A 56962-nucleotide genomic window follows, 5' to 3' on the forward strand; every position below is an offset into this window, starting at 1 on the left:
CCGACCCGATCATCGAGTCGCGTTCCCAAGACGTGTGGCTGCTGCTCTCGCGCGGCCGCGACACGATCAGGCGCCAACACGATGCGGCCGGTCGCGCGACCAGCGAACTTCGGGCCTCGCTGAGGGCGCTCTCTCCTGCAGCCACGCTGTCGCGCGGCTACGCGATCGCCCACCTCGACGGCGGAGTGATCCTCCGAGACGCCGCGGACGCACCGGCAGGCAGCGGCCTGACGATCACGGTCGACCGGGGCTCGATCGCGGCGCGCTCCGAAGGCGAGATCGAGGAAGCACCGGTGCCTCGTTCCGGCTGAGGGTGTCGTGCGCACCGCGTAGGATGGAGGCGTGAGTGCGCTGAATGACACCCCCGTGGACACCCTGTCATTCGAGGCCGCTCGCGATGAGCTCGTGAAGGTCGTCTCCGAACTCGAACAGGGCGCTCCGACGCTCGAACAGTCGCTCGCACTCTGGGAGCGCGGCGAGGCGCTCGCTGCTCGCTGCGAAGAATGGCTGCTCGGAGCGAAGCGCCGCCTCGAGGCCGCGCGCGCCACGTCGACCGGCACCGCCGAGGGAGACGAATCGTGAACAAGCCGGCTCCCATCGTCGCCGAGCTCGGGCGTCCGGAGACTCCCGAGGAGACCGCCGCACGCAAGGCCGCCTCGAGCAAGGCCTACCGCTCGAGTCAGACCGTGCGCAGTCTGGTCGCCGCGCTGATCGTCACCCTCGCCATCGTCGCGGTGATCGTGCTGGCCGTTCCGCGCGGAGAGCCTGCGACCACGCAGAAGATCGACGTGGTCGGCATCGCCGGCGACGTGGAATCCACCATGGATCGCCCGGTGATCGTGCCCGATCTGGCGGACTTCTGGCGGGTCAACACCGCCGAGCTCACGAGCGCCGCCACCGTGGTCTGGGACGTCACCCTGGCGCCGTCCGCCGAGGACGAGCGCGGATTCATCAAGCTCGCGCAGGCCTTCGACGCCGACTCCTCATGGGCGCCTCAGCGTCTCAACGGCACCGCGCCCACCGACACGACGTCGATCGGCGGCCTGGAATGGGATGTCTACGACCTCGGTGATGCCGGGGCGAAGCAGAACATCACCTACGCCATCGGCACCCAGGCGGGTGACGACTACCTGTTGCTCTACGGCTCGCGTTCCGCCGATTCCACCGCGGAACTCGCCGAGTCTCTCGTCCCCCAGATCCGCGACCTCTCGGAGTGACCATGACCCACGCGCTCACGCCCGCTGCTGCCTGGAAGCAGATGCAGGACGGCAATCGGCGATTCGTCGCCGACGCACCTCAGCACCCGAACCAGGACGTGGCTCGACGCAAGCACCTCGCTGAGGCACAGCATCCGGTCGCGACGCTGTTCGGCTGCTCGGACTCGCGCCTCGCCGCGGAGATCATCTTCGACCTCGGACTCGGCGACCTGTTCGTCGTGCGCAACGCCGGCCAGGTGATCGGCGAGTCCATAGTCGCGAGCCTCGAGTATGCGGTCGCCGTGCTGAACGTGCCTCTGATCGTCGTCCTCGCGCATGACTCGTGCGGTGCCGTCCGCGCTGCCATCGACGGAACGGCCATCGACGCCGCGCCCCTGCCGCCGCACATCTGGAAGCTCATCGCCCCGATCGTCCCGGCGGCGCGCAAGGTGCTGGCCGAGAGCGGCGGCACCACCGTCGCCGAGATCGACGCGGAGCTCGTGGGCGAAGAGCACCTGCGCAACACGGTCCGGGACCTGCTGCAGTCGTCCGAGGTGATCTCGCAGGCTGTCTCCGACGGCCGTCTGGGCATCGTGGGCGCCAACTACCGTCTGGCCGAGGGCACTGCGGTGCCCGTCATCACGGTCGGAATCGACACAGACGGAAACGACACCGAGGGGCACGGCCCCGCAACCAAGGAGGGTTCGGAATGACCGACCAGCACAGTGGCGCAGACGCGCAGGGGTACCGCATCGAGCACGACACCATGGGCGAGGTGCGGGTTCCCGTGAACGCGCTCTATGGCGCACAGACGCAGCGCGCCGTCGAGAACTTCCCGATCTCGGGCAAGGGCCTGGAGTCCACGCAGATCGCCGCGCTCGCGCGCATCAAGAAGGCCGCTGCACTCGCGAACAAGGAGCTGGGAACCCTCGACGGGGCCATCGCCGACGCGATCGCCCAGGCCGCCGACCAGGTGGCCGCCGGTGCCCACGACGGTGAGTTCCCGGTCGACACCTACCAGACGGGCTCCGGCACGTCGTCGAACATGAACATGAACGAGGTGCTCGCCACTCTCGCCACCCGCATCCTCGGTGCGAACGTGCACCCGAACGACCACGTGAACGCCTCGCAGTCGTCGAACGACGTGTTCCCGACCTCCGTGCACATCGCCGTCACGCAGGCGCTCATCGACACGCTCATCCCCGCGCTCGACCACCTCGCCGTCGCCTTCGAGGCGAAGGCCGAGCTGTGGAAGGACGCGGTGAAGTCCGGCCGCACGCACCTCATGGACGCCACCCCGGTCACGCTCGGCCAGGAGTTCGGCGGCTACGCCCGTCAGATGCGCCTCGGCATCGAGCGCGTGCAGTCTGCACTCCCCCGCGTCGCCGAGGTTCCGCTGGGCGGCACCGCCACCGGCACCGGCATCAACACGCCGCTCGGATTCCCGCAGAAGGTCATCGAGCTGCTCGCCGCCGAGACCGAGCTGCCGATCACCGAGGCGAAGGACCACTTCGAGGCGCAGGCCAACCGCGACGGACTCGTCGAGGCCTCGGGCGCGCTGCGCACGATCGCGGTCTCGCTGACCAAGATCAACAACGACCTGCGCTGGATGGGCTCGGGCCCCAACACGGGTCTCGGAGAGCTGCACATCCCCGACCTTCAGCCCGGCTCGTCGATCATGCCCGGCAAGGTCAACCCGGTCGTCCCCGAGGCTGTGCTGATGGTCTGCGCGCGAGTGATCGGCAACGACGCGACCGTCGCCTGGGCCGGCGCGTCCGGGTCCTTCGAGCTGAACGTCGCCATCCCGGTCATGGGCACGGCGGTGCTCGAGTCGATCCGTCTGCTCGCGAACGCCTCGCGTGTGCTCGCCGACAAGACCGTCGACGGACTGCAGGCGAACCTCGACCGCGCGGCGGCATTCGCCGGCATGAGCCCGTCGATCGTCACCCCGCTCAACAAGCTCATCGGCTACGAGGCAGCGGCGAAGATCGCCAAGCACTCGGTCGCGAAGGGCATCACGGTGCGCGACGCCGTGATCGACCTCGGATACGTCGAACGCGGCGACCTGACGCTCGAGCAGCTCGACGAGAAGCTCGACCTGCTCTCGATGACCCACCCCGGTTGATCGTCAGGCTCTGAACACGGATGCCGCAGGGACTCGGTCCCTGCGGCATCCGTCGTCTACGGCGTCAGCAGCAGCGGGCACCCGGGTCGGCATCCTGCTGCGCGTAGTGCGCCCTCCAGAACTCCCGCTCACTGAGCGGCTCTCTCTCGGGATGCCGCTCCCGCTCGTGCGCGACGTAGGACGCGTACCGCGACTGCCCGGTCACGCCGTTCACGTACCAGGCGACCGCGTGCCAGGCCCGCCGAACATGGTCGGATACCACGGCGGCCATCAGTGCCCCCTCGTGGGCTGAGCGGACGAAGGGAGGGCGTTCCACTGCTTCTCGACGGCGCGTTCCTCCGACGAGGCGATGAGACCGGCCGGTGCGAAGCGGTGCGACGGCACCTCCGGGTCCTCCTGGTCGATGACGGGCCCGGGGCGCACGGCCTGGATGACCTTGATGATCGAGATGGTGATCACGATCACCGACAGCACGAGGAACGTCACCGACAGGATGCCCTGGATCATGGTGTTGCGGACGACCGCTTCCATCGCGGCGACGCTGGTCGCCGTGCCGAAGGAGGTCTCCCCCGCCGCGAGAGCGTCGCGGAAGGCGACATGGTTCGCGAAGTAGCCGACCTGCGGCACGGTCGAGAAGATCTTCTGCAGCGAGGCCGTCACCGTCACGACCGTGACGAATGCCAGCGGCAGCGCCACCACCCAGAGAACCCTGAAGGTGCGTCTGCGCGCCACGATCGTGAGCACCACGGAGAGGGCGATCGCCGCCAGCAGCTGATTGGCGATGCCGAACAGCGGGAACAGGGTGTTGATGCCGCCGAGAGGATCCGTGACCCCCATGATCAGCACCGCGCCCCACCCCGCGACCATGACGGCCGTGCAGATCCACGCGCCCACCCGCCACGAGGTGTCCTTGAAGCGAGGGAAGACGTTGCCGACCGAGTCCTGCAGCATGAAGCGCGCGACGCGGGTGCCGGCGTCCACCGCAGTCAGGATGAACAGCGCCTCGAACATGATCGCGAAGTGATACCAGAACGCCATCATCCCGGTGCCGCCGATCCACTGCTGCATGATGTGTGCGAGGCCGAGAGCCAGCGTCGGCGCGCCGCCCGTGCGGGAGACGATCGATTCCTCCCCCACCGCCTCGGCCGTGCTCGTGAGCATCTCGGGTGTCAGGTTCACCCCGGTCAGGCCGAGACCGTTGACGAACGCGACCGCGCCCTCGACCGTGCCGAGCGTCGCCGCCGGCGAGGAGTTCATGGCGAAGTACAGCCCGCGGTCGATGGAGATCGCGGCGACGAGCGCCATGATCGCGACGAACGACTCCATGAGCATCCCGCCGTAGCCGATGAAGCGCGTCTGCTTCTCCTTCTCGATCATCTTCGGCGTCGTGCCCGACGCGATGAGCGCATGGAATCCGCTCAGCGCCCCGCAGGCGATCGTCACGAAGAGGAACGGGAAGAGCGCCCCTGCCCAGACCGGCCCCGTCTCGCCCGCGGCGAACTCGCTGAAGGCCGGGACGGTGATCTCGGGCCGCACGAACAGGATCGCGACGGCGAGCGCCACGATCACGCCGATCTTCATGAACGTCGAGAGGTAGTCACGCGGAGCCAGCAGCATCCACACGGGCAGCACCGCCGCGATGAAGCCGTAGACGATGATGCCCCACGCGATGGTCGTCCGGTCGAGCGTGAAGATCGCCTGACCCCAGTCGGTCTCGGCGACCATGCCGCCGCCGATGATCGCGGCCATCAGCAGCACGAAGCCGATGATCGACACCTCGGTGATCTTGCCGGGGCGGATCCATCGGAGGTACGCCCCCATGAACAGGGCGATCGGGATCGTCATCGCCACGGAGAACACGCCCCACGGGCTCTCCCCGAGGGCGTTCACGACCACGAGGGCGAGGATCGCCGTGATGATGATCATGATGAGCAGCGTCGCGATGATCGCCGCCGTTCCACCGAATCGGCCGAGCTCGTCGCGGGCCATCTGACCGAGAGAGCGTCCGCCTCGCCGCATCGAGAAGAACATCACGAGGTAGTCCTGCACCGCACCCGCGAGCACGACTCCGACGATGATCCAGATCGTGCCGGGAAGGTAGCCCATCTGGGCGGCCAGCACCGGACCTACGAGTGGACCGGCGCCCGCGATGGCGGCGAAGTGGTGGCCGAACAGCACCCGACGATCCGTCGCGACGTAGTCCTTGCCGTCCGCCTTGTACTCGGCGGGGGTCGCTCGCCGGTCGTTCGGCTTGACCAGGTTCCGCTCGATGAACTTCGAGTAGAAGCGGTAGAACACGAGGTAGGTGCAGACCGCCGCGAACACGAACCAGATCGCGTTCACCGTCTCTCCCCTGACGATCGCGAGCATCGTCCAGGCGATGCCGCCCAGCAGCGCGATCGCCACCCAGAGCACGATCTTCAGCGGAGTCCACCGCGGCTTCTCGTCCACCGCCACGGGCGGCAGCTGGTCGTCTTCCACGGTCTTCGTCGCATCACTCATCGCGCATCACTCCATCGTCTGCGTTCGGTGCCACGAGCGTATGCCGACGTCAGCGCGGAGGGAAGCGAATCGCCGACGCGTCCTCCGGAATACACGACAGCGGATGCCGTGAGACCACGGCATCCGCTGTCGAAGAGTCAGCTCAGCTGAGCTCGCCTCCCTCCAGAAGCTCAGTCACGAGGGCGGCGATCGCGGAGCGCTCCGAGCGCATCAGGGTCACGTGGGCGAAGAGGTCGTGTCCCTTGAGCGTCTCGATGACGCTGGCGATGCCGTCGTGACGTCCGACGCGGAGGTTGTCGCGCTGACCGACGTCGTGGGTCAGGATCACTCGGGAGTTCTGCCCCATGCGGCTGAGCACCGTCAGCAGCACGTTGCGCTCGAGCGACTGCGCCTCGTCGACGATCACGAACGCGTCGTGCAACGACCGACCGCGGATGTGCGTGAGCGGAAGCACCTCGAGGATGCCCCGTTCGACGATCTCCTCCATGACGTTGCCCGAGACCACCGAGCCGAGCGTGTCGAAGACCGCCTGCCCCCACGGGCCCATCTTCTCGCCCTGGTCGCCGGGCAGGTAGCCGAGCTCCTGGCCCCCGACGGCGAACAGCGGTCGGAACACGATGATCTTCTTCTGCTGCTGCCGCTCGAGCACCGCCTCGAGACCCGCGCAGAGCGCCAGTGCCGACTTTCCGGTGCCCGCACGCCCGCCGAGCGAGACGATGCCGATGTCGGGGTCGGTGAGCAGGTCGATCGCGATCCGCTGTTCGGCGGATCGCCCGTGCATCCCGAAGATGTCGCGATCGCCGCGCACGAGCTTGTACTCGCCGTCGCCGGTCACCCTGCCGAGGGCGGATCCGCGCTCGGAGTGGATGATGAGCCCGGTGTTGACCGCCAGGCCTCTGGCGTCTTCACTGATGCCCACCTCGCTCTCGTACAGGTCGCTGATCTCATCGCCCGACAGGTCGAGCGTGGTGATGCCGGTCCAGCCCGAGTCGACGGCCTGCTCGGCGAGGTACTCCTCGGCGCGAAGTCCGAGGGACGCCGCCTTGACCCGCATCGGAAGGTCTTTCGAGACGATCGTGACGTCCTGCCCGTCCTGTGCGAGGTTCATGGCGACGGAGAGGATGCGGGTGTCGTTGTCGCTCAGCCGGATCCCGGCGGGGAGCACCGACGAGTCGGTGTTGGCCAGCTCGACGCGGAGCGTGCCGCCCTCGCCCACCTCGACCGGGAAGTCCAGACGACCGTGCTCGATGCGCAGGTCGTCGAGGTGACGCAGCGCCTGACGGGCGAAGTAGCCGATCTCGGGGTCGTGGCGCTTGCCCTCGAGCTCGGTGATGACCACGACCGGGACGACCACCGAATGCTCGGCGAACCGGAAGAAGGCCTGAGGATCACTCAGCAGGACGGACGTGTCGAGCACATACGTCCGGAGATCCTGATCAGGATCAGCGGACGCTGCTCGCGTCGTCGTCTTACGGGTGGACTGCTGCGCTGTGCCTGTGGACTGCTGCGCTGTACGTGAGGTCACGACCCACTCCCGACCCGGGGAATCCCGGTTTGTTCGAACGAGTCGACCAGGGGGTCACGAGTCGTCAACCTGAGGCCGACCCGACGGGCGCCTTGCCCGATGCCTAGAAGCTACGACCAGGTGCCGACATTCGCCTGGCTCGACACGCCACCAGTTCGTTACGTGTTGATTAACGGGACGTGACCGACCCCCTGATGCACCGTCTCAGCGGCCGAAGCGCCGATCGCGGTCGGCGAAGTCGCGAATCGCTCGCAGGAAGTCGACCTGGCGCAGATCCGGCCCGAGCGCCTCGACGAAGTAGAACTCGCTGTGCGCGCTCTGCCACAGCAGGAAATCGCTCAGTCGCTGCTCGCCGCTCGTGCGGATGACGAGATCGGGATCCGGCTGGCCGCCGGTGTAGAGATGTTCGCCGATCATCTCGGGTGTGAGATGCGCGGCGAGGTCCTCGATCGTCCCTCCGGACGCCTGATGCGCGGTGACGATGCTGCGCACGGCGTCGACGATCTCGTTGCGGCCGCCGTAGCCGACCGCGAGGTTGACGTGCAGCCCCGTGTGGTCGCGCGTGCGCTCCTGTGCGTCGTCGAGCACTCTCGCGAGCTCCGCGGGGAGGATGTCCGAGCGGCCGACGTGCTTCACTCGCCAGTTGCCCTCGCGCGACAGAGCCTCGGCGAGCTCCGCGATGATCTCGATCAGGTCGGCCAGCTCTGCCGAGTCGCGCTTGAGCAGGTTGTCACTCGACAGAAGATAGAGCGACACGACGCGGATGCCGAGCTCGTCGCACCATCCGAGGAACTCCCGCATCTTGGCGGCACCGGCCCTATGACCCTCAGCCGGAGTGTCATAGCCCAGCTGACGCGCCCAACGCCGATTGCCGTCGATCATCATGGCGACGTGGTGCGGAACCGACTCGGGGTCGAGGTGTCGGCGAAGCCTGCTGGTATAGAGCCGGTACAGCGGCCCCCGCCCCTGAACATCGCGTGACATCACCTCCCTACGCTATCGTGTCGGCGGTCTCGGGACCGAGGATCGATCCTCAGGATATGTACGCTCGGCTGCATGATCGCCCGCATAGAGTGAGGGCGTGAGCACACCCGACTCCTCGGTACCCGACGTCCCCCAGCTGCCTCTCTTGGAGGACGCCGCGCACGACGTCGCCGCGGCCGAGATCAAACCCACCTGGCGAGGCTGGCTGCATGCGGCCACCTTCCCGATCGCCATCGTCGCCGGTGTGGTGCTGATCGTCGTCGCCCAGGGTGGCGCCGCGAAGTGGGCTGCGGCGGTGTTCATGGCGTCATCGCTGCTGCTGTTCGGCAACTCGGCGCTGTACCACCGGATCGACTGGAGTCCGAAGGTCAAGATGATCCTCAAGCGGATCGACCACGCGAACATCCTGCTCCTGATCGCCGGGACGTACACCCCGCTCGCCGTGCTGGCGCTCCCCCCGGGCAAGGGCGCGCTGCTCCTCGTCTTCGTCTGGTCGGGTGCGCTGATCGGCATCCTGTTCCGCGTTTTCTGGATCAATGCCCCTCGGTGGCTGTATGTCGCGCTCTACCTGCTGCTCGGATGGGCGGCGGTGATGTACCTCGCCGACCTGTTCGTCGCGAACGCGACCATGATGGCGCTCGTCATCGTCGGCGGCCTGCTCTACACGGGCGGCGCGATCGTCTACGCGCTCAAGAAGCCCAACCCGTGGCCTGGCCATTTCGGCTTCCACGAGATCTTCCACCTGTGCACGGTGCTCGCGTTCCTGTGCCACTGGGTCGCGTGCCTGCTCATCGCGCTGGCGCCGCTGTCCCCGTCGCTCGGGGCCTGAACCGCTCCGGTCCGGTCAGCGCTTCTGGGGGTCGTCGTCGCCCTCGCGGACGATCGGCAGATCGGCATCCGTCTCGGTCGCCTCGTCGGCCGCGAGCGCGGCCTCTTCGGCATCGAGCTCGTCCCTGACCTCTTCGCGGTAGCGCACCCGACGGATCCGACGGTTCATGTCGAGGATCAGCAGGATCACCGCGACGAGGATGATCACCACGGCGGCGAAGCCGACGAATCCGGGCGTGACCAACTCCGGTGCCACGGTCATCGTGGGCGTCGGCATCGGGGTCTCGGTCAGAGCAAGCATGGAGTCTGCCTTTCATGCGCAGGTCGCATAACCTGGAGTTACCAGCCTAACGACCGGAAGACCCACCCCGTGACGACCGCACAACAGCTCGACGACCGCTATGGCCGCACCCGCACCCGACGGGGTCCGTGGATCATCGTCATCGCCATCGCCGCGCTTCTCGTCGGCGCGTTCGGCTGGATGATCGTCACGTCGCAGATGAACGCCGTCGACTCCGACGACCTCGGCTTCGACCTGGTCGACGAGCACAGCGTCACCGTGCGCTTCCAGATCACCGGCGTGCAGGGCAAGGACGTGGCCTGCGTCGTCGAGGCGCTCGACGAGGAGTTCGGCGTGGTCGGCTGGAAGGTCGTCGAGATCCCTGCGGGAGACACGCATTCGCAGGCGCTCTCGGCCACGGTTCCCACCGTCTCAGCCGCGACGACAGGTTTGGTGAACAGCTGCTGGGTCGCCTAGACTCGTGCCAGACAGATGACGCCCTGGCACGTGCCGGGGCGTCTTGGCATATCCCCCGCGGAACGTCGCCGGGTACCTACCGAAGGAGCTTCGTCATGTCTACTGACGCTCAGGTTCCCTTCCTCACGCAGGAAGCGTATGACCGGCTCGTCGCCGAGCTCGAGCACCTCTCCACCACCGGTCGCGAAGAGATCGCCAAGCGCATCGAAGCGGCCCGCGAAGAGGGCGACCTCAAGGAGAACGGCGGCTACCACGCCGCCAAGGACGAGCAGGGCAAGCAGGAGGCGCGGATCCGCACCCTCGAGAACCTCCTCAAGACGGCCAAGGTCGGTGAGGCGCCCGCGAGCCGCGGCATCGTCGAGCCCGGCACCGTCGTCACCGCGATCGTCGCCGGCGGCGAAGAGGTCTTCCTGCTCGGCAGCCGCGAGATCGCCGTGGGCAGCGACCTCGACGTCTACAGCGAGGCCAGCCCGCTCGGACAGGCGATCCTCGGACTCAAGGTCGGCGAGAAGTCGTCCTACGAGGCTCCGAACGGCCGCGCGATCTCGGTCGAGATCGTGAACGTCGACACCTACACGGGCTGACACCGGTCAGCATCGGGCTCGTGCCCTGACATGCAGGTGCCCCGTCCGACTGGACGGGGCATCTGCATGTCAGGGCTGAGTGCGCGTCGCGTCAGTCCGGCACGACGATCGGCTGGAAGCCGGCGCGACGGAGCGTGTCCAGGGTGTGCTCGGAGTGCTCGGCACCGCGCGTCTCGACGCTGAGCTCGAGGAACACCTCGCTGATCTGCAGGCCGTGCCCGTGCCGGGTGTGCATGGCCTCGATGACGTTGGCTCCCGCCTGGGCGATGAGCTCCGAGACTCGCGCGAGCTGACCGGGGCGATCGGGCAGCGGGATGCGGATCGTGAGATAACGGCCCGAGGCCGCGAGGCCGTGGGAGACGACACGTTGCAGCAGCAGCGGGTCGATGTTGCCTCCGGAGACGACGGCCATGGTCGTGCCGCTCGCCTTCACCTTGCCGGCGAGGATCGCGGCGACACCCACCGCTCCGGCGGGCTCCGCGATCACCTTGGACTGCTCGAGAAGAACCAGAATGGCGCGCGCCAGGTCGTCGTCGGTCACGGTGACGACCTCGTCGACGAGGTCCTTGATGATCTCGAACGGTATGGCCCCCGGTCGCGCGACCAGGATTCCGTCGGCGATCGTCGGCTTCGTCTCGATGTCGACGGGGTACCCGGCCTCCAGCGAAGGGATCATCGCCGCGGCGTTCTCGGCCTGTACGCCGATGATGCGCACCGAGCGCCCGAGTTCGGCAGCCTTGGCCTTCACCGCGGCCGCGACGCCGGCGATGAGGCCCCCGCCGCCGATTCCCAGCACGATCGTGTCGACATCGGGAGCGTCCTCGAGCAGCTCGAGTCCGAGTGTGCCCTGCCCGATGACGACGTCGCGGTGGTCGAACGGATGGATGATCACTGCCCCCGTGCGCTCGGCGAACTCAGCGGCGAGTCGCAGCGAGGTCGCCACGGTCTCTCCCTCGAGCACGACCTCGGCACCGTAGCTCCTCGTCGCCAGCAGCTTGGGCACGGGAATGCCCAGGGGCACGAAGATGGTCGCCTGGATTCCGAGCGTCTGGGCCGCGAGGGCGACGCCCTGTGCATGGTTTCCGGCGGACGCTGCGACCACGCCGCGCGAACGCTCCTCGGCGCTCAGCTGCGAGAGGCGGTATGCCGAACCACGGATCTTGAAGGATCCCGTTCGCTGCAGGTTCTCCATCTTGAGCACCACCGGTGCGCCGAGCACGTCCGACAGGGCGCGCGAGGGCAGGGTCGGCGTTCGCGTGATCACCTCAGCCAGACTCTGAGCGGCGTTCTCGAACTCGGTCAGGCTGGGGACTGCGCTCATCGATTCCTCCGTGTGCGCTCGCGCGGCACTGTGCTCCAGATAAGGTCTGCGTTCGGTTTATCGCCGGTGCGCCAGGCGCCGGTGCTGACTGTCACCGCGGCGACATTGACGAAGGCCGCGAGAGGCACCGCGAACAGCGCGCCGGGGATGCCGCCGACCATCGAGCCCCCGGCGACCACCAGGACGACGGCGAGCGGATGCACCTTCACTGCCGAGCCCATGAGGATCGGCTGCAGGATGTGACCCTCGAGCTGCTGCACGCCGAGCACGACGGCCAGCATCGCGAGCGCGATCCAGGGGCCGTTGTAGACCAGCGCGAGCAGTACGGCGATCGCGCCGGTCACGACGGCACCGACGATCGGCACGAACGAACCGAGGAAGACGAGCACGGCGACGGGGATCGCCAGCGGCACGCCGAGCAGAGCGGCGCCGACGCCGATGCCGACCGCATCGATCGCGGCGACGAGCAACTGGGTTCGGGCGTAGTTGACGATCGTCGCGAAGCCGTTGCTCGCGGCGGCGTCGGCGGCGGGGCGCGCAGCGCGCGGGAAGAGGCGCAGCGTCCACTCCCAGATGCCCCGGCCGTCGGCGAGCAGGCAGATCAGGATGAAGAGCGAGAGGACCGCACCGGTCACGACGTGCGCCGCGGTCGTGCCGACTGCCAGCGCACCGTTCAAGAGCGTCTGAGTCTGCTCGTTGACGACCTGGAGGGCCTGGTCGATGTATCCCTGGATCTGCGAGTCGCTGAGGTGCAGCGGTCCGGTGAGCAGGAACTGACGGAACTCGTCGACCGCCTGCGCACTGCGCTCCTGCACGTCGGGCAGCTGCGCACGGACCTGCCAGATCACGAGCCACATGAGCAGGGACACGATCGCGAGCGTGCCGATGATCGAGAGGGCGACGGCCAGCCACCGCGGGAAGCGGTGGCGCAGCATCCACTGGAATCCCGGCCACAGCAGGGCCGTGATCAGGATGCCGACCATGAGCGGGATCACCAGGAGCTTCAGCTCGATGACGAGCCAGATGAATCCGGCGACCACCGCGGCGATCAGCAGAATCCGCCACGAGTATGCCGCCGTGACGCGCAGCCCTCGGGGGACCGCCTCGTCGGCCTCGGTGGTCACCGTGCGATCAAGGGAGACGGGGCGCGGACGGAAGAGGTCTCTCAGCCGCGGACGCTGCTCTTCGCTCATCGCCCAAGTCTACGGCGCAGCCGCCGACCGTCGTGACGGGCCGGGCGCGGATGTCGGCGCTCGGCGCTACCCTGACGAGGTGACCGACACCCTCAGCGCCGCCCAGGCCCGTCGCATCGCGCTCGCCGCGCAGGGCTTCTCTCGTGCACGCCCGGCTTCGGTGTCGGCCCGGCACATCCACCACGTCATGGATCGTCTCGGCGTGCTGCAGATCGACTCGGTCAACGTGTTCGCACGGTCGCACTACATGCCGCTGTTCTCGCGCCTGGGTGCCTACGAACCGGCGCTCTTCGATCGCGTCTTCCATTCGCGCACGACCCATTACGTCGAGTACATGGCTCACGAGGCGACGTTCATCCCCATCGAGGACTGGCCTCTGTGGCGATTCCGCATGGATCACTTCCGCGCCAGATGGGCGGCGCCCGACTCCTGGATGAGCACCAACACGCGCACTCTCCGCTGGGTGCAGGACGAGCTCCGAGCCAGGGGGCCGCTGCGACCGGCCGACCTCCGCGACGACGCTCCTCGCGAGCGTGGCACATGGTGGGATTGGGATGACGTGAAGCTCGCCCTCGAGCACCTGTGGCGCACCGGCGACGTGGCGATCAGCGGTCGAAAGGGCTTCGAGCGCACGTACGCGCTCGCCGAGCAGGTGATCCCCGACGCCATCCTGTCGCAGCACGTGCCCCGGGAGGACGCGATCCGCGAGCTCACCCGGCGCGCGGCACGATCGTCGGGGGTCGCGACCCAGTCGGACCTCGCGGACTACCACCGCATCCGCGACCGAGCGGCGGTGTCGCAGTCGATCGCGGATCTGGTCGACTCAGGCGAGATCCTCGCGGTCTCCGTGCGCGGCTGGGACCGCGGCGGTCGTCCGCTGCCCAGCTGGAGGCACCGCGACGCCGTGCTGCCGCGCAGGATCGACGCCGCCGCGCTCCTGACACCTTTCGATCCCGTGGTCTGGTTCCGTGACAGGGCTCTGCGCGCCTTCGAGCTCGATTACCGGATCGAGATCTACGTTCCTGCCGAGAAGCGGCGATACGGGTACTACTCGCTGCCCGTGCTCGTCGGCGACCGCATCGTGGCGCGTGTCGATCTCAAGGCCGACCGCGCGACGTCGACGCTCCAGGTGCAATCGGCCTGGTGGGAGCCTCAGGGCCAGCCGGGCGCGGATGCCGAGAAGATCGCCGCTGAGCTCGCCCTTGCGGCGGCATGGCAGGGGCTGGCGCACGTCTCCGTCTCGCGCTGGGGCACCGCGTCCGAGGCTCTGCATGCGGCGCTGTCCGGTCGCGCAGACGCATCCGTGCGTCGCCATGTGCACGCCAGAGAGGCATCCGAGTGAATCGCCGCCTCTCGTGGACGATCGGGGGCGGTGTCGCCGCGCTCCTGGTCGCGGGGGCAGCCGTGTGGCTCTGGCAGGCGTCGAGCGACATCCCCTCGGCACGGGCCACGCCGACCGCGACGAGCTCGCCGACACCCGATGCCGATCCGCGGGCTCTGGCGCAGCGGGCGCTCGACGATCACCTCGAGGACTGCACCTCTGCCGAGCTCACCGACGGCCTCATCCCGGAGGGGTGCGGGATCAGGATCCCGTGGGGCACCGAGTTCGCCGCGGTCGACGACGTCCGCTTCCGTGTCGAGCGGATGCCGGTGCTCGAGCTGACAGATGACGGATTCATCGCCGAAGGCGGCATCCTCGTCGCGACCGTGTCGGGCACCGGGCAAGACGGCAGTCCGCGAACCGAGACCTATCGCACGGAGTCGTGGACGCTCCGCGGTGACGTGAGCGTCGAGGATGGGGACGTCGATCTCGACGTGTGGTGAGCAGCGCTCCGGGTCAGCGCCCGAATACGCAGAAGGCCCGATGCGACGATGCGCATCGGGCCTTCCCGCAGGTCAGAACTGCACGCGCGGCGGCTCGGAGATCGCGCCGCTGTCGGCGACCTCGAAGAACTCGCGCTCGGTGAATCCGAGCCCCTTCGCGAAGAGGTTGTTCGGGAAGACCTTGATCTTCGTGTTCAGCTCGCGGACGCCGCCGTTGTAGAAGCGGCGCGCGGCCTGGATCTTGTCTTCGGTGTCGACGAGGGCCTGCTGCACCTGCAGGAAGTTCTGGCTCGCCTGCAGCTGCGGATAGGCCTCCGCGACCGCGAAGAGGCTGCGAAGCGCCTGCTGGAGGTGCCCCTCTGCGATTCCCGCCTCACCCGGGCTGCCGGCCGAGAGCGTCTCCGCTCGCGCACGAGTGACGTTCTCGAAGACCGCCTTCTCATGCGAGGCGTAACCCTTGACCGTCTCGATGAGGTTGGGTATCAGATCTGCCCTGCGCTTCAGTTGGACCGTGATGCCACTCCACGCCTCGTCGACGCGGACGTTCAGCTGCACCAGCGAGTTGTAGGTCGCCCAGAGGTAGATTCCGATGAGCAGAATCACACCGACGACGATCAGTACCGGCACGAGCCATTCCATCAGAGGCCCACCCTTCCTCGTGTTTGTCTCATCCTATCGGCGGAGCCTGCGCGTCGACTGGGTGCGGCGGTCAGGCGCAGAACCCGGATCATGCGCCGAGAACCCGATCGAGGTACCGATTGGTGAACCGACGCTCGGGGTCGAGCCGGTCGCGCAGCGCGGTGAAATCGCCGAAACGGGGATAGCGCTCCTGCAGCTGCTCGGCTGTCTGCGTGTGCAGTTTGCCCCAGTGCGGGCGCCCGCCGTGCTCGAGCATGATCTGCTCCACGGCCTCGAAGTAGGCGGACGGGTCGGCGCGCCAGTAGCGGTGGACCGCGATGTATCCGCTCGCCCTGCCGTATGCCGTCGACAGCCACCTGTCGTCCTCCGCCGCGAAGCGCACCTCGATCGGGAACTCGATGCGCCACCCGCGTCGCTCGATGAGGTCGCGGACCGCGCGGAACGCCGGCACCACGTTCTCGGCGGGCACCGCATATTCCATCTCACGGAACCTGACAGTACGGCTCTGGGTCAGGACTCGATGCGAGAGCTCTGTGTACCGCCGGTCGCCCGTGAGCTTCACCGCAAGCCTGTTGAAGGGCGGGGTGATGGCCGGCATCGCCTGTCCCGTCGCGCACACCGCTCGGTACACGCCGTTCGAGAGCACCGTCTCGTCGATCCAGCGCCCCAGGACGGGAAGCGGCTGCCGCCTCGTCGACTCCGGCACCCTCGTCTGTCTCTTGGTCAGGGCGATGTCGGTGTGCGGAAACCAGTAGAACTCGAAGTGGTCCGATGCCTCGACCCTGTCGTGCAGGGCCTCGAGAACGTCGTCGAGCGGTTCCGGCTCATCGATCGCCTCCATGAGGAAGATCGGCACGCACTGCAGCGTCACCTCGACCAGGATGCCGAGCGCGCCCAGACCCAGCGCGATAGCGGGGAGCAGGTCTGCGTTCTGTCCCTCGTCCACCCGGAGGAACTCCCCTGCGGCGGTCACCAGCGTCGCGCCGACGACCTGCGTCGCAAGGCCGCCGAAGCCGGCGCCGGTACCGTGCGTCCCCGTCGAGATCGCACCCGAGATGGATTGCCGGTCGATGTCGCCGAGGTTCTCCATCGCGAGGCCGAACGGTGCGAGGAGCGACGGGATGCGGTGCAGTCGTGTGCCCGCGAGCAGCGTCGCTCGTCCGGTGGCCGCGTCCGCCGACACCAGGCCCTGCATGTCGTCGAGCTCCAGGAGCACGCCGGGAGCGACGGCGATGCCCGTGAAGCTGTGTCCCGCGCCGACCGCCTTCACCGTGAGCCCCTGCGCGACCGCGGCGCGGACCGCGCGCTGCACGCCTTCAGGGGTTCGCGGGCGCTCTACGCGCAGCGGTGTGACCTGCGCAGACCTCGCCCAGTTCTGCCAGCTGCCCCCGATCCGGGTCACAGGAACGCCTTCCCCTCGCCGCGATACGTCGGAAGCTCGTCGACGATCTCATCGCCCGAGACGAGCTGGTAGCTGTCGATGCGCTCGGCAGGCTCGCCGCTCTTCGCGTGGCGGAACCAGACACGGTCGCCCACTCCGAGCCGCTCGGCCTCGCGGCCCTGCAGCGGTGTCTGAACCTCGCCCGCGGCCTCGCGGGACAGCGTGCGCAGCCCCTGCGGCCAGACAGGCAGCGGTTGCCGCGACGCGACAGCGGGACCGGAAGCGATCCATCCGCCGCCGAGCACGGTTGCGATGTCGGCCGCGGGGCGCCGCACCACGTCGAACGCGAAGGCGGACGCCGGTGCGGGGCGGAATGATCGATAGCCGTCGAAGAGATGCCCGCCGAGCAGTCCGCTGCCCGCGCTCGCCTCGGTCAGCGACTCGTCGCTGCCGGTGAACTCGAGCGAACCGGTTCCGCCGCCGTTGAGGAATTCGAGCGATGCGACCTCTGACAAGGCGCCGACGATCGCGGCTCGACGCTCACGCAGCTCGGATCGGGAACGCGCCTGCATGAGACGGATTACCGGCGCATCCGCTCCGGCGTTGTCTCCCTGGCCCGCGATCTGAGCCTCGTACATCTGAAGTCCGACGAGCCGGAACCCGGGGCGGCGCACGATCTTGCGTGCGAAGGCGGCGACCTCGCCCGCGGTGAACAGAGCAGACCGTCGCACCCCGATGTGGCCGAGCGCGACGGATCGCAGTGATGCGTCGGCGTCGACCGCGACCCGGATGTCCGGGCGGCTGCCTGCGGGCGCGACGCTGTCGATGATGTCGAGGTGCGACGGATCGTCGACCATCAACGTGATCCGTTGCGCCGCCTCCTCGGATTCGAAGAGCTGTGCGAGTCCCGCGCGGTCGACCGTCGGATAGCCGACGACGATGTCATCGTGCGTCTCGGCGAGCCACAGAGCCTCGGCCAGCGTGAAGGCGAGGATTCCTCTGAACCCGGGCAGCTGCAGCACGGCGTCGAGCACCGAGCGCACCCGCACGGACTTCGACGCGACGCGGATCGGCAGTCCGCCCGCGCGAACCAGCAGATCCAGGGCGTTGTAGCGCAGAGCTTCTCGATCGATCACCGCCACGGGAGCCGGCAGATGGCCGGTCGCCGCAGACAGGCGCGGCCAGTATCGTGACGGGTCGCGCCACTCGGGGGAAACGGCGTTTCGTTCCTGATCGGGGCTCAGATCGGCGGTGAGGTCGAGCACTCCCCCACCCTATGGGGTGGGCGGACTCGGATTCAGTCTTTCTGAGATCGAGTTGCATTGCCTCTCGCGACCCGTATCTGGAAATCCCGATACATCAGCGGCGATCGTCGTAATGAACAGCACGGATCGCCGTCTTGATCTCTGAGGCCGCCATTCACGGCGGTCTCACCGGCCATGCCCGGCCGGTCGCCGGGGGGCGGCGATGCTGTCTGATCAGCATCACGGGGAGGCGGGCGCGGGGGGCGCCCGCCTCCCCTCGCGCGGCTCGGGCAGCACGGCGAGCGTGGCACCGCGTCTGTCGTGCACCCAGATGCGACCCCCGTGTACTCTGAGCCAGTCACGGCATGGAGCCCCCGTAGCCCAATGGCAGAGGCAGGCGACTTAAAATCGCTTCAGTCTGGGTTCGAGTCCCAGCGGGGGCACGTCGTGCTCTGCTCAGTCCTCCACGAGCCGGTCCGCGAGATCGGGTGGACGCGTGCTCCGCGCCTTCGACCCACGTGCCTCACGGACGCGTCGGACGATGAGCACGGCGAGCGCGATGGCGAGCGCGGAGTACACGGCGTAGTCGAGGTAGCCGAGCAGGTGCTCCAGCTGTTCGTGCTGAGTGCCGAGCAGCGCACCGACCCCGATGAGCAGCGTGTTCCACAGGCCGCTGCCCACGATCGTGTACACGCTGAAGCGGGTCAGGTTCATGCGAGTCGCGCCCGCGGGAATCGAGATGAGGCTGCGCACGCCGGGAACCATCCGGCCGACGAGCACCGTCCACCCGCCGCTTCGCCGGAACCAGTGCACTCCGCGATCCAGGTCCGCACGGCTGACCAGCTTGGTGGCGGAGAGGAGCCGTACCGCCCGATCGATGCCGATCGCCGCACCGAGCCAATAGAGCAGGAGTGCGCCGATCCACGACGCCAGAGTGCTCCAGACGATCAGCCATCCGAGGGTGAGCTCGCCGCTCTGGCTCAGATACCCCGCGAAGGGCAGGATCACCTCGCTGGGAATGGGCGGGACGAGCACCTCGAAGAACACCAGCACACCCACCCCGATGTCGCCGAGCTGGGTGAGAACGTCAGCGGCGAATCCGGTGAGGCCGGAGAACCCGTGATCCGACGCCGACGGGGCGGCGGTCATGCTGGCGGTGCTCATGCCGGCGGTGCTCATCGACCGAACAGATCGCCGATGCCCGGAATGCCGAGATCACCGAGCCGCTGTCCCCATTCGCTCGCCGTGTCGCCGAGGCCCGAGACGGTCTCGCCCGCCGACCCGAGAACCCCTTCCGCCGCTCCCGCAAGCTCCTCGCCGCCGAGGCCGCTCGCGATCGCCTCGACGTCGACGCCCTGAGCGAGGGCGTCGAAGTCGACTCCGAGACCGGCAGCCTGCTCGAGGAGAGGAGCGGCGACGGCACTGCCGACCGCGCCCACCGCGACGACCCCCAGCGCGCCCACCGCGGCTCCGCCGACCGCACCGGCAGCACCGAACCCGCGCACGCGCGAGAGGATGCCGCGCATGCGCCCCGGACGGGCCGCCTCGGACCGACCGGCGGCGCGGGCGAGATCATCGGCCGATGCCGATGCCGGGCGCTCGCCCGGAGCGAGTTCTGCGTTCATGCGCTCCTGCACCTGCGCCCGCTGCGCGGGAGTCAGGCGCGCGAAGGCCTCGCGATGGATCTGCTCCACGCGGTGCGGATCGGCAGTCTCGAGCAGGTAGTCGTACCGCGCGATGGCTGCCCGGTCGGCATCCGACACCGCACCGGCCGCACCGCGCGCACCGGCTGCACCGCGCGCGCCGGCCGCAGGCGGCGAGTAGGGATCCCGGCCCGACGGACGCGCGGGCGGGGGCGAGTAGCGATCGGTTCCGGCCTGACGCCCGACCGGTGAAGACGGCGTCGCTGCCTGCGAACCGGTGCGATCCGTGCGGGATCCGTTCTCGTCGAGATCGAGGGCGCGAGCGGCCATCCCGAGCAGTCGGTTGAGTTTTCCCATGGTGACGGTTCCTTCGTGGGTGTGGACGACCACGGAACTCGACAGCGGGGCAGTGAGGGTCCATGGTCGTCCGCGGATACGGACGCCAGGTCTCCTCCACCCTCACGGGCCGGTGGGCCGGAACACGACTTCGTGTCCGTAATGACGACGCCACCGCAGACGGGAGTACTCCCCTTGCGCTGCCGAGGCTAGCAAGCGCGCCTATGAGGCCGGTGCAAGACACGCCCTCGCCGGAGACGACGAACGCCCCGACTCCGAAGAGTCGGGGCGTTCGAGGGGATGACTACTTGGCGGCAGCCGTCGCAGCGGTCTTCTTCGCAGCCGGCTTCGTGGCGGCGGTCTTCTGACCTGCCGGCTTCTCGTCGGCGGCCTTGTCGGAGGCGGTCGCCTGAGCGGCCGGAGCCGTGACGGCGGGAGCCGGAGCGTCAGCGGCCGGACGCGGGCGTGCAGCGAACTCCTCGAAGACGTAGCGCGGGTTCTGCACCGTCTCGAGGTTCACCAGGTCGCGGCCGAGCCACAGGTTGTTCCACCAGCCCCAGACCACGCGGAACTTGCGCTCCCACGTCGGCATCGCGAGACCGTGGTAGCCACGGTGCGCGACCCAGGCGACGAAGCCCTTGAGCGCGATCTTGCCGGACTGGAAGACACCGTTGTAGAGCCCGAGGCCGGCGACGGCACCGAGGTTCTTGTGGAAGTACTCCTTGGGGTCCTCACCACGCAGCACGGCGACGAGGTTCTTCGCGAGGAGCTTCGCCTGACGCACGGCGTGCTGCGCGTTCGGCACGCAGAAGCCGCCGACGCCACCACCCGAGAGGTCGGGAACGGCCGAGACGTCACCGGCGGCCCAGGCGCCCTCGACGAAGGCCTCGGGCGTGCCGACACGGAGGTCTGCGCGGGTCTGGATGCGGCCGCGCTCTTCGATCGGCAGATCGCCGCCGCGCACGACGGTCGGGTTCGCCATGACACCGGCGGTCCAGACGATCAGGTCGGTGGGGATGACCTCGCCGGTCGACAGCTCGACGTTGCCGTCGACGGCGCTGGTGAGCTGCGTGTCGAGGTGCACGTTGGCGCCTCGCTTCGCCAGGTCCTTGAGGACCCACTCGCTCGTCGGCAGCGACACCTCGGGCATGATGCGGCCCATCGCCTCGATGAGGTGGAAGTGCGTGTCTTCGAAGCTGATCTGCGGGTACTTGCCCACGAGCGACGACGCGAGCGAACGGAGCTCTGCGAAGACCTCGATGCCGGCGAAGCCACCACCGACGACGACGACCGAGAGCAGACGATCGCGCGCGGGTCCGGCGGGCAGCGAGGCCGCCTTGTCGAAGTTCGACATCAGGCGATCGCGGATCGCGACGGCCTCTTCGATGGTCTTCAGACCGATCGCGTTGTCGGCGATGCCGGGGATCGGGAAGGTGCGGGAGACCGCGCCAGCGGTCACCACGATCTGGTCGTACGAGAACTCGTACGGCTCTCCCACCGGAGGGGTGATCGTCGCGACCTTCTCAGCGTGGTTGATGCCCGTCACCTTGGCGGTGAGCACGTTCGTTCGCTTGAGGTGACGACGGTGCGCGACCACCGAGTGGCGGGCTTCGATCGAGCCGGCGGCGACCTCGGGAAGGAACGGCTGGTACGTCATGTACGGCAGCGGGTCGACCATGGTGACGTCTGCTTCACCCTTGCGAAGGTGCTTCTCCAGCTTCCACGCCGTGTAGAAGCCTGCATAGCCTCCACCGACGATCAGAATCTTGGGCACAGTGCTGTTCTGAGGCACAGGGGGACAACTCCTCGGGAGTCAGGGATGTGGCGTGCGAGCGCGCGCCGATCGGATGCGCCGGGCAGCTGCGGTGACGCCAAGCGCTATCAGGATACCAGGGACTGTGAGCGCGATGAGCGGCAGGGTACCGTAGCGCAGCGAATCAGCGCTGGGAAGCAGCGGTGAACCGGGCTCGGTCGGCGCGTCGGCATCCGGCAGGGGCGGCACCTCGACCGGCGCGGCGGTGGGTTCGGGCTGCGGAACGCTCTCTGCGCGTCGGAACAGGCGGACCCACTCGGCGAGGTCGCCCATCGGATTCTCGGAGACCTTCGGCACGTCCGCGGTGATCGCCGCGTCGGCATCCACCAGCCCGTAGCCGTAGAGAGGATCGGGGAGGTCGGCCATGCCCGGCACCTTGATCGCGGTCTTGATGATGCGATTGATGACGTTGGCGGCATCGAGCTCGGGGTGCGCAGACCGGACGAGCGCCGCGATGCCTGCGACGATGGGCGCCGCACCGCTCGTGCCGCTCCAGGGCACGACGGTGCCGTCGGCCGAGACGCCCCGCAGCCCCTCACTGGGCGCGGCGATCCCGATGGTGATCCCCTGAGTCGACGCCTCGATGCTCGCCGTGCCCGTCTGGTCGACTCCGCCGACCGTCAGCACGCCGGGGATCGTCGCGGGAGCGCCGATGATGTTGGTGCCGCTCCCCCGGTTTCCCGCGGCGACGACCACCACCACGTCATGCTCGAATGCGTAGAGGAACGCGTCGTCCCAGCTCCTGTCCCAGTCCAGCGTGTTCGTGGTGAACGAGAGGTTGATGATGTCGGCCCCATGGTCGACCGCCCACCGCATGGCCTTCGCGACCTGCTCGGTGAACGGCACTGCGGCGGCGGCGCCGAAGCCCACGGAGATCGACAGCAGATCGGCCTCGGGGGCGACTCCGATCATGCCCTTGCCGTCGGCAGAGCCGCGTCCGGCGGCGAGCGAGGCCACCCACGAGCCGTGATTGCCGTCGATGGCACCCACCGGGGTGCGGCCGTCGGGGGTTCCGGTGCCAGACACGTCGGTGCCACCCACGACGGCGTCATCGAACACGCCAGGGACCTTGCCGATCCCGGTGTCGATGACGGCGATCGTGACCCCGTCGCCGCGAGTGGTCTGCCAGGCGTCGCGGATGCCGGCTCCGTCGAGCCAGTACTGAGCGGCGCGATCCGGATCTGCGGGGTCGTCCGGCACCGGCGGCGGGGTCGCTGCCGCGCCGAGGAGCAGGACGGATGCCACGATCGTCGCCATCGCGACGCCGTTGCGCAGCATCCGCGGCCGCCTCATGCGGTCGATGCCTCGACGTCACGCAGGGCCGCACCGGGGTCGTCGCACCGGCACTTCTCCGGCGACCACGTCGAGCGCTCGAGCGCCGCATCGCCGATCGGGTTCACGCCGGGACCTGCCGCGAGAGCATGACCGGCCAGAGCATGCAGGCACTTGACGCGCGACGGCATGCCGCCGGCGGAGATGCCATCGATCTCGCTGACCTCGCCGAACTGCGCCCGGTCGGCGAGGTACGCCTCATGCGCGGCGAGGTACGCCGCGGCGACGCCCTCGTCCTCGGCGAGCAGCGCGGAGAGCTCGGGCATGACCTGCGTGGCCTCGAGGGTCGACATCGCGGCCGTCGCGGCCGGATGCGTCAGGTAGTAGAACGTGGGGAACGGTGTTCCGTCCGGGAGCCTGGGTGTCGTGGCGACGACCGTGGGGTTGCCGCACTCGCAGCGGGCTGCGATTCCCACGACGCCACGGGCGGTCCTGCCCAACTGGGCCGACACCACGGCGAGCTCGGCGGTCGTGGGGGCGGGGAATGGCGGCGTGGTCACCTATCCAGCGTACGGGAGCCGACCGGGAGGATGCTCTGAGCGCGCTCCCCGCTCGGCGGCGCCCGACGGTCAGCGGCTGACGGCGGCCGTGTCGCTCAGCCCCGCGGACGTCAGCGTGCGCAGCAGCTGCGGCATCCAGTCGGAGGGCGTCTCTTCGAGGGTGTCGCTGACCGGCCCCTGCTGCTGCGGGAGCGCTGCGGGGTCGAGATCGTTGTCGATCAGATACACGACCTCGCCGGGCTTGACGTAGTACAGGCGCTCACGCGCCTGGGTGGTGATGTAGGCCGGGTCGCTCCAGCGCTCACGCTCTTTCTCGAGCGCCGCGATCTGGTCTTCGGAGACCTGGATCGACTGCTCCAGAGCCGAGATCTTCTGCCGCTGGTCGATGAAGGTGCCCAGCGTCGGCACCAGCACCCATGCCCCGAGCACGACGAGCGACAGCATGATGACCGAGAACGCCGAGAGGCGGATGCCGGAGGCCCACTCGCGCACGTCGACCCGACGCTCCTGGGAGCCTCGATTCGCGGCTCCCCGGGGCCGACGGGCGGACGGACGCGGGGTCGACTTCGCCGCCGGCGTGGTGCGGGATGCGCCCGAAGACGCCGAAGGAGGAGCCGGTCGTCGTGCCACGGCTCCTCCTCCGTACGTGCCGCTCAGGCGGCGTGTGTCTGTCTCTGCTGTGTTCAGCCCTGGTAGCGCGGGAACGCGGAACGGCCGGCGAAGACAGCCGCGTCGCCCAGCTCCTCCTCGATGCGCAGAAGCTGATTGTACTTCGCGACGCGCTCGCTGCGAGCAGGCGCACCAGCCTTGATCTGACCCGCGTTCGTCGCGACCACGAGGTCGGCGATCGTGGTGTCCTCGGTCTCACCCGAACGGTGCGACAGCATGGCGGTGTAGCCCGAGCGCTGCGCGAGGCTGACCGCGTCGAACGTCTCGGTGAGCGTTCCGATCTGGTTGACCTTGACGAGCAGCGAGTTGGCGACGCCGCGCTTGATGCCGTCGGCGAGACGGGTCGGGTTCGTCACGAACAGGTCGTCGCCGACGAGCTGGACCTTCGAGCCGAGAGCGTCGGTGAGGAGCTTCCAGTTGTCCCAGTCGTCCTCAGCCAGCGCGTCCTCGATCGTGACGATCGGGAAGTCGTTGACCAGGCCCTCGTAGTACTCGATCAGCTCGGGGCCGCTCCAGTCCTTGTTGTCGAGGCGGTAGACGCCGTCCTTGAAGAACTCGGTGGCTGCGACGTCGAGGCCCAGCGCGATGTCGGTGCCCGGCGTGAAGCCGGCCTTCTCGATCGCCTTGACGAGGAAGTCGAGACCCTCGCGGTTGCTGGGCAGATCGGGGGCGAAGCCGCCCTCGTCGCCGAGACCCGTCGCGTAGCCGGCGGCCTTCAGCTCGCCGCGCAGCACGTGGTAGGTCTCGACGCCCCAGCGGAGTGCCTCGGAGTAGGTCTCGGCGCCGATCGGGGCGAGGAAGAACTCCTGCATGTCGATGCCGTTGTCGGCGTGCTCGCCGCCGTTGATGACGTTGAAGAGCGGAACGGGCAGCAGGTGCGCGTTCGGGCCGCCCAGGTAGCGGAACAGCGGCAGGTCTGCGGAGTCGGCCGCGGCCTTGGCGACCGCGAGGCTGACGCCGAGGATCGCGTTGGCGCCGGTGCGCTGCTTGTTGTCGGTGCCGTCGGTCTCGATCAGGATCGCGTCGACGATGCGCTGCTCGCTCGCCTCGACACCCTCGAGCGCCGGGCCGAGCTCGTCGATGATGGCGTCGACCGCCTTGAGGACGCCCTTTCCGCCGTAGCGGCTCTTGTCGCCGTCGCGGAGCTCGTACGCCTCGAATGCGCCGGTGGATGCACCGGACGGGACGGCCGCCCGCTGGACCACACCGTCGTCGAGGAGCACCTCCACCTCAACGGTCGGGTTACCGCGCGAGTCGAGAATCTCGCGTGCGCCTACAGCCTCGATCAGTGCCACTGATGTGCTCCTTGCTCAGAGAAAAGGTTGTGTGGAGCGTCGTCGATCCGCGCCCAGTCTAGCCCGCCCGCGCTCGACCTCCCGGGTCCGTCTCGGCGGCTCACACCACGACGGCGAGGGCGAAGCCGTCCCAGCCCTTGGCGCCGACCGTCTGCAGGGCGGTCGCGTCGAAGCGGGGATCCTCCCCCAGCATCCGCAGCGCGTCTCTGGTGCCGACGACCTTGGAGTCGGTCGAGTCCGCACGGACGATCTCGCCCTCCCGTCCGATGTTGTCGAGCACGATCACGGTTCCCGGATGCCCCAGCTTCGCCGCCCAGTCGAGGTAGACGGTGTTCGACTCCTTGTCGGCATCGATGAAGACCAGGTCGAAGCCGCCCACCAGCGTCGGGAGCACGTCGGCACCCCGGCCGATCCGGATGTCGACACGCTCTCCGACCCCGGCGGCATCGATGCTCGCCCGCGCGACGGCGCCGTTGTCGGCTTCGGCCTCGACCGTGACGACGCGGCCTTCCGGCCCCACGGCCCGAGCGAGCCAGATCGTCGAATAGCCCCCGAGCGTGCCGATCTCGAGCACGCGGCGAGCGCCGCTGATGCGCGCGAGGAGGTTGAGCATCTTGCCGCCGACGGGCGCGACCTCGATCTCGGGGAGACCGGCGTCGCGCTGGGCCGACAGCGCCGACTCGAGGTGCGGATCGTGCCCCACGAGCAGCTCGGCGAGATAGGCATCGGCGTTCGACCAGGCTGCGGGAGTGGAATCCATGCCCTCAGCAAACCGCGACGCCTCGGGAGCGTCAAGAGGGTTGCGGAGGCTACTCCGCGCGCGGAGCGGACAGCAGTCGGCCGGGCCCGTCGGCGAGCTCGGGCTGTTCACGGAACTGCCCGGTGACGACGAGGACGGCGATGACCGCTGCCGCGACGATCCACCCCGCGAGGCCGAGCGGTCCGGCGAGCGCGAGATCGGGCTGCGATGCGGCGAAGACGACGATCAGCCCGGCGGCGGCGTTGAGGGAGCCATGGGCGAGCACAGCAGGCCAGACCGAGGCGGAGCGCAGGCGCAGCCAGCCCAGGAGAACACCCCAGGCCATGCAGCCACCGATCATGAAGAGCACACCGGTGATGTCTGTGCGTCCGAAGTTGTAGCCCAGCAGGATCAGCGGGCTGTGCCAGACGCCCCAGATCGCTCCGCTGAGGAGCAGCGTGGGCCAGGTGCCGAGCGGACGCAGCGCGGGCACCAGCCATCCGCGCCATCCGAGCTCTTCGCCGAACGCCAGCACGCTGTTGAGGAGTGCGCCGAAGGGGATCATCACGATCTGCGAGATCACGACGACCTCGATCGGCGGCATCGGCGCACCGGCGGGGAGCGCCTTCGCGACCTCTGCGGAGAACGCGGCGAAGGTCAGGTCGAGCTGCACGAACCCGAGCGCTGCCGCGAGCACGATGCCGAGGGCGACGAGAAGGGGCGGTACGAGCCAGCCGGCCACCATCAGCCAGACGACCCGCTTCGCCGGACGCAGCGGCCACAGCCCGAGGAATCGCGCCCGCTCGCCCCTCGACGGGATTCGCATCGTGAAGGTGACCACCAGTGCGGCGATCGCGGGGGTCAGCATCATCACCGGCAGGAGGAACCAGGTGCTCGGCTCGGCGAGTCCGTCGCCCAGCCAGAGAGGGAGGGCGACCACCCACGCGAGTCCGCACGCGAGTGCGACGAAGACGATGATGGCTGCGGCTCGGATGCGGGTCATGGGTGCTCTCCCTGTTCGGGTTCGCCGAGGGGCGTGGTCATCGGGATGCGGCCGAGGCCAGGACGGATGCCGCAGTGGCCGCGTCGTCGACGGTGACGACGAAGACGCGGCCGTCGGTGCGAGTGACTTCGAGGGCCTCTCCGGTGCGCAGGACGAATCCTCGCCGCCCGTCCGTGCCGAAGCGGTAGCCCCAGCCTCCGAACTCTGCGAAGGGGTTGACCTGAACCGCCCGGGTGCTCGCGATCTCCGTGGCGGGGATCTCGAGTCGTGGCCAGCCCGCTGCCGAGCGCACCCGGAGACCCGCGGCGCTCGCGCGGACCCGGAACGAGAGACCGCTCGCCACGAGGATCACGAGGATCAGCGCGATGACCGCGACGATCCATCCGGCAGCCACGCCCCGTGCAAGGAGCAGCACGCTCATCGCGATCGTGAGGAAGACGCCGATCCCCAGGACCACCTGACCGCTCCGGGCGATGCCGACGGTCTTCATCCATACGGCGCGTTCATGATCGGCGAGCGGCAGGGGTTCCGCCGGTGGCTCGGATGCTGCGGGCGCGAACTGCACCTTCGGCTGCAGGAACCACCCGGCGGCGGCCAGCCCGGCTGAGACCAGGAAGAAGACCGGGACCCACGGCGTGATGTCGGCGGCCTCGGCCGCATCCGAAAGGCCGCGCTGAGCGGCGGTCGAGACGACGGCGAGCATCGACATCATGCCCGCGATGCCGAGGCTTGCGGCTCCGAGCAGACGGGCGGTCGTCGACCACTGCGGTGGTGCACTCGACGTCGATGCACCGTGCGCGGGCAGTCTGTGCGAGAACAGGGCGATGATCGCGAACAGCACGATCGTCCCGCCGCCCAGACCGATGAGCAACGCCAACGGCGTCCACCGCGGCCCGAAGCCGTCGACCCCGTCGAGGCCCCAGTGGACCGCCGCCGGATCGGGGATCTCGGGCAGCCAGGCGACGACGACGACTGCGGCGAGCGCGATCAGGGCCGCGGGGACGATCACCCCCACCCACCAGAACGCGGTGCGGGCTCGGCGGATCTCGGCGGTCATGCTTCGGTCTCCTTGATGAGGGCGGCCAGGGTGGGGGGCGAGAGGCCGAGCGACGCCGCACGGGCCACAAGGGCGGCGATGTCGTGGGAGAGCTCGGCGAGTGGGGCGGCGGCCGGGGACACGACGGCTCCCCTGCCTCGTCGCAGATCGATCAGTCCTTCGTCTCGCAGCTGCTGGTAGGCGCGGAGCACCGTATGCAGGTTGATCTCGAGCGCATCCGCGAGCTCGCGGGCGGAGGGGAGTCGGTCGCCCGGCGTGAGCCGGCCGGCGAGGACGTCGGCGCGAACGGACGCCGCCACCTGGTCGAAGAGCGGCCGAGCGCTGTCGGGGTCTATGCGGATCAGCATCCCGCCTCCTCTCTTCTACTAGTTCTACACAAACTATAACAACTGTTCGATCCCTCCAGTGATCTTTGTGGCGATCCCGGCGTCATCCACACTGACTTCATGCGCATCACTCCCCGACGCCTCGCCATCGGCATGAGCCTGTGGTTCCCCAATCTCTTCAGCGGCATCCGCATCCGCCGATTCAGCGAGGACTGGACCCACGCGACCGTCGAGCTGCATGTGAACGTCTTCACACGCAACTACGTCAAGACGGCGTTCGGCGGCTCGATGTCTGCGATGACCGACCCGTACTTCTTCATGCTCGTGATGCACCAGCTCGGACGCGACTACGTGGTGTGGGACACCCGCGGCGAGATCGAGTTCCTCAAGCCCGGCCGCGGGATCCTCACAGCCGAGTTCGAGGTCAGCAGGGAGCGGGTCGAGGAGATCCGCGAGCGCGCGCACGGCGGCACGAAGGTGCTCGAGTGGTTCGAGACCGTGATCACCGACCGCGACGGCGATGTCGTCGCGAAAGTGCGACGCGAGGTCTACATCCGCGAGAAGAAGCGCGTGACCGCGGCTCGCGGCTGAGCAGCGAGGAAGTCACCGCGAATTCACCCTCGCATGACACGATGACGGGATGCCCCTCGCACGCCGCCTGAGACTCGGCGACGCCGTCGCCATCGGACTCGGTTCGATGATCGGTGCGGGCGTGTTCTCGGTGTGGGCGCCCGCGATGGGCGTCGCCGGCAGCGGCATCCTGATCGCCCTGGGGATCGCCGCGATCGTCGCCTACTGCAACGCCACCGCGTCGGCGCAGCTCGCCGCAGCGCACCCCGTTGCCGGCGGCACCTATGCGTACGCCAGAGCAGAGATCGGTCCGTGGTGGGGTTTCGTGGCCGGCTGGAGCTTCGTGATCGGCAAGATCGCGAGCTGCGCCGCGATGGCCATGACCTTCGCCGCCTACGCGGCGCCCGAGGGCTGGCAGGTGCCGGTGGCCGTGGCCGCAGTCGTCGCGCTCGCAGCCGTCAACTGCTTCGGCGTCACGCGAACCGCGCTCGTCACCCGGGTGCTCGTCGCGTGCTCCCTGCTGGGGCTCGCGCTCGTCGTCGCGACCGGACTCGGCGGATCGTCTACGGCGACCCCCGCCCCTCTTCCCGATGCCAGCGCGTACGGCGTGCTGCAGGGCGCAGGACTGCTCTTCTTCGCGTTCGCAGGGTACGCGCGCATCGCGACCATGGGCGAGGAGGTCGTCGACCCTGCCCGGACGATCCCGCGCGCCATCGCCCTCGCGCTGGGCGGTGCGGTCGTCGTCTACACGCTCGTCGCGATCACGGTCGTCCTCGTCCTCGGTGGCGACGCGGCGACGAGCACGACGCCTCTGTCCGACGTCGCAGCGGCCACCGGGTGGCAGGCTCTCACCCCGGTCATCCGCATCGCGGCGGCGGCGGCCTCGCTCGGCGCTCTGCTCGCGCTGCTCACCGGCATCGGGCGGACGACCCTGGCCATGGCCCGCGAGCAGGACCTGCCGCGGTTCCTCGCGAAGGTCGACGAGCGCTGGCAGGTGCCGCGTCGTGCCGAGATCACGATCGCGCTGATCATCGTCGGGATCGTGGTCGTCGCCGACCTTCGCGACGCGATCGGGTTCTCCTCGTTCGGGGTGCTGCTGTACTACCTCATCGCGAATGCCGCGGCGTTCCGACAGCAGGCGGCTGCCCGCCGCTATCCCCGCGCGTTGCAGGTCATCGGAGTTCTGGGCTGCCTGCTGCTCGTGAACACGCTGCCCGTCGTGGCCTCGGCGATCGGAACCGCGGTCGTGCTCGTCGGAGTGCTCTATCGGATGACTCGCCTCAGACTGTCGCGGTGATCACATGCGCGCATTCTCGTCCGGGGACTGCTCGGACGATCCTGCGCGATACGTGCGAGGGGCCATGCCGAGGATGCTGCGGAAGTCACGTGTGAGGTGCGCGTGATCGGCGTATCCGAGGTCTGCCGCGAGGACCGACAGCTCGATCCCCGGATCGAGGCGCAGCCGCTCGGCGGCCTCCTGAAGGCGACGCCGGCGGATCATCGCCGCCGGTGAGACGCCCACGTGTCGGTGGGCCATCCGCTGCAGTGTGCGCACCGAGACGGCCAGACGCATCGCCGCCTCTTCGACGCTGCCGGCGGCATCATCACCCATGAGCACGTCGACGAGCGCGTTCGCGTGCCGTGCGGGATCGTCGACAGCCCCGACCCGGCGCACGAGCCAGTCGGAGAAGACCGCGACGGCGCGTTCGCGGCGCCCCTCCCCTGTGCTCATGGCGGCACCGATCGCATCCGCCAGGTCAGGCGCGTCGATGATCGTCTCGGTGTCGACGAGCGCAGCCGGGTCGTCGACGAGCGCTGCCACAGCCGCTGGCCGCAACAGCGCGCCGACCGCCCAGCTGGTTCCGCGCAGGTCGCGATGCGACGCCCGCGTCGTCGCGCCCGACAGAGTGACCGCGCCCTGCTCGACCACGAGATTGAGCGCCGGGTAGCCGACGATCTCCTGCCGCGATGACCGGCCGGGCTCTGTCGACCACTCCGGGATCCAGAACCACACGGCGAGATCCCGCGCGCCCGCCGCGGGCGGCAGCCGATGGAACTCGGGCAGCCGGGCCGGGTAGAGCACTCCACGCGTCGGACGCATGTCTATTCGTCGCTCGGGAGGTATTCGACATCCATGTCTTCGACCCTACGACCCTCGCGCCACGCGCAGAGGACGCGCCCCGCAGTCTGTCGTCGATGTTCAAGCGCACACCCCGAGGGCTCCGTACCGTGAACGCATGACCACCGAGAACACGACCGGCGTGACCGGCGAACACACCACCGACGGCCGCCCGCACAGCGCGACCTCGCTCACTCCGTTCCTCGCGATCGCCGGAGCCAGAGAGGCGATCGACTTCTACCGAGACGTCTTCGGCGCCCGCGTCGTCGACGTCACGGAGTTCGGGGGCGTCGTCGCCCACGCCGATCTCGACTTCGGCCTCGGTCGCCTGCAACTGGGCGAACCGAGCCCCGAGTATCACCTGGTTCCCGCGCCGTCGGGTGACGACGACTGCTACTCGATGGGTCTCTACGTCTCGGACGTCGACGCCGTGGTCGAGCGGGCGGTCGCCGCGGGAGCGACCGTGCGCGAAGCTCCGTCTGCCTTCGTCTCGGGCGACCGATTCGCGAGCATCCGCGACCCCTTCGGCGTGAGGTGGTCGGTGATGACCCGCGTCGAAGACCTCTCGGACGACGAGAGCGCGCGTCGCGTCGCCGACTGGGCCGCGTCGTTCAGCGCGGCACCGTCTGACGACGCGAGCTGAGAGCCGCCTCTGCCGCGAGGCACGCGGCAGGGAGCAGCACCTCGGCCGTGCGCCGGTAGCCGAGCGGGCTCGGATGGAAGCGATCCAGGCTGAACATGGCATCGGGATCGTCGAAGAACATCGGGCCCACGGCTCGGCGGAGATCGACGGGCCGCGCCCCCGCCGAGCGTGCGGTCTCGGCCTGCGCTTCGGCCAGCCTGCGCGACACGCTCGAGATCAGCCTCCGCAGCGGCTGTGGCACGGGGCGCAGAGCGCCGAGGTCGGGGCATGTGCCGACGACGACCTCGGTGCCCTGGCGGCGCAGGTGCAGGATCGTGTCGCGTAAGTGCTGTGTGGAGACGGCGATCGGGAGGCGGTGGGTGACGTCATTGCCTCCGACCACGATCACAGCCACGTGCGGTGCGTAGCCATCGGGCAGACCCGCGAGCTGAGCGGCGAGATCGGGCGACTCCGCACCGACGACCGCGGCGGTGCGCAGGCGCACGGGCCGCCGCATCCGCCGTGCCATTCCTTTCGCGAGCCGTCCGCCGAGCGTCTCCTTGCGGCGCTCGGCGCCGAGACCCGCCGCCACCGAGTCGCCCAGCACGAGAAGCTGCACAGGATCGCCGTCGAGCGCACGGCGCCAGACGCGATCAGCATCGATCGACTGCTCGCCGAGCGGTTTGCCGATGCGCCGACGCGCGATCGCCGCCTGACGCGTGAGCACGAACCGGATGCCGACGGCGGCCGAGACCGACGCGGCACCGATCGCGGCGAAGGCGACGAAGTACTGTCGGCTCATGCCCTGATTCGATCCGACCCGCGTGAACGCCGAGTGAACGGCATCCGCAGTGTCCGTCTGCAGGACCGGGGCACGTCCGCAGGACGAAACCAGCGGTCTGCCCCTGCATCCCGTGCGGTCTTCCTGCAGACGGACCCAGAGTTCGAACGCCGTGCCCGGAATGCGAAGGAGGAGCCGCGCCTCAGGCCAGCGGCTTGAGCTCCAGCTCGGCGGCGCCCGCCGAGACGGTCGCGAACTCGGTGTATCCGTCGGCGGCCGAGCGCTCGAGCAGTGCCTTCACGTTCTTCGTGCGCCGTTCGAGCCTGACCCTGGCCCCGGATGCCACGAGCCCCGCCTTGTGCGTGACGAGCTCGGCGACCGGCACGTCGGCGTCGTGGATGAGCACGACGGCGCGTTCGCCGGCATCCGCTCCCGCCGTCACGAGATCGACGAGCCTCTCGAAGCCGAGGGAGAAGCCCACGGCCGGGACCTGCTGACCGAGGAACCGCCCGATCATACCGTCATAGCGGCCGCCGCCGCCGAGCGAGTACGACACAGACGGATGCGCGAGCTCGAAGATCGTGCCGGTGTAGTAGCCCATGCCGCGCACGAGGAACGGGTCGAAGACCAGCGGGATGTCGGTCGCGCCTCGCCCCGCGGCGACGGCCTCGCCGATGCCGACGAGGTGTCCGACGATCTCCTCCGGAGCGTTCTCGGGGAGCGCCTTGCGGATCTGCCGCTCACCGAACGGGTTGTACTCCATGGTCTGCGGACGAAGGAGGAACGCCTCGAACGCGTCGACGGCCGCTGCTGCCGAGCCGCGCTCGCGCAGTTCGGCGGCGACGCCGTCCGGACCGATCTTGTCGAGCTTGTCGATCGTGATCAGAACGCCGGGGCGCTCGTCGCCGGTGAAGCCGAAGCTGTCGAGCATCCAGTCGAGCGCACGTCGATCATTGATGCGAACGGTCGCTCCTTCGAGGCCCAGCGCGTCGACCGCGTCGAGCGAGGCGACCATGAGCTCGGCCTCTGCGCGTGAGGAGTCGTCGCCGATGATGTCGATGTCGCACTGCACGAACTGGCGGTAGCGGCCCTTCTGGGGACGCTCGGCGCGCCAGACCGGCCCGATCTGGATGGCGCGGAACACACCGGGAAGCTGCCCGCGGTTGCTCGCATAGAAGCGCGCGAGGGGAACCGTGAGGTCGTAGCGCAGACCCAGGTCTGCCAACGCGCTCTGATCGCCGGCGGCGTCACGGATCGCCTCCGCGTCGAGGCCGCGTCGCAGCACGTTGTATGCGAGCTTCTCGTTGTCTCCGCCGATGCCGGCGTGCAGTCGCGAGTACTCCTCGAGCGCGGGGGTCTCGATCTCGTCGAAGCCATGCGAGCGGTATCGATCGCGGATGACGGCGAGGACGCGCTCGCGGCGGGCCTTGTCGGCGGGGAGGATGTCGCGCATTCCGCGCGGCGGGTTCACAGTAGCCACGCCTCCATCTTTCCAGGTCGGCGGGGCGGCCTGCGGCCTCAGGCCCCCGATTCCGCCTCGCGGACCTCGGCCTCGACCGCTCTGAGCCGTTCTCGCAGTGCCCGTTCCGCATCCCAGCCCTCGGCACGGGCGACCGCGACGAGAGCGAGCAGAGCGTCGCCCAGCTCGGTCTCCGAGGACGGCCTCGCGTCACCTGACGCCGCATCCGCCCCGGCGACGACACCGGCCCCCGCCGCGCGACCGACGATCTTCTGCGCCAGAGCGAGCGCCGGCATCCCACGCGGGATCCCGTCGAGGACGCTCCGTCTCGTGCGCTTCTCCGCCGCCTTCGCGGCGTTCCAGTGCACGAGGACCTCTTCGGGCGTCGTCGCGACCTCTCCGGCGAAGACATGAGGATGCCGCCGCACCATCTTCTCGGTCAGCGTGGCGGCCACATCGTCGATGTCGAACGGGTCGTCCGCATCCTGCGCAGCGATCGCGGAGTGGAACAGCACCTGCCAGAGCAGGTCGCCGAGTTCTTCGCGCAGATCGTCTCTCGTGCCGTTCTCGACGGCGTCGATCACCTCGTGCGACTCCTCGATGAGGTACGGCACGAGATCGCGGTGGGTGATCTGCTGCGACCAGACGCAGCGCTCTCGCACCTCGCGCATCGTCTCGGCGGCGGCGCGCAGCGGGTCGCGGTGCGACTCTGCGCTCACTGGCCCTTCCTCGGACATCACCGTGCCTGCTTTCTTCGTCCCTGTCTCGTGATCACGATGTCACGACGCCCTGGCGTCGGTACGCGCGTGCACGCAGCGAGACGATGATCCCCGACAGCACGAGCGCCACGAGCGAGCCGACGAGCACGCCCAGGATCGCCTGGTCGCGGATGCCCGCATCGGTCGCGAAGGCGAGGTTCGCCAGCAGCAGCAGCGAGACGGTGAAGCCGATTCCGCCGAGTGCGCCGGCGGCGACGATGTCGGCGAACGGCAGGGCGGGCGCCGCGCCCCGGGGGCGGATCCGCATCGCCAGCCACCCGAACAGGGAGATGCCGATGATCTTGCCGACGGGCAGTGCGACGGCGATTCCCCAGAAGGCGGGCGACAGTTCTGTCGGCGAGAGCGCGGGGATCACCACGAAGGCGGCGACGAACGCGAAGATCGGCAGGATCGCGCCGTTCACCGTCGGCTCGAGAGCGTGTCGGGTGCGTGCGGCGGGAACGGGCGACATCACGAGCCCGAGCATCACGCCCGCGATCGTGGCATGGATCCCCGAGGACGCCACCAGGCCCCAGGCGACGATGCCGACCACGACCATCGCGACGGCGACCGCCGGATGCCCCTTGGCATGCAGCAGCCTGCTGAGCAGCCAGAAGGCGACGACGGCGGCGACGGCGAGCGCGAGGAAGAGCCACTGCACATCGTGCGCGAACAGCACGGCGATGAAGATGATGCCGATGATGTCGTCGAGGATCGCCAGCGCGAGCAGGAACACCCGGACGTTCGACGGAAGCCCCCGGCCGAACATGGCGAGGACGCCGAGCGCGAAGGCGATGTCGGTCGCGGTCGGGATGGGCCAACCGGTCACGGTCGCCGAGTCGCCCGCGATGAGGAGATAGACCGCGATCGGCACCAGCACACCACCAGCGGCGGCGATGGCCGGCTGCACGGCCTTGCTCGGCGAGTCGAGCTCACCGTGGGTCAGCTCATGCCGCAGCTCGATCGCCACGACGAGGAAGAACACCGCGAGCAGCCCGTCGGACACCCAGTGCTCGACCGAGAGGTCGAGGACGGTGCCGGGGATCGCGATATGGAAGTCGAGGACTGCGGCGAGCGCATCGTGCGAAGGGAGGTTCGCCAGCAGGATGCCCAGTCCTGCCGCGACGAGCAGGAGGACAGCGGGGAACTGCTGACCACGGAGGGGGTTCGCGGAGATGCGCATCGCCCCCATGGTAGTTGCGGCTGCCTCGCGCGTCTCACATCGTCATGCGTTCAGAGCACGGCCCCGAGCCGGGATACTCTCGAACGGTGACCCCCGAACACGCCTTCCCCGAGCCCACTGACACCTCGGCCATCCGCATCATCGGCCGTTTCGAAGCAGGCCGCGGCATTCCTGATGCCATGCGCACCGATGTGAGAATGCTCGGCGCCCTTCTCGGCCAGGTTCTGCGCGAGTCGGGTGGTGACGACCTCTTCGAGGACGTGGAGCGACTGCGACTGGCGACGATCCAGGCCTATGACGAGGAGACGTCCGACGCCTTCGACCGCGCTGCGGCGATCGCCGAGTCGTTCACGATCGCACGCGCCGACGAGGTCGCCCGCGCGTTCACCTGCTACTTCCACCTCGTCAATCTCGCCGAGGAGCACCAGCGCGTGCGGGTTCTGCGCGAGCGCGCCGGCCAGCCCGGTCGCGAGGATGCGGCAGACACGGTCGCCACCGCGTACGCGCGCCTGAAGACCGAGGTCGGCGATGACGAGGCTCGCCGTCGTCTCGAGGGCCTGCGCTTCCACCCGGTGTTCACCGCCCACCCGACCGAGGCGCGCCGTCGCGCCGTGTCGTCGAGCATCCGCCGCCTCTCCGATCTGCTCACGCAGCACGACGCGGCGAGCGAGGGCGGGTCCGAGGAGCACCGCGCCCGGCGTCGGATGCTGGAGGAGATCGACACCCTCTGGCGCACGGCACCGCTGCGAGCCGAGAAGCCGTCGCCGACCGACGAGGTGCGCACGGTCATGGGCGTGTTCGACGAGACGCTCTTCACCACCGTGCCGCACGTGTATCGCCGCATCGACGACGCACTGCGCGGTGACGACTCCGGCTCGAGCGCACCGGTCGTCCCGGCCTTCGTGCGCATCGGCTCCTGGGTCGGCGGCGACCGCGACGGCAACCCGTTCGTGACGGCATCCGTGACCCGAGAGGCGTCGCAGATCGCCTCCGACCATGTGCTGCGCGGTCTCGAGCGCGCGCTCGAGCGCATCGGCCGCACGCTCACCCTCAGCGCCGAGGACACTCCCCCGAGTGACGCCGTCTCGGCGCTCTGGGATTCGTTCGCGGCCGCCGAGCCGCGGGTCGCGCACGAACTGGCCGCCCGCTCCCCCGGCGAGCCCCACCGACGGGTGCTGCTCGCCCTGGCACATCGCGTCGCTGCCACCAGGCACGGCGACGAGGAGGGGTATGCCCGCCCGGAGGAGCTGCTCGAAGACCTTCGCGTGGTGCAGTCGTCGCTGTCGGATGCGGGTGCGAAGCGCCACGCCTTCGGAGGCGTGCAGCACCTGATCTGGCAGGTGGAGACGTACGGCTTCCACCTCACCGAGCTCGAGGTGCGCCAGCACTCGCAGGTGCACGCGAAGGCCCTCGCAGAGCTCGAGAGCGGCGAGGCGATCAGCACGCAGACCGAAGAGGTGCTCGAGGTCTTCCGCGCGATCGCCGAGATCCAGCGCGACCGCGGACTCCGTGCCGCCGGTCGTTACGTCGTGTCGTTCACGCAGGCCGCTTCCGACCTCGCGAACGTCCACAGGCTCGCGGCGCATGCGCTCGGCGACGATGCGCCCGTGCTCGACGTCGTGCCCCTGTTCGAGACCTTCGCCGACCTCCAGGCGGCTCCCGGCATCCTCGCCGAGGCGGTGACCTTCCCCGAGTTCCAGGCTCGCCTCGCAGCGACCGGGAACCGACTCGAGGTCATGCTCGGCTACTCGGACTCGTCGAAGGACGTCGGCCCGGTCGCCGCCAACCTCGCGCTGTACGAGGCGCAGGAGAAGATCGCGCAGTGGGCACAGGAGTCGGACATCAAGCTGACGCTGTTCCACGGACGCGGCGGCGCCCTCGGACGCGGCGGCGGACCGGCCAACTCGGCGATCCTCGCGCAGCCGCCGCACTCGGTCGACGGGCGCTTCAAGCTGACCGAGCAGGGCGAGGTCATCTTCGCCCGTTACGGCGAGCCTGCCATCGCCATGCGGCACATCGACCAGGTCGCCGCGGCGACCCTGCTCGCGTCCTCGCCGAGCGTCGAGAAGCACACGAGCGACGCCGCGGCGCGTTTCTCCGACATCGCCGCCGTCATGGACGCCTCGTCACGCGAGCGGTTCTTCTCGCTCGTGAAGGCCGAGGGCTTCGCTCCCTGGTTCGCCACGGTGACTCCTCTGGAGGAGATCGGTCTGCTCGCCCTGGGCTCGCGTCCTGCCCGGCGGGGGCTGTCGGTCGAGTCGCTCGAAGACCTGCGTGCCATCCCGTGGGTGTTCGCCTGGACCCAGGCCCGCATCAACCTGGCCGGCTGGTTCGGCCTCGGCACGGCTCTCGCCGCCGTCGGCGACGAGGCACGACTCATCGAGGCCTACCGCGATTGGCCGCTGCTGCGCACCATGATCGACAACGTCGCCATGAGCCTCGCGAAGACCGACGAGCGCATCGCCCGCCAGTACCTCGCACTCGGTGACCGCGACGATCTCGCCCAGCTCGTGCTGGACGAGCTCGCGCTCACCCGCGAATGGGTCATCCGCCTCACCGGTGGCGTCGGGCTGCTCGAGAACAAGCCGATCCTGCAGCGCGCGGTGCAGTTGCGCACGCCATACGTCGACGCGCTGTCGCTGCTGCAGCTGCGCGCACTGCGCGCCCTGCGCGACCCCGGTGAGGCGACCGGATCCGGAGCCGACGACGAGCAGAAGCGCCTGCTGCTGCTCTCGGTCAGCGGCGTCGCGGCCGGTCTGCAGAACACCGGGTGATCCACGCCCGTCGCGCCTGAGCGAGCGCATGCCTGTGCGAAGGTCCTCACATCTGCGTGCCCGCTAGAGTGAAAACTCCGCCCGATCCGGCGTACCCTCACGCGACACGATCGCACGCAGCACCATCCCCCGATCAGAAAGCTCTTTCGCGTGACCTCTTCGCCATCCGCCGACTTCCACCCGCTCGCAGAGTCCGTGCAGCCCGTGTTCGACACGGTGCTCGTCCGCAGCCCGCACGAGCCCGAGTTCCAGCAGGCCGTGCACGAGGTTCTGAACTCGATCGCCCCTGTGCTGGCACGCAACCCGCAGTTCGTCGACGGCGGCATCCTCGACCGCCTGGTCGAGCCGGAGCGGCAGATCCTGTTCCGGGTGCCCTGGGTCGACGACGCCGGTCGCCTGCAGGTCAACCGCGGCTACCGCATCCAGTTCTCCTCGGTTCTCGGCCCGTACAAGGGCGGACTGCGCTTCCACCCCTCGGTGAACCTGTCGATCATCAAGTTCCTCGGCTTCGAGCAGATCTTCAAGAACGCGCTGACCGGTCAGGGCATCGGCGGCGGCAAGGGCGGCTCCGACTTCGACCCGCACGGCCGATCGGATGGCGAGATCATGCGCTTCTGCCAGTCGTTCATGAACGAGCTCTACCGCCACCTCGGCGAGCACACCGACGTCCCCGCGGGTGACATCGGCGTCGGCGGCCGCGAGATCGGGTATCTCTTCGGGCAGTACCGCAAGATCACCAACCGTCATGAGTCGGGCATGTTCACCGGCAAGGGCACCGGCTGGGGTGGCGCCGAGGTGCGCACCGAGGCCACGGGCTATGGCGCCGTGTTCTTCGCGCAGGAGATGCTCGGAGTCCACAACGACTCGCTCGACGGCAAGCGCGTCGGCGTCTCAGGCTCGGGCAACGTCGCGATCTACGCGATCCAGAAGGCATCGCAGCTCGGCGCGACCGCTGTCACCGCATCCGACTCCTCCGGATACGTCGTCGACGACGCCGGGATCGACGTCGACCTGCTGCGCCAGATCAAGGAGGTCGAGCGCGCCCGCATCGTCGAGTACGCGAACCGTCGCCCCGGCGCGCGCTTCGTCGAGGGCGGCAGCGTCTGGGAGGTCCCCGTCGACATCGCCGTGCCCTCTGCCACGCAGAACGAGCTCGACCTCGACGCTGCCGAGGCGCTCATCGCCAACGGCGTGCGCGCCGTCTCGGAGGGCGCGAACATGCCCTGCGTCCCCGCCGCCGTCGAGGCGTTCCAGGGCGCCGGCGTGCTCTTCGCGCCCGGCAAGGCCGCGAACGCCGGAGGCGTGGCGACCTCCGCACTCGAGATGAGTCAGAACGCCTCGCGTCAGCGGTGGAGCTTCGACGCCAGCGAGAACAAGCTGCGCGAGATCATGGCCGACATCCACAGCGCCGCGTTCGACGCCGCAGAGCGTTACGACGTCGCGGGCGACTACGTGGCCGGGGCGAACATCGCCGGCTTCGAGCGCGTCGCCGGCGCGATGCTCGCGCAGGGCGTGATCTGAGCCCACTCGCGTCCCGCACACAGGTGAAGAGCCGCCTCCCTCACGGGTGGCGGCTCTTCTGCATCCCGCGTCGTCAGCTCTCGTCGACCGGCACCTTCACGACCTTGTTGAATCCGGTCACCGCCTGGTTCTCGTCGAACGCGACGACCTTCTTGCGGAAGCCCCTCGTGATCACAGCGAGGTAGATCAGCCCGAGCGCCGTCCAGATCAGACCACCGGTCAGGGCGTCCGCGTGCAAGTTCGCCCACAGCAGTCCGGTGAGCAGCATGCCGATTCCCGGCATCACGATGTAGGAGAAGATGTCGCGCGGCGTGTGACGCCGACCCTTGCGGATCGCGAACCAGGCGATCACCGAGATGTTCACGAAGGTGAACGCGATCAGCGCGCCGTAGTTGATCCACGCCGCGATCAGCTCGAGCGTGAAGGGGATGGCGAGCAGTGAGATGGCGCCGACCAGCACGATGTTGAAGGTCGGCGTGTGCGTGCGGGGGTTGATGTAGCCGAAGGCCTTCTGCGGCAGCACGTTGTTGCGTCCCATCACGAGGAGCATGCGCGACACCGATGCGTGCGAGGCGAGCCCGGACGCCAGGGTCGCGCAGAAGCCCGCAGCCGTCAGCACGGCCATGAGCACGTTGCCGCCGACGAGGTTGCCGATGATCGGCAGGGTCGAGTCCTCGACGTACTGCATGTCGCCACCGGGAGCGAACTCGTTCCAGTCCGGGAACCGCAGCTGCGTCACGTACGCGGCCACGAGGAAGATCGCTCCGCCGAGCAGCACCGTGAGCAGGATCGCCTTCGGCATGATCTTCGGGTCCTTCGCCTCCTCGGCGTACATCGTCACGGCGTCGAAGCCGATGAACGAGAAGCAGACGATCGTGGCGCCCATGAGCACCGCGCTCATCGTCGCCCCGTCGTGGATGAACGGAGCTGCCGACGCGATCGTCCCCGCACCCTCACCACGCATCAGCTGGGCGACGACCATGACGACGAACACGACCATCACGACGATCGAGAACACGAGCAGGATCATGTTCATGTTCGAGGTGCCGCGCATGGTCATGTAGATGATGCTCGTGACGAGGATGCAGTAGAGCACCACCCAGATCCAGCCGGGGATGTCGGGGAACAGCGCCTCGAGGTAGCTGCGGATGATGAGGCAGTTGACCATCGGGAGAAGCACGTAGTCGATGAGCGAGGTCCAGCCGACCATGAAGCCGAGGTTCGGATGGATCGACTCGCGCACGTAGGTGTAGGCGGAACCGGCGCTCGGGATGGCACGGGAGATCTTGCCGTAGCTGATCGCCGTGAAGACCATCACGACGAGGGCGACGAGGTAGGCGGCGGGAACGACGTTGTCGGTGTCGCGAGCCACCATGCCGAAGGTGTCGAAGACGACGGTCGGCGTCATGTAGCCGAGACCGAGACCGACGATCGCCCAGAGACCGAGGTTGCGTCGCAGTCTTCCGCCGCCCTGCGCGAGCGGCTTCGTCTTGATGGGCGTGGCCATGAGTACTCCTTCGGGAACAGCGCATGGGTCGGACTTCGGGCGATCCGACGCTGACGCTCAGTATGTACCCGATATATTCCTCAGCGGAAGAGCAGATCTGATTCGAAATACGCATTTAACATGCCGCGAACCGACTCGATTCGAAGATCGGCCGCCCGATCACCACCCGTCAGTGAGCACTCGATCCAGCATCGCGACCACGTGGTCGGCGCTCTCGATCGACAGACAGAGCGGAGGCTTGATCTTCAGCACGTTCGATCGCTCGGAGGTCGTGAGCACGATCACGCCCAACTCCCGCATCCGCTCGCAGATCGCTGCGGCCTCGGCATCCGCCGGCTCCATCGTCTCGCGATCGCGCACCAGCTCGACGCCGAGATAGAGCCCTTCGCCGTGCACAGGACCGATCAGCGGATGCCGCTCCGCGAGCGCACGAAGCGCGTCTGCCAGATGTCCACCGACCTCGAGGGCGTTGCGCTGCAGATCGTCCTCGACCATGGCGTCGAGCACGGCGAGGCCGACGCTGCTGCTGAGGGTGCTGCCACCCGCTGAGGAGAAGAACTGCCCCTGGCTGCTGAGCGCGTCGGCGATCCGCTTCGATGTGATCACGCCCCCGATGGGGAAGCCGTTGCCCATCGGCTTGGCGATCGTGACGATGTCGGGGACCACTCCGGACTGTTCGAACCCCCAGAAGGTCGACCCCATGCGACCGAAGCCCACCTGCACCTCGTCGGCGATGCAGATACCGCCCCCCGCGCGCACGAGTTCGTAGGCGCCCGCCAGATAGCCGTCGGGCAGGAGCACTCCCCCGGCGTTTCCGAGCACGGACTCGCACAGGAAGGCTGCGGGCTCTCTGCCGTCTGCGACGAGACCGTCGAGGTCTGCGGCGAGATCGGCGAGGTAGCGGCCGGCCGTGTCCTGTCCGCGGTAGGTGCCGCGGAACGGGTTGGGCACGTCGGCGATGTGCACCCAGTCGGGCCGCGTCTCGAGAGCATGCGGGTTGTCGTAGGCGCTGGTCGTGACCGCATCGCTTGCCATCGTCCACCCGTGGTAGGCCTCTCGGAGCGCCACCACCGTGCGTCGTCCGGTGGCCGCCTGCGCCAGACGGATGCCGAGATCGACCGCCTCCGAGCCGCTGTTCACCAGCAGCACCGTGTCGAGACCGCTCCCCTCGGGCATCAGCGCGATCAGCCTCTCGCTGTACTCGGCGAGATCGCGGAACAGGAACCGCGAGTTGGTGGCGAGCGTCTTCAGCTGCCGGTTCGCGGCCGCCGCGACTCCGGGATGACCATGGCCGAGTCCCGCGACGTTGTTCACCATGTCGACATAGCTGCGACCGGTCGTGTCGACGAGATGGTGCCGCCAGCCGCGTTCGATCTGCGGCGGATGCTCGTAGTAGCGCTCCTGAGCAGTCGCGAAGATGCGCTCCCTGCGCTCGAGCTCCTGGGCGGCCTCGTCGTGCTGCGCGTGGGAGGGAAGCCCGAGCAGCGCAGCCGGGTCGGCGGTGAAGCGGCGCCACGCCGCGACGCAATCGGGTGCCACGAGATGCGCGGCGACTGACGTTTCGGGCCGCGGCGCCGGAAGCGGCGGAGCATCGGCTCGCCTGAGGCCGATGACGATCGTCCTGTTCTCGAACGATGCCGCGAGCCTGCCGATGCTCTCGCCCCGCTCGACGCGGCCGCTGCGGTTCGGCTCGAGGTCGGCGCCCCGGAGCTCGAGCACCCACCCGGTGTCGAGCGCGATGCGCACCCCACCCTCTGTGATCTTGAGCTCGCCCTCTGCCGGCGCGATCATCCGCGACGACGGCCCAGGGGCGACGTGCACTTCGGTCTCGATCGGCCAGGTGGCCACAGCGCTCGCGGTGTCGACCGCCGTGCGAGTGAGCCGGAACACGCCGTACGGAACGACGGCAGCTCGCGCACCCCTCGCGTGGGCCTCGGCGACGAGGAGCGCCTCGGCGTCGGGATGCGCCCACCGGCCTGCGTCCAGCCCCTCAGCCTCGACACCGGGGTCGACCACGACGACGCGACCGTCGAGCTCCGGAAGAAGGGTCGACAGCTCGGGGCGTGCATCGTCGGCAGCAGCGAACGGCGAACGGCCGGGCTCAGGAGTCCCGGGCTCAGCAGTCTCGGGCTCGGTCTTCTCGGGCTCGGGAGCCTCCGCCACTGCTGCCTCGGGCTCTTGCGCCTCGGGCTCTTGCGCCTCAGGCTCTTGCGCCTCGGGCTCCCGGGTCTCCGGCTCCGGCACCGCCGTGTGCGAGGCGGTCGGCGTCGGCGCCTCGAACTCCGGCGACTCGAACCCGAGCCGAGCGAGCACCAGCTCGGTCGCCTCGGCGAGCGGAACGGCCGTCGCGGCGTCGAAGATCGCCTGCTCGCCTGCGATCCGCTCGCGGGCGTAGTCGTTGTCTCCGTCGATCGCGAGCTGTCTCCATCCGCTGGCGACGAGCAGAGCCGCTCGCAGCACGACCAGTGGCCACACGGCGAGCGCTTCGTCACGGCTGAGCGGTGCGTCGGCATGGAACGCGGCCACGGTATCGAGGGCACGGAGCGGGCGCTCCGGCTCGTGGTGCAGCATCGACGAGACGCATACGGCCAGTTCGGCGACGCGCCAGCCAAGCCCCAGATCGCCCAGGTCGAGGACGGTGTGCGGGTGCAGCCGGGAATCGTCACCGCGCGTCCCGGTGACGTTGTCGTCGGTGAGGTCGCCGTGGATCGGCTGCACCGGCAACGCAGCGGCCACGATCGACAGTGCCTTGTGCGCGTCCTCCGCGGCCGTGCGCACGCGGGAGCGCAGCTCGGCCTCCGTCACCGCCGGGGCGAGCGCGCCGATCTGGGCATAGGCGACGCGCATGTCCCACATCTGGTCGCGCTCGAGCCCTGGATGCGCGAGACCCGCGAGCGCGTTCACGGATGCCGCCGCCAGCGCGCCGAACTCGGCGAGGACCACGGGAGCCAGATACCCCGCATCGACCATCGGCTCACCCGCGGCGAACTCACTGCGGCGCACCGCGAATCCCCGCCAGCGCTGCGTGAGCTGACCGTCGAGTCCGGGGAGCACGGCGGGAACCCGCACGCCGGCCGCGCGATAGGCATCGAGCGCCGCATGCTGCGCGGCTCTCGCGTCGTCACCGAAGACGGGGTTGTCGACGCGCAGCACGCTGCGCGATCCGTCCGGCTCGACCAGCACGAAATTGCGGTCCTGATTACTGCCGAGCTCGGTCGCCACCGCCTCGACTCCGTAGCATTCGCGAGCGATCAGCGCGGCGTCGTCCGTGCTGATGTCCGGTCGGACGAGCCCCGCGCCGTCACTCACCCGCGACCCGCCGCGCGACCGTCGGCGTCGAGACGCACATCGTCGGCATGCCGGGCCAGCGAGCTGCCGTAGCGCTCGGTGAGCTGCACCATGAGGTCGGGGGTGTCGCGATCCACGCCGAAGACGTGCCCGGGGAAGTCGAGTTCGGGTTGCGCGGCGGAGATCTCCTCCTCCCTGTCGGGAGACAGGAGCTGCACGGGATCTCCGACCGCGACCCAGCCGATCGGCACGACCGTTCCGGCCGGGAGCACCGCTCGTCGGTGCACGATGGCGTTCACCCGCACCTCGCATCGATCCCCGACCAGCGCACCGTTGAAGATCCGTGCCCCGGACGCGAAGAAGACCTCTTCGCCCACGGTCGCGCCGGCGATGCTCGCGAGCGTTCCCACGAGGGTGTGCGCACCGATGTGCACGGCGTTCGCGGCCGTGGCTCTGATGAGCGCGTTCTCCATCACGATCACGTGCTCGCCGATCGTGATCGGCCCTCCTTCTGCGGTGATCACGGCGCCATGGAGCACCTGGCAGTCAGGGCCGATGGTCACGTCTCCGGAGATCACGGCGGTGGGAGCGACGACGGCGGTGTCATGGATCCGGGGCCGAGCCCCGAGGTGCTCGTACAACATGACGCCAGCGTAGCGCCGCCGCATCCGTGTCGAGAAGGCTGACCGAGCCTCCTGCTACGCTGACGCCCATGAAGTGCAGCTGACTCGATCCCTCCCCCGCCTCCGACCGCCATTCGGCGTGCCCGGGGCTCCATCGATCGAAAGGCGCATCGCCATGCACTCCCACGACCTTCCCCTTTTCGGACGCACTGCTCTGGTGACCGGCGTCTCCCGCAGACGCGGCATCGGATTCGCGACCGCGACGACGCTCGCGTCCCTCGGCGCGAACGTGTTCTTCCACCACTTCCGCCCCCATGATCTCGACCACCCGTGGGGCGGGGACGACCTCGACGCGGTTCGCGCCGGCATCCACGACTCCCTCGCATCCGGGGCCATGATGGGCGACGCCCAGGCGGATCTCCGCGACCCGGCCAGCATCGACCCTCTGCTCGACGCGGCATCAGCGCTCTCGGGTCGGCTCGACATCGTCATCTGCAACCAGGCGATGAGCGGCGGCGACGGCACGATCTTCGACATGACCGCCGACCGACTCGACGCGCACTGGCAGGCCAACACCCGCGCCTCGCTGCTGCTCACAGCCGGGCTGGCGAATCGAGTACGCCGAGAACTCGGCGGTGCAGAGACTCCGGTCGGTCGCCCCGGCGACAGCATCCCGTCGCTCGGCCCCTTCGAGAAGCCGACCGCTCACGTCGTCTGGATGACCTCGGGTCAGGGGCACGGGGCGATGCGCGGCGAGATCTCGTACGCGACGAGCAAGGCCGCGCTCGCGGGGATCACCCGTTCGACTGCGGCCGAGCTGCTCGATGTCGGGATCGTGCTGAACACCGTCAATCCGGGTCCGGTGAACACGGGCTACCTCGATGCCGACACCACGGATCGCGATCTGTCGGGCGTCGAGGATTGGATCGCGGGCACGCCGTTCGGCCGTGTCGGTCGCCCCGACGACCCTGCCCGCCTGATCGGCTGGCTGTGCACGGACGCCGGCTCGTGGGTGGTCGGTCAGGTGCTGACCACCGACGGCGGATTCTCGCTGTAGCCGGTTCCCGTCACTCGACCTTCGCCGGTTCGGGGAAGATCGCTGTGAAGAGCTGGTCGACCCAGTCGAGCAGCTCGGCTGCCTGCAGCGGTTCGAGTCCCACTCCCACGGCGGCGGGCACTGTCGGCATCGGCACGACGAGCGCCTCGCCTCCGCCGACCAGCTTCGCCTTGGGGTACAGCCGCTGCAGGCGCACCTTGATCGAGTCCTCGAGTCGAGCCGGTGCGATGCGCAGGTTCGAGCCCATGACCACGACGTCGGAGAGTCCGGCTCTGGCTGCACGACGGCGAAGGCGGGAGACCGCGATCAGGCCCGTGACCTCGTCGGGAGGGGTGCCGTAGCGGTCGGTGAGCTCGTCGATGACGAGATCGATCGCGTCGTCCTTCGCCGTCGCCGTCGACGCCGCTGACAGCTTCTGGTATGCCTCGAGACGAAGTCGTTCGCTGTCGATGTAGTACTCGGGGATGCGCGCGTCCAACGGCAGCTCGAGGCGCAGCTCCTGGCCCGACTCGACGTCTTCGCCACGGAACGTCGCGACGGCCTCGCCGATCATCCGGAGGTAGAGGTCGAATCCGACCCCGGCGATGTGTCCGGCCTGTTCACCGCCGAGCAGGTTGCCGGCGCCTCGCAGTTCGAGGTCTTTGAGCGCGACCTGCATTCCCGACCCCAGGTCGTTGTTGACGGCGATCGTCTGGAGGCGGTCGGCCGCCGTCTCGCTGAGAGGCTTCATCTCGTCGTAGAGGAAGTACGCATAGGCGCGCTCGCGACCTCGACCGACACGGCCGCGCAGCTGGTGCAGCTGGCTCAGCCCGTACTTGTCGGCCCTGTCGATGATGATCGTGTTCGCGTTCGCGATGTCGAGACCCGTCTCGATGATCGTGGTCGAGACGAGCACGTCGAACTTGCGCTCCCAGAAGTCGTCGACGACCTGCTCGAGCGCGTGCTCGCCCATCTGACCGTGCGCCACGGCGATGCGCGCCTCGGGCACGAGCTCGGCGAGCTGGGCAGCGACGCGCTGGATCGACTGCACGCGGTTGTGCACGAAGAACACCTGGCCCTCGCGCAGGATCTCTCGACGGATCGCCGCCGCCATCTGCTTGTCGCTGCGGGGCCCGACGAACGAGAGGATCGGATGCCGGTCCTCCGGCGGCGTCGCGAGCGTCGACATCTCGCGGATGCCCGTGACCGCCATCTCGAGCGTGCGCGGGATGGGCGTCGCGCTCATCGCGAGGATGTCGACATTCGTCTTCATCTTCTTGAGGGTGTCCTTGTGCTCGACGCCGAAGCGCTGCTCCTCGTCGATGATCATCAGGCCGAGGTCTTTGAACATGACCTGATCGGTGAGGATGCGGTGGGTGCCGATCACCATGTCGACGGTGCCGTCGAGCAGGCCGTCGAGAGTGAGACGCGCCTCCTTGTCGGTCTGGAAGCGCGACAGCGGACGCACCTTGACGGGGAATCCGGCGAAGCGCTCGGTGAACGTCTCGAGATGCTGCTTGACGAGCAACGTCGTCGGCACGAGCATCGCGACCTGCTTGCCGTCCTGGATCGCCTTGAACGCCGCGCGCACGGCGACCTCGGTCTTGCCGAAGCCGACGTCGCCCGACAGCAGCCTGTCCATCGGGATCGGCCGCTCCATGTCGGCCTTGATCTCATCGATGGTCTGCAGCTGATCGAGGGTCTCGGCGAACGGGAACGCCTCTTCGAGCTCGCGCTGCCAGGGCGTGTCCGGGCCGAACGCGTGACCCTTCGCGCTCATCCGCGCCGAATACAGCTTGACCAGCTCGACGGCGATGTCGCGCACGGCCTTGCGAGCCTTGCCCTTCGCCTGCGACCAGTCGCTGCCGCCCATCTTCGACAGGGTCGGCCCCTCGCCGCCGACGTACTTCGAGAGCAGGTCGAGCTGATCGGTGGGCACGTAGAGCTTGTCGCCGGGATAACCGCGCTTCGACGGGGCGTACTCGAGCACGAGATAGTCGCGCACGGACTTCGTCGCGTTGCGCCCGCCGGTCGACACCTCGCGCTGCGTCATCTCGACGAATCGGCCGATGCCGTGCGTGTTGTGCACGACATAGTCGCCCTGCTTGAGCTGCAGCGGATCGACGACGTTCTTGCGACGCGACGCGAGCTTCTTGACGACGCGCTGGTCTCCGCCGATCGTGCGCCCGTAGAACTCGTTGTCGGTGAGGACGGCGAGCTTGGCCTCGGGGATCTGGAATCCGGCTTCGACCGAGCCGGTGACGAGAGTCGCGACGCCGGTGTCGGGCGCGTCGGTCAGCTCGGACACGATGCGGGCGGCGATCCCTCGGTCGGACAGCACGTCGCGGGCACGGTCGACGAGGCCCGCTCCGGCGGCGATCACGACGACCCGCCAGCCGTCTGCGACCTTCGCCTCGACGAACGAGATCGCACCGTCGACGTTGCCGTGGAACGACGGGATGACCGAGGCGTCGATGGTCTCGGCGTCCTCGCCGCCCATCGAGAACGGGCTCAGTCGCCACCAGACGCCGCCGCGATCGCGGACGACCTCGCGCAGCCGGGCGATGGTGAGGAAGTCGCCGGCACCGAGATCGATGGGGGCCGACGCGCCGGAGGTCGCCGCGCTCCAGGCCGCGTCGAGGAACTCGCGGTTGGTCTCGCCCAGTGTGATCGCACGGGCGCTCGACCGCTCGGGGTCGACGACGGCCGTCGCGACGCCCTCGGGCAGGTACTCCGCGAGCGACTTCAGCGGACCGGAGACCGCCGGAAGAAGAGACTCCATGCCCTCGACCGGGATTCCCTCGGCCATCTTCTCGAGCATCCCCGCGATCGCCGGGAACACGCCGATCAGCGCTCGCGCGCGATCGCGAACGTCAGGAGTCAGCAGCAGCTCGCGGCTCGGCGGCAGATCGACGCCGTCGACGTCGCCCGGGAGCGAGCGCTGATCAGCGACGGAGAACGAGCGGATCTGGTCGATCTCGTCGCCGAAGAACTCGACGCGGAACGGATGCTCCGAGATCGGGGGGAACACATCGAGGATGCCGCCTCGGACGGCGAACTCGCCTCGGCGCGAAACCATGTCGACGCGCGAATAGGCGCGCTCGACCAGCTGCTCGACGACGTGGTCGAGTTCGTGACCGCGGCTCGCGGTGCGCAGCTCGAGAGGCGCGATCTCACCGAGGTTGCCAGCGATCGGCTGGAGGGCGGCTCGCACGGAGGCCACGACGACGAGGGGGTGATCGCCCGACCATTCCGCGATGCGACGCAGGGTCTGCAGTCTCTGACCCACCGTGTCGGTGCTGGGGCTGAGTCGCTCGTGCGGCAGCGTCTCCCACGCGGGGAAGGTCACGACCTCGGCATCGGGGATGTACGCGGTGAGCGCGGCAGCGAGACTCTCGGCCCGCCTGCCCGTCGGGACGACGGTCAGGAGCGCGGCGGGATGCCCCGCTGCCCGGCGCTTCTCGAGCAGACCCGCGAGCGCCGGAGCGTCGAGTCCGTCGACCAGGCCGAGATCGGCATCGGTCTGGGCCCACGTCAGGGCGTCACGAAAAAGAGATGCCTCTTCCAAGGCGCGCAGAATCCCCGGCACAGTCACCGGACAAGCCTAGCCGCGGCCGCAGACACCGGCATCGGGATCGTCCCGGACCCGCGCTGCGAGACCCGTAGGATGCCGGGATGGAACCGGTCACTCTCACCACCGAGCGCCTCGTCCTGCACGTGCCGGACGAGTCCGACATCGACGCGATCACCGCGGCCTGTCAGGATCCGGAGATCCCTCGATGGACCACCGTGCCGAGCCCGTACACGCGCGAGCACGGCGAAGGGTACGTCCGCCTGATCGGCGAGTGGTGGGCCGATGGCAGTCAGGCGATCTGGTGCGCCTATCGCGACGACGAGCTGGTGGCCTCGATCGGACTGCACCGCATCGTCGAGCACTCGACCGGCGGGGACGCCGAGATCGGCTACTGGGTCACGGCGTCCGCCCGCGGCAACGGCTACCTCGTCGAGGCTGCGCGCGCCGTCGTCGACTGGGCGTTCGACGAGCTCGGCCTCGCCCGCCTCGGCTGGCGTGCGGTCGCGGGCAACGTCCCGTCGGCCCGAGCCGCCCGCGCCCTCGGGTTCCGGTATGAGGGTCTGGGGCGACAAGCGCTCACGAGCGACCGCGGGCGTGACGACGGATGGTTCGGCGGGCTCCTCGCGACCGACGATCGCACCCCGGTGGACTGGCCGATCCTCTGAGAAAGCGCCCTAGCCGCGTGTCCGACGTCGGTGGCAGGATGAGCGCATGCCTGAGATGCCGGAGGTCCAGGGCCTGACCGCCTTTCTCGCCGAACGCACGGTGGGGCGCACGATCGTTCGGACGAGCGTGGGCGCGATAGCTGCTCTGAAGACCTACGACCCGCCCAACACGGCTCTGCACGGGGCAGAGATCACCGCAGCATCTCGCCGAGGCAAGTTCATCGTGCTCTCGTGCGGCGACGACCTGCACCTCGTGTTCCATCTCGCCAAGGCAGGCTGGCTGCGGTGGTACGAGACACTGCCGACGACGCTCATCAAGCCCGGCAAGTCACCCATCGCCGTGCGGGTGGGCCTCGACGACGAGAGCGGCTTCGACCTCACCGAGGCGGGCACGAAGAAGTCGCTCGCCGTCTATGTCGTGCGCGACCCGGAAGAGGTGCCCGGCATCGCCCGCCTCGGCCCGGATCCACTCGAGGAGACCTTCACGCGTGATGTGTTCGCCGGGCTGCTCGACGGCCGGCGGACGCAGATCAAAGGGCTGCTGCGCGACCAGAGCTTGATCGCCGGGATCGGCAACGCCTACTCCGACGAGATCCTGCACGCCGCGCGCATGTCGCCGTACGCGATCGCCGCCACGCTGAGCGGCGACGAGATCGATCGGCTGTACGCCGCCATGCGGACGACGCTGACGGATGCCGTGGCCGAGGCCTCCGGCAAGCCGCCGGCTGACCTCAAAGACGCGAAGCGCCGTGGGATGCAGGTGCACGCTCGTCGCGGCGAGGCGTGTCCGGTGTGCGGCGACACCGTGCGCAGCGTCTTCTTCGCCGACCGCTCGATGGAGTACTGCCCGACCTGCCAGACCGGGGGCAAGCCGCTCGCCGATCGCCGCCTGTCGCGGCTGCTCAAGTAGCACTTCGACGCGGAATGAAACGCAGTCGGATGTGTTGAGTACACTCAGAGCATCAACGTGCTCCGGGGTCGGTGAGAATCCGAACCGGCGGTGACAGTCCGCGAGCGTCTCGGTTCTCCGAGATGCCGATCCGGTGGAATTCCGGGACCGACGGTGGTGCGAGGCCCAGCCTCGCTAGTCCGGAAGGGAGGCAGCACGGTGCGCCGCTGCGCGCGCGTTCTGCCGACGTCTCCTCCCGAGGAGAATCCCCGGAGCCTCAGAGAGGACCACGGATGGCAGTGAACGAGGCGGAACGGCGGGCGATGACCCGCGCGCTCGAGCTCGCGACGCTCGGCCCACGAGGCGTGAACCCTCAGGTCGGCGCCGTCATCCTCTCCCCCGAGGGCGAGATCATCGCCGAAGGCTGGCACCACGGTGCCGGCACGCCGCACGCCGAGGTCGATGCGCTCTCGAAGCTCGCACCCGGCGCGGCCGACGGCGCGACCGCTGTCGTCACCCTCGAACCCTGCAACCACACCGGGCGAACCGGCCCGTGCGCCGTCGCGCTCATCGACGCGGGCGTCTCGCGCGTCGTCTACGCACTCGACGACCCGGGCGAGGTCTCGGGCGGCGGCGGCGAGCGTCTCCGCGCCGCGGGGGTGAGCGTCGACTCGGGCGAACAGGCCGATGCCGCGCACGCGATCATCGGGGACTGGCTCACCGCTCAGCGTCTGGGGCGCCCGCACGTCACGGTGAAGTGGGCCCAGTCCCTCGACGGTCGGGCTGCGGCATCCGACGGCAGCAGCCAGTGGATCACAGGACCGCAGGCCAGGGCCGACGTCCATCGACGTCGAGCCGCTGCGGATGCGATCGTCGTCGGAACCGGCACCGTGCTCTCTGACGACCCCTCGCTGACGGCCCGCGACGGCGACCTGCTCTACGACCGGCAGCCGATCCCGGTCGTGATCGGCTCGCGCTCGACCCCCGACGACGCGTCGATCCGTCGGCACCCGAAGACACCGCTCTTCTTCGACACGCACAACCTGAGCGCCGTGCTCGCCGACCTGCATTCACGCGGCGTCCAGAGCGTGTTCGTCGAAGGGGGTCCGACCCTGGCGAGCGCGTTCATCGCAGCCGGACTCGCCGACCGCGTGCTCGCCTACGTCGCTCCCGTGCTGCTCGGCGGCGATCGACTGGCGCTCACCGACATCGGCGTCGACACCATCGACGCCGCCCGACGCCTGACGATCGAGGAGTGGCTGCCCCTCGGTGCAGACCTGCTCGCCGTCGCACACCCCGTGCTCACCACTGAAGAAGGAGCCGCCTGATGTTCACCGGAATCATCGAGGAGATCGGCGAGATCACCGCGATCGCGCCCGCCGGAGACGGGTGGCGTCTGACGGTCAGGGCCCCCAGAGCTGTGTCCGACGCCGTGCACGGCGAATCCATTGCGGTCTCCGGCGTCTGCCTCACGGTCGTCGATTCGACAGCCGACACGTTCGACGCCGATGTGATGAAGCAGACCCTCGACGTCGCCGCCCTCGGCGGAGCGACCGTCGGCACTCGCGTGAACATCGAGAAGGCGATGCCGGTCGGCGCCCGCCTCGGCGGTCACATCGTGCAGGGTCACGTCGACGGTGTCGGCAGCGTGCTCGAGGTGCGCCCCGGCGAGCAGTGGAGCGTGCTGCGCATCTCGCTGCCAGACGACCTCGCGCCGCTCGTCGTCGACAAGGGCTCCATCTCGGTCGACGGCACCTCGCTCACGGTGAGCGCGGTCAGCCCCGTCGACGTCGATGTCCACTGGTTCGAGATCTCGCTCATTCCCGAGACTCTCGCCGCCACCACCCTCGGCTCGCGTGCGGTCGGCGACCGCGTGAACCTCGAGACCGACATCCTCGCCCGGCACGTCGAACGTCTGCTGGCGTTCAGGGCAGCACCGGAAGGAGGCTCGCGATGAGCCTTTCCACCGTCCCCGAGGCCCTCGAGGCCCTCCGCGCCGGGCGACCGGTCCTCGTCGCAGACGACGAGAACCGCGAGAACGAGGGCGACGTCATCCTCTCGGCAGAGCTCGCCACGCCCGAATGGGTCGCCTGGACGGTTCGCTGGTCATCCGGCTTCATCTGCGCGCCGATGCCCGCCGACCTCGCCGACAACCTCAACCTGCAGCCGATGGTCGCGGCATCCGAGGACGCACGCTCGACCGCCTACACGGTGAGCGTCGACGCGGCAGAGGGCGTGACCACCGGCATCAGCGCTCACGACCGCGCCCACACGCTGAACGTCCTGGCGAACCCCGAGTCGACCGCGACGAGCATCATCCGCCCCGGACATGTGCTTCCTCTCCGCGCGGTCGACGGCGGCGTGCGCGAGCGCAGCGGTCACACCGAGGCCGCTGTCGACCTGATGAAGCTCGCGGGTCTGCGCCCGGTCGGCGCGATCGCCGAGGTCGTCGCCGAGGACGGCAGCATGATGCGGCTTCCCGGGCTCATCGAGCTGGGTGCGCGCGACGGCGTGCCGGTCATCACGATCGAGCAGCTCATCGCGCATCTCAACGAGACCGACCCCACCGGCTGGTCTCCCGAACGAGCCAGCAGGCGCGTGAGCCTGCGCGCGGATGCGACCGTGCCCACCCCGCACGGCACGTTCCGCTTCCTGGCGTACAAAGACAGGGTGACCGGCACCGATCACATCGCCGTCGTGTCGGGCGAGCTGAGCGAGACCGCTCTCGTGCGGGTGCACTCGGAGTGCCTGACGGGCGAGGCGTTCGGGTCGCTCAAGTGCGAGTGCGGCCCCCAGCTCGACGCCGCTCTCGACGCGATCGAGCAGGACGGCGGCGTCGTCATCTACATGCGGGGCCATGAGGGCCGGGGCATCGGGCTGATCAACAAGCTCCGCGCGTACAGCCTGCAGGAGGAGGGCCTCGACACGGTCGACGCGAACCTCGCGCTGGGGCTCCCGGCCGACGCCCGCGACTATGCGGCTGCGGCGGGAATCCTCGCCGACCTCGGTGTGTCGAAGGTGCGCCTGCTGACGAACAACACCGACAAGGTGAACCAGCTGCGCGGCCTCGGGCTGGATGTCGTCGAGCAGGTGCCGCTGATCGTCGGCGTCGGACCCAACAACCACCAGTACCTCGAGACCAAGCGTGACCGGATGGGTCACATCATCGGAGAGGCGGAGCTCGCAGAGGCTCTTGCCGACGGACGGAAGGACGACGCATGAGCGGCGCAGGAGCACCCAAGACCGAGAAGATCGACGGACGCGGGCTGAAGGTCGTCATCGTGGCCGGCACGTGGCATGACGTGATCACCGACGGCCTGATCGCCGGTGCGCAGCGCGTCCTCGACGAGGCCGACGCCGCATACCGGCTCGTGCGCGTGCCGGGTTCGTTCGAGCTCGCTCTCGCCGCGCAGGCCGCGTTCGCGGGCGGGGCGGACGCCGTCGTCGCCCTCGGCGTGATCATCCGCGGCGGAACCCCGCACTTCGAGTACGTCTCGGCCGCGACGACCGACGGACTGACCCGCGTCTCGCTCGATGCGGGCAAGCCCGTCGGCTTCGGCGTGCTGACGCTCGACGACGAGAAGCAGGGCCTCGACCGCGCGGGTCTCGAGGGCTCGAAGGAGGACAAGGGCGCGGAGGCTGCGGATGCCGCGCTGCGCACCGCGCTCCTCGTGCGCGCGCTGCGGGGCTGAGAGGTCAGCCTGCCCTTGCTGGCGCGCGCACCTCGCGTGCTCCTAGCGTGAGGGTATGGAGACTCTGCGTCATGTCGTTCTGTTCGTCCACCTGATCGGCTTCGCCGTGCTCTTCGGCGCCTGGGCGGTGCAGGCCTTCGGCGGCAAGCGCGAGTTCACCCGTCTGATGACCATCGGCATGACGATCGCCGCGGTCGCGGGCCTCGCACTCGCAGCACCGTGGGGTCTCCCCGAGGGCGTCGAGATGAACTACGCCAAGATCGGCACGAAGCTCGTCGTGCTCCTCGTGATCGGTGCGCTCCTCGGCATCGGCACCTCGAAGCAGCGCAAGTCCGGATCCGTGCCCGTCGCGATGTTCTGGCTCGTCGGCATCCTGACGGCGCTCAACGCAGGCATCGCGGTCATCTGGCGCTGAACCGCGGATCACTCGGTCACGAGCGCAGCGGTACTCGCACGTCTGCGCCCGCTTCCTCGGTCAGCCGCTCCCCCATCTGCGCGAATGTCGGCTGCGCGATGAACCCACCGGCGAACAGCGCCTGTCCCTGAGCGAATCCCTGGGCCCGGCGGATGTCGTCCTCCCCGACGAAGCCGAACACGTCCGCCAGTTCGGCGATGTCCCGCGGGGCGTTCACGCGCATGAGGCCGAGGTTGTCGCACTGCGAGAGCACGTTGGGGTGGATCTTGGTCGGGCGCTGCGTCGACAGGAAGAGCCAGAGGCCGAACTTGCGTCCCTCGGCCGCGATCTGAACGAGCCTCTCGGTGACAGCCTTCTCGACGGCGGTGCGCGGCTCGGGTGAGCAGAGGTTGTGCGCCTCGTCGATCACGATGAGGAGCGGTCGACGGCTCTCTCGCTGCATCCACAGCGCCTCGAGCACGGCGAGCGCCGCCACCTTCGGCTCCGCAGGGTGGTCGAATCCCCCGAGGTCGAGGACGGTGGCCCTCGGCCGTTCAGCGATCACATCGACGACGGATCCGGCTCCTCTCGACCAGAGGTCCCACTCGAGCACCTGCAGGTTCTCCATGCGATTCGCGAGCCGGATATGCGCCGGGTCTCCTGTCGCGCGGAACTGTCTCAGCATGTCGTC

The 56962-nt window shown here is 69.0% G+C and carries 54 protein-coding genes, 1 tRNA gene and 1 riboswitch (2 of these 56 only partly in view); of the genes, 24 read left to right on the plus strand and 31 right to left on the minus strand.

The features are described from left to right. The 5 genes in view from xseA to OB895_RS06190 are tightly spaced (at most 31 nt apart) and all read left to right on the plus strand, a layout consistent with a single transcriptional unit that may run on beyond the window. On the plus strand, nucleotides 1–311 hold the end of the coding sequence (gene xseA / locus OB895_RS06170; protein ID WP_309687036.1) for an exodeoxyribonuclease VII large subunit. 982 nt of this gene lie to the left of the window's left edge; only the last 311 of its 1293 coding nucleotides appear in the window; its start codon lies beyond the left edge, outside the window; its stop codon occupies nucleotides 309–311. A gap of 31 nt (nucleotides 312–342) precedes the next feature. Continuing rightward, nucleotides 343–582 (plus strand): exodeoxyribonuclease VII small subunit, encoded by a 240-nt coding sequence (locus OB895_RS06175; protein ID WP_042542048.1) that lies wholly within the window; start codon nucleotides 343–345, stop codon nucleotides 580–582. After that, the gene (locus tag OB895_RS06180) at nucleotides 579–1217 is read left to right on the plus strand and encodes a DUF4245 family protein (RefSeq protein ID WP_042542049.1); all 639 of its coding nucleotides are present in this window, start codon (nucleotides 579–581) and stop codon (nucleotides 1215–1217) included. The genes OB895_RS06175 and OB895_RS06180 overlap by 4 nt, the downstream gene beginning before the upstream one ends. Before the next feature lie 2 nt (nucleotides 1218–1219). After that, entirely contained in the window at nucleotides 1220–1909 is a 690-nt protein-coding gene (locus OB895_RS06185; protein ID WP_042542050.1) for a carbonic anhydrase, read from the plus strand. Further along, nucleotides 1906–3321 (plus strand): class II fumarate hydratase, encoded by a 1416-nt coding sequence (locus tag OB895_RS06190; protein WP_079112504.1) that lies wholly within the window; start codon nucleotides 1906–1908, stop codon nucleotides 3319–3321. Before OB895_RS06185 ends, OB895_RS06190 begins: the two co-directional genes overlap by 4 nt. A gap of 64 nt (nucleotides 3322–3385) precedes the next feature. On the opposite strand, the gene OB895_RS06195 is transcribed toward OB895_RS06190, so the two are convergent. The 4 genes from OB895_RS06195 to OB895_RS06210 form a co-directional block, all read right to left on the minus strand. Beyond that, nucleotides 3386–3592, minus strand: coding sequence for a YbdD/YjiX family protein (locus OB895_RS06195; protein WP_042542052.1), 207 nt, complete (start codon nucleotides 3590–3592; stop codon nucleotides 3386–3388). Next, nucleotides 3592–5823: a carbon starvation CstA family protein gene (locus OB895_RS06200; protein WP_042542053.1), complete on the minus strand. Its 2232-nt coding sequence runs from the start codon at nucleotides 5821–5823 to the stop codon at nucleotides 3592–3594. Before OB895_RS06200 ends, OB895_RS06195 begins: the two co-directional genes overlap by 1 nt. A gap of 142 nt (nucleotides 5824–5965) precedes the next feature. Continuing rightward, the gene (phoH2, locus tag OB895_RS06205; RefSeq protein WP_042542054.1) at nucleotides 5966–7348 is read right to left on the minus strand and encodes an RNA 5'-3' helicase PhoH2; all 1383 of its coding nucleotides are present in this window, start codon (nucleotides 7346–7348) and stop codon (nucleotides 5966–5968) included. A gap of 204 nt (nucleotides 7349–7552) precedes the next feature. Continuing rightward, entirely contained in the window at nucleotides 7553–8332 is a 780-nt protein-coding gene (locus OB895_RS06210) for an isoprenyl transferase (RefSeq protein ID WP_042542055.1), read from the minus strand. A 97-nt stretch (nucleotides 8333–8429) separates the two neighbouring features. Between OB895_RS06210 and trhA the strand changes: the two genes are divergently transcribed. Continuing rightward, the gene (trhA, locus tag OB895_RS06215) at nucleotides 8430–9161 is read left to right on the plus strand and encodes a PAQR family membrane homeostasis protein TrhA (protein WP_079112503.1); all 732 of its coding nucleotides are present in this window, start codon (nucleotides 8430–8432) and stop codon (nucleotides 9159–9161) included. A gap of 15 nt (nucleotides 9162–9176) precedes the next feature. Here trhA and OB895_RS06220 read toward each other — a convergent pair whose 3' ends face one another. Further along, nucleotides 9177–9461 carry a hypothetical protein gene (locus tag OB895_RS06220; protein ID WP_311879477.1) on the minus strand — a complete coding sequence of 95 codons (285 nt, stop codon included), beginning with the start codon at nucleotides 9459–9461 and terminating at the stop codon, nucleotides 9177–9179. A 69-nt stretch (nucleotides 9462–9530) separates the two neighbouring features. On the opposite strand from OB895_RS06220, the gene OB895_RS06225 reads away from it, so the two are divergent. Together OB895_RS06225 and greA are read left to right on the plus strand one after the other, a co-directional pair. Then, the gene (locus OB895_RS06225; protein ID WP_042542058.1) at nucleotides 9531–9917 is read left to right on the plus strand and encodes a DUF4307 domain-containing protein; all 387 of its coding nucleotides are present in this window, start codon (nucleotides 9531–9533) and stop codon (nucleotides 9915–9917) included. 95 nt (nucleotides 9918–10012) lie between these two features. Continuing rightward, a complete protein-coding gene (gene greA / locus OB895_RS06230) occupies nucleotides 10013–10501 on the plus strand; it encodes a transcription elongation factor GreA (RefSeq protein WP_042542059.1) in 489 nt (162 codons plus the stop codon). 91 nt (nucleotides 10502–10592) lie between these two features. Here greA and ilvA read toward each other — a convergent pair whose 3' ends face one another. Both ilvA and OB895_RS06240 read right to left on the minus strand, forming a co-directional pair. After that, the gene (gene ilvA, locus OB895_RS06235; protein ID WP_311879479.1) at nucleotides 10593–11822 is read right to left on the minus strand and encodes a threonine ammonia-lyase; all 1230 of its coding nucleotides are present in this window, start codon (nucleotides 11820–11822) and stop codon (nucleotides 10593–10595) included. Beyond that, entirely contained in the window at nucleotides 11819–13015 is a 1197-nt protein-coding gene (locus OB895_RS06240) for an AI-2E family transporter (RefSeq protein ID WP_079112501.1), read from the minus strand. Before OB895_RS06240 ends, ilvA begins: the two co-directional genes overlap by 4 nt. A gap of 79 nt (nucleotides 13016–13094) precedes the next feature. Here OB895_RS06240 and OB895_RS06245 point away from each other — a divergent pair, with 79 nt between their 5' ends. Beyond that, the gene (locus OB895_RS06245) at nucleotides 13095–14357 is read left to right on the plus strand and encodes a winged helix-turn-helix domain-containing protein (RefSeq protein ID WP_311879482.1); all 1263 of its coding nucleotides are present in this window, start codon (nucleotides 13095–13097) and stop codon (nucleotides 14355–14357) included. Continuing rightward, nucleotides 14354–14839, plus strand: coding sequence for a hypothetical protein (locus OB895_RS06250; protein WP_311879483.1), 486 nt, complete (start codon nucleotides 14354–14356; stop codon nucleotides 14837–14839). Before OB895_RS06245 ends, OB895_RS06250 begins: the two co-directional genes overlap by 4 nt. A 72-nt stretch (nucleotides 14840–14911) precedes the next feature. Here OB895_RS06250 and OB895_RS06255 read toward each other — a convergent pair whose 3' ends face one another. The 3 genes from OB895_RS06255 to OB895_RS06265 form a co-directional block, all read right to left on the minus strand. Further along, nucleotides 14912–15478 carry a LemA family protein gene (locus tag OB895_RS06255; protein ID WP_042542063.1) on the minus strand — a complete coding sequence of 189 codons (567 nt, stop codon included), beginning with the start codon at nucleotides 15476–15478 and terminating at the stop codon, nucleotides 14912–14914. Nucleotides 15479–15566: 88 nt separating this feature from the next. Next, nucleotides 15567–16880, minus strand: coding sequence for a D-arabinono-1,4-lactone oxidase (locus tag OB895_RS06260; RefSeq protein ID WP_311879484.1), 1314 nt, complete (start codon nucleotides 16878–16880; stop codon nucleotides 15567–15569). Further along, nucleotides 16877–18124: a type III PLP-dependent enzyme domain-containing protein gene (locus OB895_RS06265; RefSeq protein ID WP_311879486.1), complete on the minus strand. Its 1248-nt coding sequence runs from the start codon at nucleotides 18122–18124 to the stop codon at nucleotides 16877–16879. The genes OB895_RS06260 and OB895_RS06265 overlap by 4 nt, the downstream gene beginning before the upstream one ends. 349 nt (nucleotides 18125–18473) lie before the next feature. Between OB895_RS06265 and OB895_RS06270 the strand changes: the two genes are divergently transcribed. After that, nucleotides 18474–18546: transfer RNA gene (locus OB895_RS06270), tRNA-Leu, on the plus strand. A gap of 13 nt (nucleotides 18547–18559) precedes the next feature. Here the strand turns inward: OB895_RS06270 and OB895_RS06275 are convergent. The 11 genes from OB895_RS06275 to OB895_RS06325 all read right to left on the minus strand — a co-directional run bounded on the left by OB895_RS06275 (nucleotide 18560) and on the right by OB895_RS06325 (nucleotide 28837). Continuing rightward, nucleotides 18560–19267 carry a DedA family protein gene (locus OB895_RS06275; RefSeq protein WP_311879488.1) on the minus strand — a complete coding sequence of 236 codons (708 nt, stop codon included), beginning with the start codon at nucleotides 19265–19267 and terminating at the stop codon, nucleotides 18560–18562. An 11-nt stretch (nucleotides 19268–19278) separates the two neighbouring features. After that, nucleotides 19279–20103, minus strand: coding sequence for a cation-transporting ATPase (locus OB895_RS06280; protein WP_311879490.1), 825 nt, complete (start codon nucleotides 20101–20103; stop codon nucleotides 19279–19281). Nucleotides 20104–20386: 283 nt separating this feature from the next. Further along, nucleotides 20387–21856, minus strand: coding sequence for an NAD(P)/FAD-dependent oxidoreductase (locus tag OB895_RS06285; RefSeq protein WP_042542206.1), 1470 nt, complete (start codon nucleotides 21854–21856; stop codon nucleotides 20387–20389). Between the two features lie 39 nt (nucleotides 21857–21895). Beyond that, entirely contained in the window at nucleotides 21896–23173 is a 1278-nt protein-coding gene (locus tag OB895_RS06290; RefSeq protein ID WP_052493021.1) for a S8 family serine peptidase, read from the minus strand. Nucleotides 23174–23184: 11 nt separating this feature from the next. Further along, nucleotides 23185–23727 (minus strand): DUF501 domain-containing protein, encoded by a 543-nt coding sequence (locus OB895_RS06295; protein ID WP_056376067.1) that lies wholly within the window; start codon nucleotides 23725–23727, stop codon nucleotides 23185–23187. Nucleotides 23728–23796: 69 nt separating this feature from the next. Further along, entirely contained in the window at nucleotides 23797–24357 is a 561-nt protein-coding gene (locus tag OB895_RS06300) for an FtsB family cell division protein (RefSeq protein WP_311879492.1), read from the minus strand. Between the two features lie 53 nt (nucleotides 24358–24410). After that, a complete protein-coding gene (gene eno, locus OB895_RS06305) occupies nucleotides 24411–25691 on the minus strand; it encodes a phosphopyruvate hydratase (protein WP_042542068.1) in 1281 nt (426 codons plus the stop codon). Between the two features lie 100 nt (nucleotides 25692–25791). Then, nucleotides 25792–26451: an O-methyltransferase gene (locus OB895_RS06310; protein ID WP_311879493.1), complete on the minus strand. Its 660-nt coding sequence runs from the start codon at nucleotides 26449–26451 to the stop codon at nucleotides 25792–25794. Nucleotides 26452–26500: 49 nt separating this feature from the next. Beyond that, nucleotides 26501–27433: a CPBP family intramembrane glutamic endopeptidase gene (locus OB895_RS06315; protein ID WP_311879495.1), complete on the minus strand. Its 933-nt coding sequence runs from the start codon at nucleotides 27431–27433 to the stop codon at nucleotides 26501–26503. A 37-nt stretch (nucleotides 27434–27470) separates the two neighbouring features. After that, complete coding sequence (locus OB895_RS06320) at nucleotides 27471–28490, minus strand: DUF1648 domain-containing protein (RefSeq protein ID WP_311879497.1); 1020 nt, start codon at nucleotides 28488–28490, stop codon at nucleotides 27471–27473. Continuing rightward, a complete protein-coding gene (locus OB895_RS06325) occupies nucleotides 28487–28837 on the minus strand; it encodes a GntR family transcriptional regulator (RefSeq protein WP_079112493.1) in 351 nt (116 codons plus the stop codon). Before OB895_RS06325 ends, OB895_RS06320 begins: the two co-directional genes overlap by 4 nt. Nucleotides 28838–28936: 99 nt before the next feature. Here OB895_RS06325 and OB895_RS06330 point away from each other — a divergent pair, with 99 nt between their 5' ends. Together OB895_RS06330 and OB895_RS06335 are read left to right on the plus strand one after the other, a co-directional pair. Then, nucleotides 28937–29407 carry a PaaI family thioesterase gene (locus OB895_RS06330; RefSeq protein WP_311879499.1) on the plus strand — a complete coding sequence of 157 codons (471 nt, stop codon included), beginning with the start codon at nucleotides 28937–28939 and terminating at the stop codon, nucleotides 29405–29407. A 49-nt stretch (nucleotides 29408–29456) separates the two neighbouring features. Beyond that, a complete protein-coding gene (locus OB895_RS06335) occupies nucleotides 29457–30683 on the plus strand; it encodes an APC family permease (RefSeq protein WP_311879501.1) in 1227 nt (408 codons plus the stop codon). Here the strand turns inward: OB895_RS06335 and OB895_RS06340 are convergent, their stop codons facing one another. Next, on the minus strand, nucleotides 30684–31487 hold the full coding sequence (locus OB895_RS06340) for a helix-turn-helix domain-containing protein (RefSeq protein ID WP_311879503.1): 804 nt from the start codon (nucleotides 31485–31487) through the stop codon (nucleotides 30684–30686). Between the two features lie 136 nt (nucleotides 31488–31623). Here OB895_RS06340 and OB895_RS06345 point away from each other — a divergent pair, with 136 nt between their 5' ends. Beyond that, nucleotides 31624–32148, plus strand: coding sequence for a VOC family protein (locus OB895_RS06345; protein ID WP_042542077.1), 525 nt, complete (start codon nucleotides 31624–31626; stop codon nucleotides 32146–32148). Here the strand turns inward: OB895_RS06345 and OB895_RS06350 are convergent. From OB895_RS06350 to OB895_RS06365, 4 genes are all read right to left on the minus strand, one after another. Further along, nucleotides 32117–32929: an SGNH/GDSL hydrolase family protein gene (locus tag OB895_RS06350; protein WP_311879504.1), complete on the minus strand. Its 813-nt coding sequence runs from the start codon at nucleotides 32927–32929 to the stop codon at nucleotides 32117–32119. The genes OB895_RS06345 and OB895_RS06350 overlap by 32 nt on opposite strands. Nucleotides 32930–33110: 181 nt before the next feature. Beyond that, nucleotides 33111–34361: a histidine--tRNA ligase gene (locus OB895_RS06355; protein WP_309694250.1), complete on the minus strand. Its 1251-nt coding sequence runs from the start codon at nucleotides 34359–34361 to the stop codon at nucleotides 33111–33113. A gap of 65 nt (nucleotides 34362–34426) precedes the next feature. Next, nucleotides 34427–35104 (minus strand): nucleoside triphosphate pyrophosphohydrolase, encoded by a 678-nt coding sequence (locus OB895_RS06360; RefSeq protein WP_311879918.1) that lies wholly within the window; start codon nucleotides 35102–35104, stop codon nucleotides 34427–34429. Between the two features lie 34 nt (nucleotides 35105–35138). Further along, a complete protein-coding gene (locus OB895_RS06365) occupies nucleotides 35139–36308 on the minus strand; it encodes a Na+/H+ antiporter NhaA (RefSeq protein WP_311879506.1) in 1170 nt (389 codons plus the stop codon). Nucleotides 36309–36394: 86 nt separating this feature from the next. Here OB895_RS06365 and OB895_RS06370 point away from each other — a divergent pair, with 86 nt between their 5' ends. Further along, nucleotides 36395–39082, plus strand: coding sequence for a phosphoenolpyruvate carboxylase (locus OB895_RS06370; protein WP_311879508.1), 2688 nt, complete (start codon nucleotides 36395–36397; stop codon nucleotides 39080–39082). Nucleotides 39083–39232: 150 nt separating this feature from the next. Further along, nucleotides 39233–40603, plus strand: coding sequence for an NADP-specific glutamate dehydrogenase (gene gdhA / locus OB895_RS06375; RefSeq protein ID WP_042542082.1), 1371 nt, complete (start codon nucleotides 39233–39235; stop codon nucleotides 40601–40603). Between the two features lie 73 nt (nucleotides 40604–40676). On the opposite strand, the gene OB895_RS06380 is transcribed toward gdhA, so the two are convergent. From OB895_RS06380 to OB895_RS06390, 3 genes are all read right to left on the minus strand, one after another. Then, nucleotides 40677–42110 carry an APC family permease gene (locus tag OB895_RS06380; protein WP_079112487.1) on the minus strand — a complete coding sequence of 478 codons (1434 nt, stop codon included), beginning with the start codon at nucleotides 42108–42110 and terminating at the stop codon, nucleotides 40677–40679. A gap of 159 nt (nucleotides 42111–42269) precedes the next feature. Further along, nucleotides 42270–45419, minus strand: coding sequence for an aminotransferase class III-fold pyridoxal phosphate-dependent enzyme (locus OB895_RS06385; RefSeq protein WP_311879510.1), 3150 nt, complete (start codon nucleotides 45417–45419; stop codon nucleotides 42270–42272). Continuing rightward, nucleotides 45416–46042, minus strand: coding sequence for a gamma carbonic anhydrase family protein (locus OB895_RS06390; RefSeq protein WP_042542210.1), 627 nt, complete (start codon nucleotides 46040–46042; stop codon nucleotides 45416–45418). Before OB895_RS06390 ends, OB895_RS06385 begins: the two co-directional genes overlap by 4 nt. Nucleotides 46043–46196: 154 nt before the next feature. Between OB895_RS06390 and OB895_RS06395 the strand changes: the two genes are divergently transcribed. Further along, nucleotides 46197–47078 carry an SDR family oxidoreductase gene (locus OB895_RS06395; RefSeq protein WP_311879513.1) on the plus strand — a complete coding sequence of 294 codons (882 nt, stop codon included), beginning with the start codon at nucleotides 46197–46199 and terminating at the stop codon, nucleotides 47076–47078. 10 nt (nucleotides 47079–47088) lie between these two features. Here OB895_RS06395 and mfd read toward each other — a convergent pair whose 3' ends face one another. Then, the gene (mfd, locus tag OB895_RS06400) at nucleotides 47089–50652 is read right to left on the minus strand and encodes a transcription-repair coupling factor (protein ID WP_311879514.1); all 3564 of its coding nucleotides are present in this window, start codon (nucleotides 50650–50652) and stop codon (nucleotides 47089–47091) included. Nucleotides 50653–50732: 80 nt separating this feature from the next. On the opposite strand from mfd, the gene OB895_RS06405 reads away from it, so the two are divergent. The 7 genes from OB895_RS06405 (at nucleotide 50733) to OB895_RS06435 (ending at nucleotide 56292) form a co-directional block, all read left to right on the plus strand. Beyond that, nucleotides 50733–51296: a GNAT family N-acetyltransferase gene (locus tag OB895_RS06405; RefSeq protein ID WP_056376032.1), complete on the plus strand. Its 564-nt coding sequence runs from the start codon at nucleotides 50733–50735 to the stop codon at nucleotides 51294–51296. Nucleotides 51297–51342: 46 nt separating this feature from the next. Beyond that, entirely contained in the window at nucleotides 51343–52206 is an 864-nt protein-coding gene (locus tag OB895_RS06410) for an Fpg/Nei family DNA glycosylase (protein WP_042542087.1), read from the plus strand. A 54-nt stretch (nucleotides 52207–52260) separates the two neighbouring features. Further along, a riboswitch (FMN riboswitch) is annotated at nucleotides 52261–52406 on the plus strand. 72 nt (nucleotides 52407–52478) lie between these two features. Further along, on the plus strand, nucleotides 52479–53513 hold the full coding sequence (gene ribD, locus OB895_RS06415) for a bifunctional diaminohydroxyphosphoribosylaminopyrimidine deaminase/5-amino-6-(5-phosphoribosylamino)uracil reductase RibD (RefSeq protein WP_042542088.1): 1035 nt from the start codon (nucleotides 52479–52481) through the stop codon (nucleotides 53511–53513). Next, on the plus strand, nucleotides 53513–54142 hold the full coding sequence (locus OB895_RS06420; RefSeq protein ID WP_042542089.1) for a riboflavin synthase: 630 nt from the start codon (nucleotides 53513–53515) through the stop codon (nucleotides 54140–54142). The genes ribD and OB895_RS06420 overlap by 1 nt, the downstream gene beginning before the upstream one ends. Further along, entirely contained in the window at nucleotides 54139–55407 is a 1269-nt protein-coding gene (ribA, locus tag OB895_RS06425; RefSeq protein WP_311879516.1) for a GTP cyclohydrolase II, read from the plus strand. The genes OB895_RS06420 and ribA overlap by 4 nt, the downstream gene beginning before the upstream one ends. Continuing rightward, complete coding sequence (ribH, locus tag OB895_RS06430) at nucleotides 55404–55877, plus strand: 6,7-dimethyl-8-ribityllumazine synthase (RefSeq protein ID WP_056376023.1); 474 nt, start codon at nucleotides 55404–55406, stop codon at nucleotides 55875–55877. The genes ribA and ribH overlap by 4 nt, the downstream gene beginning before the upstream one ends. A 55-nt stretch (nucleotides 55878–55932) precedes the next feature. Then, entirely contained in the window at nucleotides 55933–56292 is a 360-nt protein-coding gene (locus OB895_RS06435; protein ID WP_311879517.1) for a Fe-S protein, read from the plus strand. Nucleotides 56293–56308: 16 nt separating this feature from the next. Here OB895_RS06435 and OB895_RS06440 read toward each other — a convergent pair whose 3' ends face one another. Beyond that, nucleotides 56309–56962, minus strand: the 3' portion of a protein-coding gene (locus tag OB895_RS06440; protein ID WP_311879519.1) for an ATP-binding protein. Its footprint extends 432 nt past the window's final position; 654 of the gene's 1086 nt are visible here — the last part of the coding sequence; its start codon lies beyond the right edge, outside the window — the gene reads right to left on this strand; the stop codon is at nucleotides 56309–56311.

Source organism: Microbacterium forte (assembly GCF_031885415.1).
Lineage (GTDB): Bacteria > Actinomycetota > Actinomycetes > Actinomycetales > Microbacteriaceae > Microbacterium > Microbacterium forte.

Excerpts from the sequence above, each read along its gene's own strand:
- OB895_RS06185 (WP_042542050.1), top strand. The coding sequence starts at position 1,220 with ATGACCCACGCGCTCACGCCCGCTGCTGCCTGGAAGCAGATGCAGGAC.
- OB895_RS06190 (WP_079112504.1), top strand. The coding sequence starts at position 1,906 with ATGACCGACCAGCACAGTGGCGCAGACGCGCAGGGGTACCGCATCGAG.
- OB895_RS06195 (WP_042542052.1), bottom strand. The coding sequence starts at position 3,592 with ATGGCCGCCGTGGTATCCGACCATGTTCGGCGGGCCTGGCACGCGGTC.
- OB895_RS06200 (WP_042542053.1), bottom strand. The coding sequence starts at position 5,823 with ATGAGTGATGCGACGAAGACCGTGGAAGACGACCAGCTGCCGCCCGTG.
- OB895_RS06210 (WP_042542055.1), bottom strand. The coding sequence starts at position 8,332 with ATGTCACGCGATGTTCAGGGGCGGGGGCCGCTGTACCGGCTCTATACC.
- OB895_RS06220 (WP_311879477.1), bottom strand. The coding sequence starts at position 9,461 with ATGCTTGCTCTGACCGAGACCCCGATGCCGACGCCCACGATGACCGTG.
- greA (WP_042542059.1), top strand. The coding sequence starts at position 10,013 with ATGTCTACTGACGCTCAGGTTCCCTTCCTCACGCAGGAAGCGTATGAC.
- ilvA (WP_311879479.1), bottom strand. The coding sequence starts at position 11,822 with ATGAGCGCAGTCCCCAGCCTGACCGAGTTCGAGAACGCCGCTCAGAGT.
- OB895_RS06240 (WP_079112501.1), bottom strand. The coding sequence starts at position 13,015 with ATGAGCGAAGAGCAGCGTCCGCGGCTGAGAGACCTCTTCCGTCCGCGC.
- OB895_RS06255 (WP_042542063.1), bottom strand. The coding sequence starts at position 15,478 with ATGGAATGGCTCGTGCCGGTACTGATCGTCGTCGGTGTGATTCTGCTC.
- OB895_RS06275 (WP_311879488.1), bottom strand. The coding sequence starts at position 19,267 with ATGAGCACCGCCAGCATGACCGCCGCCCCGTCGGCGTCGGATCACGGG.
- OB895_RS06280 (WP_311879490.1), bottom strand. The coding sequence starts at position 20,103 with ATGGGAAAACTCAACCGACTGCTCGGGATGGCCGCTCGCGCCCTCGAT.
- OB895_RS06290 (WP_052493021.1), bottom strand. The coding sequence starts at position 23,173 with ATGCTGCGCAACGGCGTCGCGATGGCGACGATCGTGGCATCCGTCCTG.
- OB895_RS06310 (WP_311879493.1), bottom strand. The coding sequence starts at position 26,451 with ATGGATTCCACTCCCGCAGCCTGGTCGAACGCCGATGCCTATCTCGCC.
- OB895_RS06315 (WP_311879495.1), bottom strand. The coding sequence starts at position 27,433 with ATGACCCGCATCCGAGCCGCAGCCATCATCGTCTTCGTCGCACTCGCG.
- OB895_RS06320 (WP_311879497.1), bottom strand. The coding sequence starts at position 28,490 with ATGACCGCCGAGATCCGCCGAGCCCGCACCGCGTTCTGGTGGGTGGGG.
- OB895_RS06325 (WP_079112493.1), bottom strand. The coding sequence starts at position 28,837 with ATGCTGATCCGCATAGACCCCGACAGCGCTCGGCCGCTCTTCGACCAG.
- OB895_RS06330 (WP_311879499.1), top strand. The coding sequence starts at position 28,937 with ATGCGCATCACTCCCCGACGCCTCGCCATCGGCATGAGCCTGTGGTTC.
- OB895_RS06335 (WP_311879501.1), top strand. The coding sequence starts at position 29,457 with ATGCCCCTCGCACGCCGCCTGAGACTCGGCGACGCCGTCGCCATCGGA.
- OB895_RS06340 (WP_311879503.1), bottom strand. The coding sequence starts at position 31,487 with ATGCGTCCGACGCGTGGAGTGCTCTACCCGGCCCGGCTGCCCGAGTTC.
- OB895_RS06345 (WP_042542077.1), top strand. The coding sequence starts at position 31,624 with ATGACCACCGAGAACACGACCGGCGTGACCGGCGAACACACCACCGAC.
- OB895_RS06350 (WP_311879504.1), bottom strand. The coding sequence starts at position 32,929 with ATGAGCCGACAGTACTTCGTCGCCTTCGCCGCGATCGGTGCCGCGTCG.
- OB895_RS06355 (WP_309694250.1), bottom strand. The coding sequence starts at position 34,361 with ATGCGCGACATCCTCCCCGCCGACAAGGCCCGCCGCGAGCGCGTCCTC.
- OB895_RS06360 (WP_311879918.1), bottom strand. The coding sequence starts at position 35,104 with ATGTCCGAGGAAGGGCCAGTGAGCGCAGAGTCGCACCGCGACCCGCTG.
- OB895_RS06365 (WP_311879506.1), bottom strand. The coding sequence starts at position 36,308 with ATGCGCATCTCCGCGAACCCCCTCCGTGGTCAGCAGTTCCCCGCTGTC.
- OB895_RS06380 (WP_079112487.1), bottom strand. The coding sequence starts at position 42,110 with ATGGCCACGCCCATCAAGACGAAGCCGCTCGCGCAGGGCGGCGGAAGA.
- OB895_RS06390 (WP_042542210.1), bottom strand. The coding sequence starts at position 46,042 with ATGTTGTACGAGCACCTCGGGGCTCGGCCCCGGATCCATGACACCGCC.
- OB895_RS06395 (WP_311879513.1), top strand. The coding sequence starts at position 46,197 with ATGCACTCCCACGACCTTCCCCTTTTCGGACGCACTGCTCTGGTGACC.
- OB895_RS06405 (WP_056376032.1), top strand. The coding sequence starts at position 50,733 with ATGGAACCGGTCACTCTCACCACCGAGCGCCTCGTCCTGCACGTGCCG.
- OB895_RS06410 (WP_042542087.1), top strand. The coding sequence starts at position 51,343 with ATGCCTGAGATGCCGGAGGTCCAGGGCCTGACCGCCTTTCTCGCCGAA.
- ribD (WP_042542088.1), top strand. The coding sequence starts at position 52,479 with ATGGCAGTGAACGAGGCGGAACGGCGGGCGATGACCCGCGCGCTCGAG.
- OB895_RS06420 (WP_042542089.1), top strand. The coding sequence starts at position 53,513 with ATGTTCACCGGAATCATCGAGGAGATCGGCGAGATCACCGCGATCGCG.
- ribA (WP_311879516.1), top strand. The coding sequence starts at position 54,139 with ATGAGCCTTTCCACCGTCCCCGAGGCCCTCGAGGCCCTCCGCGCCGGG.
- ribH (WP_056376023.1), top strand. The coding sequence starts at position 55,404 with ATGAGCGGCGCAGGAGCACCCAAGACCGAGAAGATCGACGGACGCGGG.
- OB895_RS06435 (WP_311879517.1), top strand. The coding sequence starts at position 55,933 with ATGGAGACTCTGCGTCATGTCGTTCTGTTCGTCCACCTGATCGGCTTC.